We start from the raw sequence: 57,671 nt of genomic DNA on the forward strand, positions 1-57,671 counted from the left end.
GCTCCTCGTCATCAACCATATCGCACTTGTTCAGGAATACGATGATGTAAGGTACGCCTACCTGTCTGGACAGAAGAATGTGCTCTCTTGTCTGAGGCATCGGACCATCAGTTGCAGCTACTACCAGAATAGCACCATCCATCTGAGCAGCTCCGGTGATCATGTTCTTTACGTAGTCGGCGTGTCCCGGGCAGTCTACGTGTGCGTAGTGTCTGTTCGGAGTTTCGTACTCTACGTGTGCGGAAGAAATCGTGATTCCTCTTGCCTTTTCTTCCGGTGCCTTGTCGATTTCATCAAATGCTACGTCTGCACCCAGACCGTATCTTGCATGCAGTGTCTTTGTGATTGCTGCAGTCAGAGTAGTCTTACCGTGGTCAACGTGACCAATTGTACCGATATTAATATGCGGTTTGGTTCTTTCGTACTTCTGTTTAGCCATTATCTCCCTCCTAGATTGTTTTTTATTTTTGTTTTAAAAAAATTGGAGCTGTTGAGCAGACTCGAACTGCCGAACCTCTTCCTTACCAAGGAAGTGCTCTACCAACTGAGCTACAACAGCACATCAACAATTAGAATTGTATAATAAAAAGTGTTCGCTGTCAAGCACAATCCCTTATTTTTTTCTAATCGTTTTTATTATTTTGATGTCCCCGTCTGTTCCTTCGTAATCAAGGGTTCGGGACCGAATTTATCATTCGGTCCCGCGTTTCCCGCTTCATTTTGGAATTATTTTTCCGGCACGGTGTATGGCTCTACACCTTCACAGATACGGATTCTGTCTACTGCAGATGCTTTGATTTCAGCGAAGTCCTGCAGCTCTTCCTCGCCACGGAGTACTCTCAGCGCACCACCGGCAAGAGCTTCCATCTCATATTCGCCCGGCATCATTTCAACCGGTGCAATCCAGTCTACCTTCTCTGCAATCTGAGAAGTGAGGTACTTGGAGTATGCGATACCGCCGGTAAGGATGATGCGGTCAACCTTTCCTGCAACCGGTACGGACAGGGTGCCGATGTCTTTTGCCACTCTGTATGCCATTGCATCATATACAACCTTTGCATACTTGTCGCCGGCTTCGATTCTCTTCTCTACCTCGATGGCGTCGGTCGTGCCCAGATGTGCCTTCAGACCGCCGTTTCCGTGGATCTTCTTCATTACGGTCTTCTCGCCGGCACCTTCGCTGAACTCCTTGAAGCACAGCTTTACCAGCTCCTTACCGCTGCAGCCGCCGCCTCTCTCCGGAGAGAAGTTTCCTTCGTCATCATTCACACAGTCGATGTTTACGCCCTTGTGATACAGACGGATGGAGCTTCCGCCACCCAGATGAGCCACGATGAAGGTGCACTCATTAAACGGCTTCTTCAGTACTTCTTCTGCACACTTAATGGCCATTGCACGAGTGTTCAGTGTATGTCCAACGGTGAACCGTGGGATTTCCGGAAGTCCGGTAACTCTTGCGATTGGCTGCATTTCATCGGTTCCGATGGCATCGTAGATGCATGCCGGAATACCGAATTCCTTGTGCAAGTCAAATGCAATCATGCTTCCCAACAGGGATGCGTGCTTTGCGGTGTCTTCCGGTCTGGTCAGATAATCGATCATCTCCTGATCGATACCGATGGCACCGTGCGGGCATGCGATGATATTTCCGCCTCTGGAGCATACTGCAGTCAGTGTGTTCACGCCGATGCCGTTGCTCTCCAGCGCATTTCTTACTTTTTCGTTACGGAAGGAGAACTGGTCCAGAATATCGCTGAACTGTGCCATCTCTTCCTGTGTGTGACGAATGGTTTCCTTGAATACTTCTTCGGTATCATCATACACAGCGATTTTGCTGGATGTGGAACCGAGGTTCAGAACAAGAATACGTTCTTTTTTTGCTTCGTTAGCCATTGGTGTTAATCTCCTTTTCTCTTTTCCCCGGGATTTCAGACATTATCTCTGCCCGGATTTTGTAAAAATTTATTTCTTGAAGTACTCGACTGCGGATTCGAACAGCTTCAAATCAAACTCACCCGGTACGTTGCGGTACAGGCCTTTTCCGATTCTTTCCGAGTGTCCCATCTTACCCAAAATTCTGCCGTCCGGAGACAGGAGTCCTTCAATTGCCATAACGGATCCGTTTGGATTGTACTGAATATCCATACTTGGATTACCGTCAAGGTCCACATACTGGGTGAGGATTTGACCATTGCTGATGAGCACATCCAGGTCATCCTCATTTGCCACGAACTTACCTTCGCCGTGAGAAATCGGAACGGTCACGATGTCGCCTACCGCTGCCTTTCTCATCCACGGAGATTTCGTGGAGCATACTTTGGTGCGCACCAGCTTGGACTGGTGACGACCGATATCGTTAAATGTCAGGGTCGGGCTGTCCGATGTCTGCATGGAAATTTGTCCGTACGGCAGCAATCCCAGCTTAATCAGGGCCTGGAAGCCGTTGCAGATTCCGATCATCAGACCGTCTCTGTCATTCAGCATCTTCATCACTTCTTCCTTCACGCCTTCATTTCGGAAGAAGGAGGTGATGAACTTTCCGGAACCATCCGGTTCATCGGCGCCGGAGAAACCACCCGGGATGAAAATCGCCTGGGATCTTCCGATTGCCGTCCGGAAATCCTCCACGGACTTCTTCAATGTATCTGCGGTCAGGTTGTTGATTACGAAAATTTCCGCTTCACCGCCGGCATTTTCAACTGCCTTCGCCGAATCGTATTCACAGTTCGTGCCTGGGAATACCGGAATCAGGAAATGTGGTTTTGCAACGGCCACTCTCGGCTCGCTGTTGTCTCTGGAGCGGTAGGATACCTCTGCCGGGATGTCCTTCTCGTTGTCGCTGTGGAAGGTATAGATGGATTCCAGCTTCGACTCGTATTCCCGATTCATCTCCACCAGACGAATGTGGCCTTCGCCGCAAACGATGGATTCTCTATTCAAGGTCTTACCCAGAACCTCCATATCATCGGTCACGTCCACACCGCTGTTCAGTTCAACCACAAATGCACCGTACTTGTATCCGAAAATATCTCTCATTCCATACTTCCGGTCGAATTCGAAACCGATTTCGTTTCCGATGCACATCTTGTACACGGCCTCTGCCAGGCCGCCGTATCCCGGCGTGTAGCATGCCGCAACCGCACCCTGCTCTACCAGCCGGTTCAGCTCTTCGAAGTTCTCCAGGATGGATTCTGCGGTTGGCAGACCGTCCGGTCCGATTTCCGGCTCCAGTAAAATAACATTGTGTCCTCTGCCCTTGAATTCCGGGGATACCACGCGATCCAATTTCTCGGTGGTTACCGCGAAAGAAATCAAGGTTGGCGGTACGTGAATATCTTCAAAAGTTCCGCTCATGGAGTCCTTACCGCCAATAGCGCCGACGCCCAGTTCCATCTGAGCGCGGAATGCACCCAGTACAGCCGAAAGGGCGGTTCCCCAAGCCACATCGTTGCTGCCCAGCTTCTCGAAGTATTCCTGAAGGCTAAGGTACACGTGTTCGAACTTGGCACCGGTTGCAATCAGCTTGCAGATACTCTCTACAATGGAGAGGTATGCGCCGTGGTACGGGCTCTTCTCAGAAATGTACGGATTGAATCCGTATGCCATCATGGAGACCGTCTTCACATCCTGATCTCTGTGGATGACCGGGATCTTGTGAACCATTGCCTGAATCGGGGTCTTCTGGTAGCGTCCGCCGTAAGGCATCAGCACCGAACCTCTGCCGATGGTGGAGTCAAAACGCTCCGCCAAACCTCTCTTGGAGCATACGTTCAGGTCGGCCGCCAGTTCCTTCATGCCTTCGTAGAATTTTGCCGGAATCTTCTTCTCAAACTTCTGCGCGTGTTCGATGACCGCATCGGCCTTCTTTTCCGCACCGTTGGTATCCAGGAATGCTCTGGAGATGTTTACGATTTCCTGTCCCTTGAAGTTCATCACCAGGGAAGGCTCTTCCGTTACTTCTGCCACAACGGTCGCTTCCAGGTTCTCGGAGATTGCCAGTTCCTTGAATGTTTCCACATCCTCGGCCGCAACAACAACCGCCATTCTCTCCTGAGATTCGCTGATAGCCAGCTCGGTTCCGTCCAGACCGTCGTACTTCTTCGGTACGTTGTCCAGCGTCACGCGAAGTCCGTCTGCCAGCTCTCCGATGGCAACGGATACACCGCCGGCACCGAAGTCGTTGCAGCGCTTAATCAGCGTGGTTGCTGCCGGGTTGCGGAACAGTCTCTGAATCTTCCGCTCTTCCGGTGCGTTACCCTTCTGAACCTCTGCACCGCAGCTTTCCAGGGATTCTTCGCTGTGAGATTTGGAAGATCCGGTGGCTCCGCCGATTCCGTCTCTTCCGGTCCGTCCGCCCAGCAGAATAATCCGATCTCCCGCGGCCGGACGCTCTCTCCGAATATTCTCTGCCGGTGCCGCACCAACGACTGCGCCGACTTCCATTCTCTTTGCCACATAACCCGGATGATAGATTTCATCCACCAGTCCGGTGGTCAGGCCGATCTGGTTGCCGTAGGAACTGTATCCGTTGGCAGCGGTGGTCACGATTTTACGCTGCGGCAGCTTGCCCTTTACGGTTTCTGACGCCGGTGTCAGCGGATCCCCCGCACCGGTCACACGCATTGCCGCATATACATAGCTTCGACCGGACAGCGGGTCACGAATGGCACCGCCGATGCAAGTCGCTGCACCGCCGAAAGGCTCGATTTCCGTTGGGTGGTTATGGGTCTCGTTCTTAAAGAGCAGTACCCAATCCTGTTCCTCTCCGTCGATTTCCGCTTTGAAATCCACGGTGCAGGCATTGATTTCTTCCGACTCTACCACGTTGGTCAGCCGACCGTCCTTCTTCAGGGCTTTCACGGCGATGGTCGCCACGTTCATCAGAGTTACCGGCTTCGTGACATTCAGATTCTTCCGTGTGTTCATGTATTCCTCGAAGGTCTCGCTCACCGTCGGGTCCTTGAACTGCACATTGTGAAGGGTGGTATTGAATGTGGTATGTCTGCAGTGATCCGACCAATAGGTATCGATAACGCGGATCTCCGCTACGGTTGGATTTCTGTCCTCGCCCTTGAAGTAATCCCGTACCATTTTCAGATCTTCCAGATCCATGGCCAAGCCATAGGACTTCAGGAAGTCTTCCAGTTCACTGTCGTTCTTCTCGATGAAACCGTCCAGCGTTGCGACCGGCTGCGGTTCCGGATATACGGCCTTCAGCGTTTCCGGAATTTCCAGTGCCGCTTCTCTGGATTCTACCGGGTTAATCAGGAAGTCCTTAATCTTCGTCAGATCCTCGCCGGTCAGGTCACCCTCCAGAATGTACAGCACTGCGGAGCGAACCGTCGGAGCCTCATCGTGAGCGATGAAGCGCAGGCACTCTTCCGCCGAGTTGGCTCTCTGATCGAACTGTCCCGGCAGGTATTCCACAGCGATGACCAGCTTGCCGTCCAAATCCATTTCCTCGTATACGTCATCCGTCGGCGGTTCCGAGAAAATGCATTCCTTTGCGGTTACAAAAGCATCATCGGACAGGTCCTCTACCAGATACCGGTTGATTACCCGCACGCTTTCCACATTTGGAATCATCAGCACATCTCTGAATTCGTGAAGAAGTTCTCTTCCCTTTCCGGCAAAAGCTTCCCGTTTCTCAACATATAAAACCTTAACCATTATTCCTCCTATTTCACATCCAATGCTTTCGCACCAATATCTTTTCTGTAGTACATATTATCAAAATGAACGGTCTTCATTGTGGCATATGCCTTGTCCACTGCCTCCTGCAGAGTATCCGCCACTTCGGTCACTCCCAGCACTCGGCCGCCGCTGGTGCGCTGCACACCATCCTCCAGACGGCTTCCGGCAATGAAAATACGATCGTGTTTTTCCGGCAAGGTAATCTCAAACCCCTTCTCGTAGGACACCGGATATCCTTCCGATGCCGCAACCAGGCAGCATGCGCACTTATCCGCAAAGGAGAAGTCCACCCGATCCAGCGTCCCATCTGTGGTAGCCTGCATGATTTCAAACAGGTCTCCCTCCAGCAGCGGAAGCACCACCTGTGTCTCCGGATCGCCGAACCGCGAATTGTATTCAATGACTTTCGGACCGTCCTTGGTAATCATCAGCCCGAAGTAGAGACAGCCCTTGAATGTCCGTCCTTCTTTTTCCATGGCGCGAATGGTCGGCAGGAAAATCTTCTCCATGCATTCCGCCGCCACGTCGTCGGTGTAGTACGGGTTCGGTGCAATGGTTCCCATTCCGCCGGTGTTCAGCCCCTTATCGCCGTCCAGCGCTCTCTTGTGATCCATGGAGGATACCATCGGCCGTACCGTCTTTCCATCGGTAAAAGAAAGTACGCTCACTTCCGGTCCTTCCAAAAATTCTTCGATGACCACCGTATCTCCGCTGGCACCGAATTTCCGCTCTTCCATAATCGTATGGATTCCTTCCACGGCATCCTCACGGGTTTCCGCAATGATAACGCCCTTGCCAAGCGCCAGGCCATCCGCCTTGATTACCACCGGAATCCGGCAATTCTGAACGTATTCCAGCGCCTTATCCATATCGTCGAACGTCTCGTATTCCGCCGTCGGAATTCCGTATTTTTTCATCAGGTCCTTGGAGAACGCCTTACTGCCCTCGATAATTGCCGCTGCCTTCGTCGGTCCGAAGCAAGGAATGCCCTTCTCATTCAGCATGTCCACTAATCCCAAAACCAGCGGATCGTCCGGTGCCACCACCACATAATCCATGTGTTCCTTCACGCACCACTCCGTAATCTTGTCCAGGTCCTTGGCACCGATTGCAACGCATTCCGCATCCTCCGCAATTCCGCCGTTTCCCGGCAGTGCATAGATTTCCGAAACCTTCGGGCTCTTCTTTAATGATTTGATGATGGCATGCTCTCTTCCGCCACCACCGATAACCGCAACTCTCATCCTATTCTCCTTCTGATTCATGTTCCACTATTTCCCGGGCCACGGTTTCCACGGCTTCCGGTAAAAGAATCCATTCGGCTTGCTCCATAATCCGGCGCTGCAGCGTCTCCGGCGTGTCATCCGGTTTCACCTCCACCGCTTTCTGCGCAATAATCCGACCACCGTCGGTCACCTCGTTGACGAAGTGAACCGTTGCACCGGAAACCTTGACTCCGTATTCCAGTGCCGCTTCATGCACCTTCAGACCGTAGAAGCCATCTCCGCAAAAGGATGGAATCAGGGACGGATGCACGTTGAGAATCCGGTCCGGATATCTCCGCACGAAATCCCGGCTGAGGATTTTCAGGAAGCCGGCCAGCACGATAATGTCAATTTCCTCTTCTTCCAGCAACTGAATCAAGCGGGCTTCGAAGTCTTCCTTTGGCAGGAACACGTTTCGAATTCCGGCCTTCTCCGCCCGCTGCAGTCCACCGGCTTTGCTGCGGTTAGATACCACCAGGGCCAAATCCCCGTGGGGGAGATCGCCTGCCTGCCACCGATTGATGATGGCCTGCAGGTTGGTTCCCCCGCCGGAAACCAGTACAGCAATTCTTGCCTTCTGCTTATTCAATGATAACTCCTTCGCTGCTCTTTACAATCTCACCGATAACCTTTGCATGCTCTCCGGCCGCTTCGATGATTTCCACCGCACGCGCCGCATCTTCCTTCGGAACTACAACAGTCATACCGGTACCCATGTTGTAGGTGTTGAACATATCTCTTTCCGGAATATTTCCTTTCTTCATCAGCAGCTTGAAGATTCCCGGAATTTCCAGCTCATCTTTGTAAATCTTTGCGGACATTCCTTCCGGCAGTGCTCTCGGAATGTTCTCATAGAATCCGCCGCCGGTGATGTGCATTACCGCATGCGGTGTCATTTCCTTGAACAGTGCCAGCATCGGCTTCACGTAAATCTTGGTCGGTGTGAGCAGCACCTCTCCCAGCGTCTTTCCGTCCAACTCCTCATAGGTCTTGTTCAGGTCGGTGTTCTCCACGTCGAATACCTTCCGAACCAGGGAGTATCCGTTGGAGTGGATTCCGGAGGATGCGATTCCGATGATGACATCACCTTCGCTCACCTTCTCGATATCGATAACCTTCTTCTTATCCACGATACCAACGGCAAATCCGGCCAAATCGTATTCGTCTTCCGGATAGAATCCCGGCATCTCCGCAGTTTCACCGCCAATCAGGCAGCATTCCGACTGAATGCAGCCTTCAGCCACGCCCTTCACGATGGATGCCACCTTCTCCGGAACGTTTTTGCCTACTGCAATGTAGTCCAGGAAAAACAGCGGCTTCGCGCCAACGCAGATGATGTCGTTCACGCACATTGCCACGCAGTCCAGACCAACCGTATCGTGCTTGTCCTGGAGGAACGCCAGTTTCAGCTTGGTTCCCACGCCGTCTGTTCCACTTACGAGAATCGGCTCCTCCATTCCGGTCAAATCCGGCTGAAGCAAGCCTCCGAATCCTCCTACCGGGGATGTATTTCCGAATACCATGGTCTTCGACACATGTTCCTTCATCAGCTCTACCGCTCTGTATCCGCTGGTAATATCCACACCTGCTTCTTTATAGCTTTCGCTCTGGCTTTTCATTTGTCCTCCTAAAAATAAAAATTTCGATACCTTACCTTTATATTGACTTCTTATAACATGAATCAGTTAAACTGTGCACTGATTTTTGCATCTTTCTCCACCACTGCATCGTGGGCTTTCTTCCGCTCATCCCAGAGCTTTCGGTTCAAATCCGGATCTCCGATAGCCAGCATCTCTACAGCCAGAATTGCCGCATTCTTCGCACCGTCAATGGCAACGGACGCAACCGGAATCCCCGGCGGCATCTGTACGGTAGACAGCAGTGCGTCCACACCTTCCAAAGCGGACGCCTTAATCGGAATTCCGATTACCGGAAGAACCGTATTGGCCGCAATCACACCGCCCAGGTGCGCTGCTTTTCCCGCTGCGGAAATCAGCACGCCGAATCCGTTCTTCTCCGCATTCTGTGCAAATTCAATGGCTTCCACCGGAGTCCGATGTGCGGAATACACATGCACTTCCGTCGGAATCTCATACTTCTTCAGCTCATTAATACATTTCTCTACTACTGGCAGGTCGCTGTCGCTCCCCATAATAACCCCAACTTTTTTCACGTTTTGCCTCCTGTAAGAAATAATCATCTAATATAATATTTTACCGTATCCGTTTTCAATGTCAACTGCTAAACCCCTCTGAAAACCACTTCCTACGGCATTTCTTTTATTTCTTTTCCGATTCCGGGGTCGGAATTCCCAGATAGTCCCGCAATTCCCGAATGTACAGCTGCGCGGTCTTGCTCAGAATGCTGTTTTTCTTCTGAATGTAGCCGATTTTCATCGCCTTGTCCCCGCCGATGACCGGATCGTTGAAAGGAACCGCCACGTAGTCTCCGCCGTTAAAGTCCTCACAGATGATACCGGAGCAGAGGGTGTATCCGTGCACCCCTTTCATCAGGTTCAGCATGGTGGCCCGATCGTTCACCCGGATGCACCGGGAATAGTTATTCTCCGAGAAAATCTCCTCCGCATAATACAATGTAGAATCATCTCCCTGCTCAAATGTCAGATTCGGATAATCCGACAGATCCTGAAAATTCACGCTGTCCCGATCCGCCAGCGGATGGCCGCTCCACAGATACACGAAGGCGTCGCAGTCCACCAGTTCATGAAACTGCAGGCTGTTCTGCCGCAGGATCTTGGTGATGGCGTTTCGATTGAAATCGCTCTGGTAGATGATGCCGATTTCACTTTTCAGGGAAGCCACATCGCTGATGACCTCTTTCGTCTTCGTCTCCCGAATGGCGAAATCGTACTCCGCCAGGTCGTACTTGTTCACCAGATTCACAAATGCTTTTACCGCGAAGGAATAGTGCTGCATGGAAATCCCGAATTTCTGCTTCAGCCCCTCGTCATCGCTGTACTTCTGCATCACCGCCTCGTACTGGCTGTAGATCTCCCGAGCGTACAAAAGGAACTCCGCCCCGTCGTTGGTCAGCGTCACGCCCCGGCCGTTCCGGTGGAAGACGGTAATTCCCAGTTCCCGCTCCAGCTCCTTGATGGCACTGGTGAGAGACGGCTGGGTGATGTATAGGCGTTCCGCCGCCCGATTCATGGAACCGGCCTCCGCCACCGTAATGATGTAATGCAATTGATTCAGCGTCATGAAATTCCCCTTTCACCGTAAAAGAATATGTATTTATTATATAGGATTTTCGGGTATTTGAAAATAAAAAAACTGATACCCGCAAAGGGCATCAGTTTCCGGTGAAGCTTTATTTGTAGTCTTCGTTTACGCTCTTCTTGCTGGCGCCGTTGAGCAATACCCACAGTACCAGGGAAATCAGGGTGAATGCGATGATTGCGATAAAGCATGTGTCGTATTTTCCGCCTGCCGCTTCCAGGAGTTTTGCGGAGATCATCGGTCCCACAATCGCTGCCGGGAGCAGGGAGAAGTTGGCAATACTGAAGTTTGCCGTGAAGTTCTTCGGTCCGAAGGACAGGTTGGTGTATGCGGAAGTGATGGTCGGTGTACCGCCGTACGCCATTCCAACGAATACCAGACCCACGGTGATCAGCAGCAAGGAATTGGTCTTTCCGGCCAGCACCAGAAGGATTCCCGCAATCATCATGAAGGACACATTAATCAGTGTGGACTTCTTTCTGCCGAAACGGTCGAAGTTGTTTCCGGCAATGATTCGGCCCGCACCGTTGAACAGGGATACTACCATGCCCAGAATTGCGGAACCGCCAAATGCCAGGGAAATATTTGCGGCACTGTTGATTACCATCAGACCGGCCGAGTTGAGGGCAATCGCCCACAGGAAGAAGATCCAGAATCTGGAAGTCTTCAGCATCTCGCCGGCGCTGAAGCTGACTGCGGTGGACTTCTCTTCCTTCTCCTCTGCCTTTGCTTCTGCCGGAGCCGCCGGTGCTTCCGGTGCCTTAATGATGATGGCGCCGACTACCATTACCACGGTGATGGCAATTGCCAGAATCTTAAAGGTTGGGAACAGACCCTGTGCCGCAACCATGCCGGTTACAACGGAACCCAGCAGCAAGCTGCCCAGACCGAAGCCCATGAGCATGATGCCGGATGCCAGACCCACCTTATCCGGGAACCATTTCGTAATGGTGGAAATAACTGCATTATACCCGATTCCTACGCCGCCACCGCCGAATACACCGTAGAAGATGTACAGCTTCGTCAAACTGCCGGCGGAATCTGCCGGATTCAGCATGGATACACCGAAGAATCCGATGAAAAGGCATACTGCGGTGATGAGGAATCGAACCTTCACACCCAGCTTCTTGCTGAGCTGTCCGCCGACGAATCCGCCCAGGCAGAAGCAACTGATGGAAATCGTGAAGGTCATGGATAACTGTGCAACTGTCCAGTCCGTGTAAATTTCACTAAACGGTGTTCTGAACAGCGACCATGCGTAGATCAAGCCCTGGAACAGCAGGATTACTGTTGCCACAGCCAGATACAACCATCTCTTGTTGTTGTTCATTTCTTTCTCCTTTAACGTTTTAAAATAGTGTTTAATAAAAATAGATAGAATCTATAAACATGAAAACGGCTCGCCTTTTGACCAGCCGTTTTCACGCACATGACGATGTATTATATCACAATTCTGTCTCAAATTCCATGTTTTCTTTATCAATCATCCCGATTTTTACCGTGCCGCCCAGGTATTTTTCCGCCAGCTCTGCCAGCTCTTCCCGCGCGGCCAGAACCTCCTCCAGATTGCACTCGAAACCGTCGATGATGTACAGCATATGGGATGTGTTCTCGGTAATCATACCCTCATCTCCCTGTCTCCAGGTCCAGCGCCGAGTTCGCACGTGACTGCCGGTGGCGTAGACCACCTCTCCGGCTTCCACCGGCTCCCGCTCTTCCGCACCGAATGGCAAGAAGGTATCCCCTTCTTCCGATACCCGAACGCCGAAAGCACCGTCAATCATGGTATCCAGGTCATGGGCGCCGATGGGCAGGTGATGCTTCAGGGAAACTCCGTTCCCCAGATCCACAATAGTGTTGATGGCCGGCATTCCCTGTCCCTTGGCAATCCGGGTCATCAGCGCCTCGATGGCACACATGTATCGGTTGGGATTGATTCCCATATTCCGGAAGGCCTCCCGGTAGGGCTGCAGCTCCGGCTCATTCTTCACTTTCTTTCCGGTGTAGAATTCGGTGCACTTCTCCACGTTTTCCTGAAGAAACGCCCGGATTTCCGGATTGTTTCCCGTGTTGTCCGCACCGGTTACGCTCACCAGCCCGAATTTTCCATCGGGAATTTTCTCAAAAACATCTTTGGTTACATAGAACTTCATCTCTCTCTCCCTTCTTGTAAACCTCTTTAACGTACCCTTTTCTATTCCTTCACGATTTCGGAAATCCGGCGGAAGGCCGTATGTCTTGACGACCGCATCATCTGGTATACCAGCGTTTCATATGTGGTAATGCGGCAACCTGCCTTCTCCAATTCCCGAATGGCCGTGTCGAAATCCCCTTTCTTTCGCGCACCGCAGCAATCCTTCAGGATGGTCACCCGGAATCCCCTTTCCAGAAAATCCATTGCCGTCTGGAGGACGCAGATGTGCGCCTCGATGCCGGCAATAATCACGTGTTTTGCCGTCATGCTTTCCATCTCTTCCTCAAAACCCGGTGCTTCGAAGCAGCTGAAACTCAGTTTCTCCAGCTTGCTGTATTCGTGCAGTGCCTCCCGAAGCTCCGGAACCGTCGCCCCCAGCCCCCGGGTGTATTGCTGCGACAGCAGCACCGGAAGTCTCAAGGCCTCGGCGCACCTCGCCCATTTTGTGACATTTTTCATCAGGTCTTTGGGTTTTCGCATAGCCGGAACCAGCCGCTCCTGGAAATCGATAAACAAACACAGGGCGTTGTCGTTGGTCATCCGCTGCATCGTTCGAAGGGCCGCACCGTCGGTGTAATCCATCCTAAGCGGCGTAATGGTAGCGTAGCCGTCGGCACAAGCGGCCACATCTTCATCCTCCGGTTCCTCTTCCGGCAGCTCGTAATGACCTCCGGCGTAACGGTACAGCGACTCCTCTTCCTCCACCGGAATCAGAGAATCCTTGAACCGCTTCGGGCCGCACTTCACGATTTTCGTCCCTTTGATCTTCCATGCCGGAAGGTCCGGCGCATTTACGTTCAATACCACAGAGGAATCCAGTTCCCCGGACATCTGCAAAAGTTCCGGAATCATTCCGCAGATGTACTCATAGTAATCCGGCTGATAGTGCTCCACCGACAGGGCGATGCCCCGAACGCCGGAAATCGCCCCTTCCATCGCGGCGCCCACGGTGCCGGAATAATGGATATCCGCACCCAGGTTCAGTCCCATATTGATTCCGCTGATTACATAATCGATGGACACGCCTTTTTCCGCCATCGTCTGCAATCCGAACTTCACGCAGTCCACCGGCGTTCCGCCCACCGCGTACGCCTCTTCGGCCCCTCGAATCGAGCGAGATTCCACGCTCAGCTGTCCCTGAGCGGACATGGCCTGGCTCTTCGCACTCTGCTGCTCCTTCGGCGCAAAGACGTACACCTGCGTCGTCAGGGACAGGGTGAAAACCAGCTGCCGAATTCCCGCTGCATCAATTCCGTCATCATTTGTCACCAGTACGTTATACATACTTTTCCTCCATCTATACATCTACTATTCTAGCACGGAGTTCTCTCCGATACCACGCTATAAAAAATCTGCAATTCGCAATTTCATTCCGCCGTTTGCCATGCCCCCCGCCGGTGGGTATAATAAGAACACATCAAGGAGGAGTCAACCATGAATTCGTCAATTTCAACCCGTAAAAAAATTCTCGCATATCTCGCAGACGCCCGGACCCAGGGGGTACCGGTTTCCGGTGCCGCATTGGCTTCCGCTCTCGGAATTTCTCGAAATGCCGTATGGAAGGCCATCCACACCCTTCAGGAGGAAGGATACGATATTCAGAGCATTCAGAGCAAGGGATATATCCTGTCCTCATCCACCGATATTCTTTCCGAAGAACTCATTCAGGGAGACCTTTCCGCATCCGGAATTCCGGAGAACCAACTGCTCTTGCAGGTGCTGGACTCCGTGGATTCCACCAACAATTACTGCCGCACCCTGGATTACGGAGACCCCGCCACCGCCATTCTGGCGGACCGGCAGACCGGCGGCCGAGGGCGCTACGGCCGGACTTTTGAATCCCCGAAGGGTACCGGCATCTACCTCACCTATTCCTTCCGGCCTTATTTCCCTCTTTCCCAGGTCACCCATGTCACCTCCATCGCGGCGGTGCTCACCCACCGGGTGCTGGAAAAAATCAGCGGGGAAAAGCTGGGCATCAAATGGGTTAACGATATCTATAAAGGAAATCTGAAAATCTGCGGCATCCTGACAGAGGGACTGGGCAGCTTGGAAAGCGGCAACTTCGAACGGGTCATCGTGGGCATCGGCATCAACTGCCTGAAGGACAGTTTCCCACCGGAACTGGCGGGGAAAGCCGGATCCCTTACGGAATCTGAACATCCTTCTTTTACCCGGAACCAAATCGCCGCCGTGTTGATTGCCGAACTCCACCGGGCGCTGAACGAACAATCCCATCTGGATACTTCTCGGTATCTGGAGGAGTATCGGAAGAATTGTTTTATCATCGGACGAAATGTTACGGTTTCCGAAACCGGAAAGGAACCGTACACCGCCTATGTGGAAGGGGTGGATTCAGTGTTTCGTCTGCAGGTGAAGACCCCGGAGGAGCACCGCCTCCTTTCCGGCGGGGAAGTTTCCCTGAAATTATAGGGACTGCAATTTCCGGCGTTCGTATACCGCCAGGACTTTGCTCATATTATTTACGAACATTTTGATCAGAAGACGGAGCAGAGCGTCGGATACGCGGTAGAAGTAGAAGACCACCACCTGCTCTTTTTCTGTGCACAGATCCTGAACCGGCCGCATGGTGAGACCCAGCTTGTGGGCCGTCTGGCACACTTCTTCCACCGGGATGTCCGCGTGAATCCGAAGCATGATGGCCAGGCCGGATTTGGAATCGATGGGCTCGATGAAATCCGCCTTGGCCTGGGCGAACATCTTCATGGTGGTTTCCAACTTGCCCGCGTTCATGCGGCGGCACCGTTTGATGTTCCGGGAGTAATATCCCTCCTCCATGTAGATGGCCAGGCACAGCTGTTCCGCTTTGGAGCAGGTCTGGCTGTACCGATCTTTAATCTTTTCGAAAATCTTCGCCAGCTCTTTCGGCAGCACCATGTAGCTGATTTTAATCGCCGCAAAAAGTGTGGATGAGAAGGAGCCCAGATAGATGACCCTTCCGCTCTGGTCCAAGCCCTTCAGGGCCGGAACCGGCTTTCCGAAATAGCGAAGCTCGCTGTCGTAGTCGTCCTCCAGAATGTAGCTGTCGTTGTCCACCGCCCACTTAATCAGTTCGTAGCGGCGGGCAACCGGCATTACCACGCCCGTCGGGAACTGGTTGGACGGATTCACGTATACCAAGCTCTTCATATTGGTCGGCAGCTTCTCCACCATGATTCCTTCTTCATCGATTGGAATCCGGGAAATGTTCAGTCCCTCATCTCGGAAAATTTCCCGAACGGGACCGTATCCCGGCATCTCCGTTGCAGCGTGGGCCACGTTTAATTCCCGCAGAATCCGGATCAACTGAACCGCCAGCTGCTGAGAGCCGGCGCCGATGACAATCTGATTGGAACTGCATTTCACGCCCCGGCGCGCGTACAGGTATTTGGCGATTTCGTACCGAAGAGCCTGTTCTCCCTGCACGTCGCCCTGGGTCTGCAGCATGTTGGAATGCTCGTTGAACACCTTGTTCATGCACTTCTTCCATTTGGAGAATTCGAAGCTCTCTTCGTCGTAAATCAGGGATTTGTCCCGCACGTTCTTGGAATCGTCCATGGGAAGGATGCTTTCCAAGGACTCCTCTTTGAACTCCGTTTTCAGATCGCTCACCACCTCGGCGATATGGTCGCTCACGTAATAGCCGGATTTCGGACGGCTCTCGATGTAGCCTTCCACCAGAAGCTGGTTGTATGCGGTCTCCACCGTAGTCACGCTGATGGCATTATCCTTTGCAAAACGACGCAGCGACGGAATCTTGGTGCCCGGTGAAATCTCGCCGGAAAGAATCCGTTCTTTAAACTGATTATAAATCTGTACGTATAGATTGATCTCCAAACTGTCATCTAAGTTCAGTACAATATCCTTCATTTCCCCTCTTATCTCCTATCTGTTCATATTAAAAAATGCTAAATTGCATATTTTTCAAATTACACAACAATGTTATTATATATCTATTGTTTTAGTAAATCAATAAAATATCACAAGGGGGATTACTTATGAATACAAACGAACGAATGAATTCCACATCCTTGCTGGTGCTGACGGCACTGATTACCGCCATGGGCACCATCGCCACCATGTTCTTCAAAGTTCCGGTGGGCACCGGTTACATCCATCTGGGTGACACCATGGTCTTGCTGGCTGCCATGCTTCTGCCGAGAAAACATGCCATCTTCGCCGGTTCGGTGGGCCTCTGCCTGGCGGATATCCTCAGCGGATATGCGGTATGGGCACCGTGGTCGTTCTTTATCAAGCTGGTGATGGTGGTAATCATGCAGAAGGCGCTGGCCACCGCTATGGAAAAAAGCGATAACAACCGCCACATCCTGGGTGTTCCGGTTCCGGAAATGATTGGATTTGTTGTTGCCGCCGTGTGGACCGTTACCGGATACTACATCGCCGAAGGCATCATCTACGGAAACTGGACCGCTCCGATGCTGGGCGTTCCGTTCAACGCGCTTCAGGTTGCAGTGGGTGCCGTTCTGGCCGTTCTGATTTCTCAGATGCTGGGCCGTACCGGATTCGCCGCATCCTTCAGCTATCACAGAAAATAGTTGATTCTTCACGAACATTTACGGGATAGTTATTAAGCTATCCCGTTTTTGTTGGGTTTCCGCCGGCAGGACGTGGTGCTTCACTCCCCGCTAACCCTTATTCCTTCGTCGCCGGGCACCACGGCTTCCGGACTCGACGGAGTTTCAACAATGAAAGAAACAGGCAAACAATAACTGAATGATAAATTCGGTTATTACCTGCCTGTTTCTTTTGTGTTTGGAGCTGTCTTATTTGTTGTTAATGCGACAGTCCCCTTATTGTTGTATCAAAATCTCCAAGAAAAAGTAGAAAGTCCCTTTGGAGTGGGCTATTCTGCCTCGAAATCCATTCCCTCAGTGGTGGATGTTTTGTTATCTTTTCCGTAGAATGCGGCTTCGATGCCCTTCTGGCTGTCGATGAATTTCTTGGCTGCTTTGGTACCTTTCATGAGGCAAATGGTGCTCATGGCGTCGGTGTCCATGGAGGAATTCTTCACGGTAACCAGACTTACCGCCTCCAGATCCGTATCCACCGGATATCCGGTCTTCGGGCTGAGGATGTGGTGATAGCGCTTTCCCTTGTATTCGAACTGGCGCTCGTAGATGCCGGAGGTAACCACCGTTCCCTCACCGATGTGGGTGCGGCCGATGATTTCCTGACGATCGGAGAACGGCTTCTCAATGCCGATGGTGTACTTCGAGCCGTCCGGTTTCGTGCCGACGGTAACAATATTGCCTCCCAGGTTGATGACCGCGGAGGTCACGCCTTCTTTCTTCAGCACCTTGCGCATCTCATCTCCCACGTATCCCTTAGCGATGCCGCCCAGATCGATTTTTGCTTCCGGGTCCAGCAGGCGGATTCGATTTCCGTCCACCTCCACGTTTCGATAGTTCACGTGCCGGAGCGCCTCCTGCAGCTTGGCTTCATCCGGCAGCTTCGGCTTGTCCGCATGGAAATCCCAGAGGTCCGTCACCCTTCCGATAGTGATGTCGAAAGCACCGCCGGACAGCTTGCCGTAACGGAGACCTTCTTTTATGACGGTTGCCGCATCCTTTCCCACCATCACCCAGGCACCGCCGGAACGGTTCACCTTGGTCACATCGCTGGAGTCGGTCTTGTTGCTCAGCAGCTTGTCCAGCTCGCGGCAGCGGTCGTAGGCTTTCGTGATGGCCGCATTGGCCTTGTCTTCGTCCAGGCCGCCGTCGATCTGATAGACCGAAACGCTGCAGGTGGTATCCAGAAAATAATTATCCCGGGTGACCGGTTCAATATCCGAGTTACTATTGCATCCGGTCTGTGTTATAATAATTAGGAGTGTGGCCAGAAGCGCCACGCCTTTCATTTTTTTTACGATATAATGGGTCACGGGTTATCCTTTCTGTTGCCTTTATATAAATAATAATTACGAAGGAGTTCTATGTTCAAAGGAATCATACGCAAAGCGGATATCCTTCTGGCCGGAGTGCTCATCCTGACGGGGGTGGCGGCATCTCTATGGATTTCGCAATTCGATACGTCCGGAAGCCGGGTCATCATAAAAACAGACGGCAAGGTATACGGCAGTTATTCCATTTCCGAGGACCGCACCGTTACGGTGAAGCAGGGGAAGAAAACCAACACGGTTCGAATTCACAACGGGGAGGTTTCCGTTACCCACGCAAGCTGTCACAACCAGGTATGCGTCAAGCATAAGGCCATTCATACCACCGGGGAGAGCATCATCTGCCTGCCGAACAAAATGGTGGTTCAGATTCAGGGAAAAGGAGGCGATGAATACGATGCCATTTCCAGCTAAATCAAAAGGAACAACGTCTCGCCGCACCGCCGATTCCCGAACCGGCAACGTAGCCACCATCGCTCTGCTGGCCGCACTGGCGCTGATATTTTCCTACGTGGAAGCTATTATACCATATAATCCGGGTGTCCCGGGCATTAAACTTGGAATTGCCAACATCGTCGCACTGGTAGCGCTGTATCAACTTTCCGCGAAACATGCCGCAGCGGTAAACGTCATTCGAATTCTCATCGCCGGTCTTCTTTTCAACGGTGTCTTCGGCGCCCTCTATTCTCTGGGCGGTGCGGCCATTAGCCTTCTTGGAATGGTTGCCCTGAAGAAGACCGACCAATTCAGCATCGCCGGAATCAGCATGGCCGGAGGCGTGCTGCACAACATGGGGCAGCTTCTGGTGGCCGCCCTTCTGCTTCAGGACAGTCAAATTTTCCTGTATTTTCCGGTGCTTCTATTCTCCGGAATGATTGCGGGCATCGTCATCGGCCTGGGTGCGGCAGTAATCTGCCGCCGACTGGAACACCTTTAGATAAGTGGGTTTACACAGTTTATGCTCGCCCGTATTATATTTTTTAGTTGTTAAACACAATTATTTAAAATTTATAATGGGTATATTTAGGATTTTTGTTGACTTATCCAATGGAATGTTTCATAATACTAATTGTAATTCACCAATTACTCGTGCTTTTCGATTGAGACAGGTCTTTTTTTCTTCTCCTTTACCTTACCTGTTTCCTGTTTCGATCTTAGATAAAAGTAACAGCACATGACATTACAGAAAGAGCCTGCAGCAACGGGATATGCTGCAGGCTCTTTTATTTTTTTATTCCGTTCACATCGGTCCCTTGCGAAATCCTCGATATGAAAGGACGACAGTCGGAACCAGCAAAAAATCTGAATTCAGCCGGCAATCGATAAATTGATTTTTGTCTATTTCACGGTCATTTTTTCCACCAACGCAAAGTTCTGAAACAGATACGCGATTTTATATCTTCGCAATCTCTCGCTTTTCCCGTAAATGCAAATAAAGTCCCCCGGACAGATTTCCATATTGATTCCGTCCAGAATTTTTCTGCTGCCATAAGCTTTCTCGATGTCCTTTAATATGATTTGCGCTGAATTTTCATGCATTTAGCAGCCCTCCTTCAGTCTCTCCCCGATATTATTCTTGCTGCGTCCCAGCTTTATGATTTCACCGATAAACATCCCGAAACCAATCCCGTATGTAATCCCGCTTTTGAGAAGTCTTTTTCCGTGAACGTTCATGAACCCGTATCCCAGCAGATACGACACATCCAGCCTTCTTCCGTGGTGGTATAAATACGACTCCACATCAATTTTTACGACGAATGCGATAATCAACATCAACAGCATAAAAGCAATCGCGTTTACGGCCGCCTCTGTCCGTATTTCTTCAATCTGAAACATCACATCGTCGTACACGCTGCTGATCCATAAAACATATGGATCGGCCTGCGTTTGAGCAATTATGCGTTTCAGCTCGCCGTACGCATTGGCGGAATTCTTTACATGGGGACGGAAGTATCCTTTTACCAGGGACGGCAGCTTTATGCTTCCGGTCGGTTTCAGTCTGCCTCCGTCCACCAGGATGAGCGTGTAATCTTGAAGCCGTGCCTCTTCCAAACGCATGGAAGAATCACAGGTCATAAAACTCTGGTCATCTTTTATTGGCACGAGTTTTACGGCTGAGGCTTTTTTCTTGTTCGATTCATCTCGCTGTGTTTCTTTCATCTTTTCGATATCGTCTTCTGTCGGTTTGCTTTTCTCCGGGTACAGAATCAGCCATTCATCGTCGCGAAGGGTTGGAATGTTTAGTTTCTTATCATCCGGTGCCGCCCCGACCGCCAGGTATACGCTCTTCGTCGCCGAAAGGAAGCCGCGGACCGTTTGCAGCTGCATGACATACATCAGCGCTCCGCTGATGATCGGAACCGCAATCAGCAGCGGTGGAATCACCAATCTTGCGGCTTTGGTTGCTGCGAAATGGGTGATCTTCCAGCCGATCAGCCCGGCAACGGCGAGCTCTTTCGTCAGCTGCCCATTGTATATCCGCATAGCAGAAGAGAATTGCAGCGACCATAATTGCCGGAATGGTTAGATATAAAAACAGTTGGTTTTCAGTTGTATCGCTAGCTACAGTTTCCGAAGAATCTACGGTTGCCTGCACTCCCATGTTCTCGTCACCGGTCAGTTCTTTCAGAAACGCTTCCGTATCTTCTTTCGTCCCGCGAAAATAGTAATCGCCGTTAAAGTTATTGCTGTTGATTTTCGAAAACGGCAATAGGCTTACTTCCTTCGAAGTGAGGAATGTCGCCCCCTTCGCATTCTTGAATTCGTTCGTCCCGTGAATATTTCTTTGAAAAGAAATATTCGGAAATGCCTTTTCAAACCATGCCGCTTCGTTTAAATAGACAAATCTCGAAATCTGCTGCCTCTCATTCCGCTGATTCCGTGGAATACGCCGAACCTTAATAAAATTCATGTTATGCTTTTAAGCCAGTTCCTGCCGCTTTGTCCTATTGTTTTGCGTCGGTGCCGGTGATGAAATAATGTTGATTGTGGTATCAAACTCATTCGTAAAGGTCTTCAGAAACATATCATCTTGGTTGCATGAAACCCCAAAGGCGACGGTTACGATGAGAATCACCAGCATTGTCTGTATTATCTTTTTCATGTGTCGCTACCATTTAACTTAGGGCTCCGCAAAAAAATACCGAGCCCCAGATCCTTTATTGTTCAACGGATTGTTACTTCACATCTGCCCATGCTTTGTTTCCGGTTTTCGCTTTCTCCCAAGATGCAGCTGCCTGCTTTCCTTTTCCGACCCATCCGGAGTAGGAATACTTACCACCCGCTCCTTTTACGGTCGTTTTATGTGTCTTCTTAGAGTGGTTGTATTTGGACCACACGTGTTTCGAGTTCACACCGTGCCTCCACTTTCCGCCATAAAAATCCTTCCATCCGCTGTCATAGGATCCCTCTCTTGCAAGATTCTCACTGTCAATGGTCACTTTGTAACCGAGTCCTTCTACATATGTGCACCCCAACGTGTCGCTTGCCGGGTTATCCAAATCCACTTCATATCCGAGTTCCGGATCGTACAGCATATCCTGTGGCGGTACATCCGACGATGACACATCCTGCGGCGCATCCGCAAATACCCCCACCGAGGCCATCAGCATTAACACACTTACCATCGTTACCGTAATAATTTTCTTAAACATATCTTCCCCCTTGTTTTCACATTGATTACGAACCGGTTCTATAAGGTTTAACGAGTGGGATACAAAAAGGATAGTCTAAAAATAAAAGAATGTAGATTTTTTCTCTGCCGCCGGCAGAGGACGCCCGGCGCCCGATGCGAACTTGGTGCATGAAAAGTCGCTACCCCTTGTTCTTTCGTTTCCTTTGCACCAAGTTCTCGTAAGGATTCCGCCGGCGCCCGGCGCGGACTTGGTGCACGAAAAACCGCTAGCCCTTGTGCTTCCGTTTCCTTTGCACCAAGTTCCCGTGAGGATTTCGCCGGCGCCCGGCGCGAACTTGGTGCACGAAAAACCGCTAGCCCTTGTTCTTCCGTTTCCTTTGCACCAAGTTCCCGAGGGGATTCCGCCGGCGCCCGATGCGGACTTGGTGCACGAAATGCTGCTAGCCCTTGTTCTTCCGTTTCCTTTGCACCAAGTTTCCGAGTGGATTTCGCCGGCGCCCGATGCGAACTTGGTGCATGAAAAGTCGCTACCCCTTGTTCTTTCGTTTCCTTTGCACCAAGTTCTCGAGGAAATTCCGCCGGCGCCCGATGCGGACTTGGTGCACGAAATGCTGCTAGCCCTTGTTCTTCCGTTTCCTTTGCACCAAGTTCTCGTGAAGATTTCGCAGGCGCCCGGCGCGAACTTGGTGCTCAATTTGTAAAAGCCTCCACTACTATGGATACATTATAAAAGCAGTCTCTAATTCGGGCTGCTTTCAAGAAATCGGTAGAAATTGACGACGAACCCCTCCTCCCCGCGCTTTCGTCGTCAATTCCCCCGCGTCCGCTTGGTAGATTAGAGTTAAATGCCCAAAGGAGGGGGTAGGATAAAGTCTTGGAATCAGAAAATCTGGGTTGTAAGAAGTGATTTCAGGCCTGGGTTCGACTTTCATTAGTGCTCCATACGTGAAGAAATTATTAGATTGACGACAGTTTGTCCGAAACAAAGGGACTGTCGTCAATTTCCGGGGATGCAGAATGCAGATTAGAGCAGGAGGCATGAGGAGCAGATTAGAATTGACGACGAACGGCGGAAATGTGTGAGTTCGTCGTCAATTCTTTTCCATTTGAAATAATAATGATGGGGACTGCTGCACGAAGGGCGGGGGAACCTTTCGTGCAGCAGTTTTTAGACAAGCACAGCCGGGCCGTGTTGGCGTTCCCTTCCCCGTTGCGCCTTATTTCTTCGTCGGGTCACGCCAACGCGGTCCCACTTTTCCCGGGCGGACGCCGCCTTTGTTTGCGCCGCCCTCCCCGCTACGCCTTATTCCTCCGTCAGGCCACGCCAACACGACCGGAAATTTCCCGGGCGGACGTCGCCTTTGTTGGCGTCTCCCTCCCCGCTACGCCTTATCCCTTCGCCTCGCGACGCCAACACCATCCGGATTTTCCCGGGCGGACGTCGCCTTTGTTGGCGTCTCCCTCCCCGCTACGCCTTATTCCTCCGTCGGGCCACGCCAACGCGGTCCCACTTTTCCCGGGCGGACGCCGCCTTTGTTTGCGCCGCCCTCCCCGCTGCGCCTTATTTCTTCGCCTCGCCACGCCAACACGACCGGAAATTTCCCGGGCGGACTCCGCCTTTGTTGGCGCCCCCCTACCCGCTGCGCCTTGTTTCTTCGCCTCGCCACGCCAACACGACCGGAAATATCCTGACATGTTGGCGTATTTGGGTGCTCGAAAATAAAAAAGCGGGATAGTCTCCAATAACTATCCCGCAAGTATTCGCAAAGTGCTCCTTGTCCCTCAAGTATTCGCGAAGCGCTTCTTATTCCCAATTCCACTGCGCCAGTACCTCGGGAAGTTCCCGGATATCCGAAAGCAGGGCGTCCGCGCCCTCCAGCTCTTCTCGGGTTCCGAATCCGTATTCGCATCCCACAAATGGGATGTGGTGAACCACCGATACCTGTCGATCCGAGGCACGGTCTCCCACCATGCAGAAGCCTCCCGGGAATTTCTTGCGAATCTCCGGGAAGATTTCCTCTTTGGGGCAGAAGCCGTAGGCACCGCTGCAGTAAAAGCCTTCCATCCGGCGGTCCAGCCGGAAATGCTCTCGCTGGGCTTCCATGTAGGGAACCTTGCAGTTGGACAGAATCACCGAATGGTATCCGGACTCCGCCAGTTGCCGCAGAACCTCCGGCACGCCGGGGTACAGTCTGGCTCGGCCCGCCCGGATTTTCCGAATCATCTGTTCGCCGGTTTGCCGAGAACATTCTTCCTTAATTTCCGCCGGAAGCGACGGCATGAAATCGTTCCACATATCCCGGGCATTCACCCCCAGATATCTCGCCAGCCGGTCGTCCGATTGATCTGCCGGCACGGAATACCCCTGTTCCTCTAACCACGAAAGGGTTTGGCGAAGGGCGGCACCGTACAGCGCTTTCGTATCGTGCAGGGTGCCGTCCCAATCGAAAATAACCGTTTGGATTTTCATGGCTTTCAAATTAACCCCGGATCACTTTTTCCAGGTTCACCATCTCGATTGCGGAAAGCGCGCAGTCATAGCCCTTGTTTCCGGCCTTGGATCCGGCTCTTTCGATGGCCTGCTCGATGTTCTCGGTGGTGATGATGCCAAAGAGTACCGGAACACCGGACTTCAGGCTCACCTGTGCAATGCCCTTCGCGGACTCGTTGGTAACCAGCTCATAGTGAGAAGTGGCACCGCGGATAACCGCACCGACACAGATTACCGCATCGTATTTACCGGATTCCGCCATCTTCTGTGCCATCAGCGGAACTTCGAATGCGCCCGGTACCCAAGCCGCATCGATATTGCTCTCCTCCACGCCGTGACGAACCAGGCCGTCCACCGCACCGTCCAACAGCTTCTGTACGATAAAGCTGTTGAAACGGGAAGCGATAATGCCTACCTTCATTCCTTCCGGTGCAACGACTTTTCCTTCTAACAGATTAATTGCCATTTCTTTTTCCTCCTACTTTTATCCGTGCCGTCTTCGACACCCTTTGCAATTTGTTTTTGTATTTTCCCCGGACGCGTCGGGGCGCCCGAATTTGTTTTTACCGAAAATTACTTATCGAACTTGATCTGCTCGAACACGTGGCCCATTTTGTCCTTCTTGGTGCGGAGATAGAACTCGTCGTATTTTCCCGGCTGAATCTCGATCGGCACCCGCTGGGTAATCTTGAAGTCGAAACCTTCCAGACCGTAGATTTTGCTCGGGTTGTTGGTCATGAGGCGGATGGATTTCACGCCCAGGTCCTGCAGCATCTGCGCACCGGACCAGTACTCCCGCAGATCCGGCTCAAAACCCAGTTCCACGTTGGCTTCCACCGTGTCTCGACCGTGTTCCTGCAGCTCGTACGCCTTCAGCTTGTTGATCAGGCCAATGCCCCGGCCTTCCTGGCGCATGTACAGAATCACGCCTCGGCCCTCTTCCTGAACCATTTTCATCGCGGTGTGCAGCTGATCGCCGCAATCGCAGCGGGCGGACCCGAACACATCGCCGGTAAGGCATTCCGAGTGCACCCGGCACAGCACGTCCTCGCCGTCCCGGATGTCGCCGCACACCAGCGCCACATGGTGTTCGCCGGTGATGTCGTTCACATATCCCTTAATCCGGAATTCGCCGTACACGGTTGGCAGCTTGGCGTTTGCCACGCAGTTCATGTGCTTCTCGTAACGGCGGATGTAGTCCTGCAGGTCTTTGATGGTGATAAAACAAATATCATATTCTTCCGACATCTTCTGGAGTTCCGGCGCCCGCATCATGGTGCCGTCTTCTCTCATCACCTCGCAGCAAAGGCCCACTTCTTTCAGTCCGGCCAGTCTCATCAGGTCCACCGTCGCTTCGGTATGTCCGTTCCGAACCAGCACACCGCCGTGACGTGCCACCAGCGGGAACACGTGTCCCGGTCTTCTCAAATCGTTCGGCTGAGTCTCCGGATCCGTCAGCATCCGGCAGGTATACCCTCTCTCCTCCGCGGAGATTCCGGTGGTGGTATTTACGTGGTCGACGGATACGGTAAAAGCAGTGCAATGGTTGTCGGTATTTTCCGATACCATCTGCGGCAGGTTCAGTCGGTGGGCGAAATCCACCGACATCGGCGTGCAAATCAGGCCTTTGGCATGGGTCGCCATGAAGTTCACGTTCTCCGTGGTAGCGTGCTCCGCCGCACAGATCAGATCTCCTTCATTCTCCCGATCCGGATCGTCGGTGCAGAGAATCAGTTTTCCGGCTCTCAGCGCCTCCAGCGCTTCTTCCACTGTGTTGTATTTAAAACTCATTGCAATAGTCCTCCCTTGCTTTTTTGTTTGCTTTATTTCACGGGCGAATCGCCCGCCTTTTCCTATTCTAAAATCCGTTTTCCGCCAGGAATTCCCAGGTCACTTTGCTTTCCGGGGCTTCTTCCGGTGCCGGATTCGTCAGCAACCGCTGTACGTATTTTCCGATAATATCGTTTTCCAGATTCACCACATCTCCGGCCTTCTTTCCCAGAAGGATGGTTTCGCTCCCGGTATGGGGAATGATGGATACTTGGAAGCTGTCCGAGTCCAGGGCGGCCACCGTCAGGCTGATGCCGTCGATGGTGATGGATCCCTTCTCCACAATCAGGCGCAGGATTTCCGGCGTGGTTCCGATTCGAACCCAGACCGCATTTCCTTCCTTGCGCTGTTCCACAATCCGACCGGTTCCGTCGATATGCCCGGATACCAGGTGACCGCCGAACCGTCCGTCCGCCGCCATGGCTCTCTCCAGGTCCACGGGATCCCCCGGTTTCAGCTGACCCAGATTGGTGCGCCGCAGGGTTTCCGGCATCACATCCGCAGTAAAACCATCTCCCGTCATTCGGGTGACGGTCAGACACACCCCGTTTACCGCAATGCTGTCTCCCAGCTGCGTGCCTTCCAGTACCTTGGATGCCTGCAGGTGAATCTCTCCGGATTGGCTTCCCATGCGAACGCCCTGCATGGTTCCCACTTCTTCTACTATTCCGGTGAACATTCCGTCTCTCCTTCCACATCGTATTCCAGCAGCATGTCGTTCAGCAGCACGGTAATCTTAGCCAGCCGCAGCTTTGCGCATTCCTGCGGAAGGCGGATGCCCGACCCTTCCACCGGTGTCTTGGCATCCTCGCCGCCAAAGATTTTCGGTGCGATGTACGCGTATACGTGATGAACGATATGTGCTTTTAGGACGGCTTCATTGACCGTGCCTCCCCCTTCTATCAGGACGGAGTCGATCTTCTCTTCTCCCAGCCGCTGCATGAGCACGTTCAAATCCGGATGGCCGTTCTTCTCCGGAAGGGTCCAGACCTTGGCCCCGGCTTCTTCCAGCTTCTGAATTCGGTTTGTCCCTTCTTCCCGGTCCCGGGTGCTCTCATTGCACACGATCAGCAGCGGATACTCCTTCGCACTGCGAACCAGCCGGCTGCCCATTGGAATCCGCAGGTGGCTGTCCAGAATAATCCGCAGCGGCTGATGGGCTCCGTCGATTCGGCAGTTCAGCATCGGGTCGTCCGCCAGCACCGTGCCGATGCCCGCCAGGATTCCCGCATATCGGCCGCGTAGCTGATGCACGTGATTCCGGGCCGCTTCCCCCGTAATCCATTTGGAGGCGCCGGTTCGAGTCGCGATTTTTCCATCCAGCGTCATGGCAAATTTCAGAACGACGTACGGCGTCTTGGTGGTGATGTAGTGGAAAAACACCGGATTCAAGGCATCGCAGGCCTCTCGCATGTAGTCCTCCACCACGTTGATTCCGTGCTCCCGAAGAATCCGAGCCCCTTTGCCCGCCACCTTCGGATTCGGATCTCGAGATCCGATAACCACCTTGGCGATTTTCTTTTCGATGATAATCTCCGTGCAAGGCGGCGTCTTTCCGTAATGGCAGCAAGGCTCCAGCGTCACGTACAGAGTTGCGCCCGCCGGATCTTCAGTGCAGGCCGCCAGCGCATTTCGCTCCGCGTGAAGTTCGCCGTATTTCCGATGATATCCCTCACCAATCACTCGACCGTTCTTCACCACCACTGCGCCTACCAACGGGTTGGGAGCCGTCCAGCCCACCCCTTGCTTCGCCAGTTCAATGGCTCGTTTCATGAATTGTTCTTCTGCCATAGCCGTCCCTCTTTTCTCAAAAACCATATAAAGCCCCGCATCCCTATCGACACGAGGCTTTCTTCTCCCAATCAGTCAAATATATAAACCCCGGAACCATCGTCCCGGGGTCGCATGCTCTGACCATCTTCTTTCATCCAGACTATACTGTCGGCTTCGGAATCTCACCGAATCATGCGGTTTTCCGGAACTCCGTCCCTCGGAAAACGCTCGCGGGCTGTACCGCCGGTGGGGAATTGCGCCCCGCCCCGAAGATTTTAAATTGCCATTGTTATTATACTACATCCCGGCCAAAAGTAAAGATTGTATTTTCCTTACGGATGACAATTTCCGCAGGGGCTGTACCCCTCTGCAATCAGCTGTTTCCGGGACTCCTTGGTGGTCACGGTATTCCGCTCGCTCATCTGCTTCACGGAATAGCAGGATGGGTAGTGGAATTTTCCCGTGTTGGTGTTCACGATGTATTTGGTGCCCTGCCCCTTCTTCACCGTATGCTTCTGCAGCTTCTTGGAGGAATACGTCGTGCCGTTCTTCCGGGTGCGGTATCCGCTCTTATCTCCGGAGATGGTGGATTTGCTCTCCCCGGTGGCATAGTCGATCTTAATCTTCGGCTGCACGTTGTAGCAGTAGACGTTAAAAGAAATTCCGCGCCCGCCGTCTTCCACCGACAAAGCTTCCATGTGGACGCCTCGGGCGACGGCTTCATCTCCCTTAAAAACAGGTGTCACGCGGTACATCACATGGTTTCCGGTGGACCGAAGGTATTCGGCCACTTTCGATTCGAAAGGCTCCATCCCTTCCACATTCATGTACCGAGTGCCGGTAATCAGATTGCGGGCCACCGCATCGTTTCCCGTCAGCTGCCAGCCGATTAGGTGGCAGCGGTTGTACAGGCTTCCGCCGGAGACGCTTCGGTACTGTACACTGTGCCATCCCGTGGGATGGATCTCGCTGATGGATCCTCGCTGCTGACCGTCTTTCGGCATGATCTCCCGCCCCAGGCAGGCCAGAGTGCCGGTGCACCGTCCCAGACGGTCCAAATCTCCCAGTCGCTCGTAGGCCTTCTTCGAGATTTCCGATTTGCGAAATTCCGGCTTCCCCCCGTTCAGCTCCCGGTAGGGCTGTCCGGAATAATTCGGTACAGTTTTCCGGATGCTCTTGTCCGACAGGTTCTTGGGAGACAGGCCGCCGGATTTGTATCCGGCCTTGGCCACGCCGGCCTCCGCGTGAATGCCCTTGGATTGAATGAGGTTCTGAATTTCATCTCCCTTATGGGCGAAGAGGATGCCGGCGGCGGCAATTAAAATCACCGCCAGGGTGAGAATCCGCTTCCGGTTGGCACACCGTCCGTCTTCGCCGGGGCCGGGTGTTTTTTTATTCGGTTTTTTTGTGGTATGGTTTGCACTCATGTTCACAGTGTCCTTTTTTATTGTATTTTAAGTTTATTATACCATACGCTCAAAACAAAAATCCCGGTCATCGGGCCGGGATTTTTGCTTATTCACCATTTAATCTTCCATCAGCTTGCCTGTCGGGCTCATGCTGGAAGGGGTATACTTGCCGTTCTCATCCGCCTTGAACAACACGTGCAGGCGAGAATTCTCATCCGGGCCCGGGAAGTCCACCACCAGGTAACCTTCTCCCCAGCTTTCAGTGGAGTCCTCGTCCTCCACATACTTCACGCCCAGAAACTGTTCCATTTCTTCCGGCGTCAGTTCATACCACTTGGTTTCCCGCAGCTTGTCGTACTGCTCCTTGGTCACGGTTGCGTTTGGATCGATGCCGTCGTCTTTTTTCTTATCTTCTCCACCCCCGCAGGCGGCCACTGAGAAGCACATCATCAAAGACATCACCACCGTCATTATTTTCTTTTTCATATCTCTCACCATCTCTCGAAATGATCCTTTCGAATCTCGGGTGCGATAACGGTTTTGTGTAAAACATACGAAGTACTTCTTGCTTGTGAGAGTATTTTACCAAGTTCACGCCGGCGGAACATCACCCGAAAGGGTATTTTTCGGGGTCTTCCCTTTTTCGCGCCCAAGGGTTCCGTATAAAAAAACGAGCCTCCGGAAGGAAGCTCGTTCATGATATTACCTCGTCATTTCCTCAATTTTCGCCGGATAAACGGCAATGGATTCCTTGGACTTCGGCATCCTCCGAACCATCCTGCGAGACAGTGTGCAGCTGTTATGATAGTAAGGATAGTATTTCAGGTATATTCGAGGAATCCGAAAGAATCCTTCCGGTCGCTGATTGGATACGCCAATTGCATCCCCCAGCCATTCTCCCGGTTTGGCCTTTTCCCCATATCCCAAAAGAAGCGACAGCGGATCTTCCTCCACTTCATAGTAATATCTTTCCGTCGAAAAATCTGCATTATAAACACGTGCCACAACCGCAGTCTCTCCCAGTTCATAGTAGATTCCCTTGGTATAGTTTATCGTGTAGCGGTATTCTTCGGTTTCCCTTTGGAACTGTCCGCGGAACGGATGATTGATGTCAATTCCGAATTCGTTGGGAACATCTATACCTGCTCTAACGTCTGCAATATAAGCTCCGATATATTCCCGCACACATTCTTCCGCTTCTTTGAACAAACCGGATACATCCTGATATGTCTCGCAAATTAAATCAAACACATCTTCGGGATGACCGAATTCCACCGTTTGCTCGTATAGAACCCGAATCAAATCGTTGGGATAAGATTCTTCCACACTGCAGGAATCTCCAATCCAAAGAATACGATTCCCTTTCCACTCATCGCTCAACAAGCTGTGCAGCGCATTTCGCACCTCGTTCTCTCTGGACATACACTGATGGAATCTAGCGCCGTAATTAAATGCAAAAGGCTCAATATATTCTCGTTTGTCCACATTGACCCATTTAAAATCCTCCCCCATTGCACACTACCGCAACGGAATTCGTACAAACTTAAAGGATTCCGTCGCGACTCCTTTCTTGTGGTTACACCATACCTTGAATGCATCGGGTTGTCAAGGCTCTAGACGGTCGGCGAAAGCCTTGATTTGCGACCGGCAAAGGAAGTGGCACTGATTCGCCCGGGACGTGGTGCCTCACCGCTCGCAAACCCTTTGTTCTTCGTCGCCAAGCACCACGTCTCCCGAGCCAAAGGAGTCTTCAGCGCCCCGGGCGTGGTGCCTCACTCCCCGCTAGCCCTTGTTCCTTCGTCGACAGGCACCACGCCGACAAGGCCAATGGGTCTTCCGCCGCACTGGGCGTGGTGCCTCACCGCCCGCTAGCCCTTATTCCTTCGTCGACAGGCACCACGCCGACAAGCACACCCGCCCTGCCACAAAAAAACCTCCGACGCCGCCTCATCCGCGGCCGTCGAAGATTTCCTCTCATTCTATTTTTTCTACATCTACTTGCTTTTCTTCCACACAATGGAATTGCCCGCATTCGCATCCACAATTCGATTTACATCGCTGAACCACATATACGTCAAAATGGCGCTTCCGCCCTTCTTCCCGAAAACCCGGTCTAAATTGCTCATCTTCAGGATCAGCTCCACGGTATCCGCCCCCTCTTTGGAGGATCCCACCGAAACAACCGTCCGATCCGGCACCTCCAGCGTTATGCAGGTGGCCGCTTTGCTGTTCATCAATTGATTGTACTCTTCCCCCTCGAACACGTAAATTCCCTTGCTCGGGGCTTTGGTCCCGTTCACCCCGTAGTAGATTCCCGTATTGTCGTTTGGAAATTTATAAAAAGCCATCTTCCGACCCCGATCGATTTTCACATCGTCGAGATGAATTGATTTCACCTCCACCACCTCCGCACCGCAGTCTTCGGCGCTCAGCCGAACGTAGGTATGGTTCAGAGCGAACAACCCCAGTCCCACCAACAGAAGCAGCCCCACCGTGAGCGCCGCCATCTTATAGTTCTGGAAACGCCCCTTGCGCTGTTCCTTCGTAATCTCCTGCACCATCTTGCCATCTCCTTTCACCAGAGCGTCCAAGGAAATATCAAAAGAATCGCTGATAAAAACCAGCATCTCCAGGTCCGGATAGCTTTTCCCGTTCTCCCAATTGGAAATGGTCTGCCGTGTGACACTGCACCGCTCCGCCAGCCCTTCCTGGGTCAGGTTATTTGCTTTTCTCAGCTCCGTAATTCTTCTTCCAAGTTCCATATTCGACACCCTCTCCCGAAAAATATTTGCAAGATGATTCTGCCTTTATTATAGCCGAAAGTCTATCCAATTACATTTGCATCGCCCATGAAAACAGCGCAAAGAATCTTTGCGCTGCGTTAAAGTCATAGGTTTCCGTCTTTCTTTTATGCATCCACGTACACGGTAAGTGCGACAATTGCGATTGTAATCTCGGTTTTCGGTTTTCCATTCAAGGCAATCCCCTCCGGGTTTGCACCGCCGTGATGCACCTCTGTTTCCACATTCCACCAGTGCAGATAATCCGTTACGATTTTCGGATCCACTTCCTCCGGATGCGGAGCATAGATGTCCGCCTTGATAAATGCCTGCTTCTTTCGGTCGGTAATCTCAAAAATCTCTGAGATTCCTGCCATGCAGCAGTGATGGATGGCATCTTCCGTAGCCTTCCGCACCGCATTGTTCTGGTCGCCGCCGTGCATATCCACACCCTGCCCAAATTCAATTAAAAGTCTCTTCATTGCCATGCTGTACCTGCCACTCAAAATATGATTAAATATGCTCACATCGAGATAATGTAAGATGTTTGGTTTTCACCATCTCTGCAATTGTTTTATTGCTGTAATCAGTACGAATATTATTAATCTTATGATGAAGTTTTTGTACCTTAAGCCTTTGTTTTTGTATATTTACTCTTTGAGTGGCTCCTCCTTTCTTTAAGTTTTCATACTTTCGAGAAAGACTCCTCTGTTCTCGAATGATTTGTTTTTTATACTTACGAAGCCCATCCAGCCTACAAATCATAAGTGTAATAACGCCTATTAGTTGGAGTTCGGTTTGCCTCCTTTGCAGCTCGCATCTGTTATGTTCAATAACCCGAAACTTTAAATATGCTTTATAAGTTTCTTCCAATATTTTCAAGTTCTTTTATAGAATCCTTGTTTTTTGCAAGTTCATCACTGGCTGTTGCACAATATGATTTTTGAAAAATTACATCCCATGAAAGATATTTCGCCATGCAGCCGAACTGTTTGTCAATTAACTCATACTGGATGCTGTCCACCGGGGCTCCTCCCACAACGATTGTTCCAATTTTTTTATTTTTCAGCTTCAAACCGCGGCAGTAACATTTATCGATGATAAGTTTCAACTGTGCAGACATTCCCCACCAATATACCGGAGTAGCAAAAAGAATCACATCTGCAGCGGCAATTTTATCAATTGTTGGATTTGTATCATCCTGGTCAACCTCCAACTCCTTATTTCATGAAATATTATACCTTTTTTCGATTATCCCGGCAATAGCCCTAAAACCCCGTAACCACGGGCTTTCCCCGTAATTTCGAGACATAAAAAAACTCGAAGCAAATGCTTCGAGATTAGTTTCAAGTGGTTGCGGGGACAGGACTTGAACCTGCGACCTCCGGGTTATGAGCCCGACGAGCTACCAACTGCTCTACCCCGCGATATTAAGAATTGGTGCCGGAAACCGGGGTCGAACCGGTACGAGAATCACTTCTCACGGGATTTTAAGTCCCGGGCGTCTGCCAATTCCGCCATTCCGGCGTAAAAAATAAATGGCTCCGAGGGTGGGGCTCGAACCCACAACCTACCGGTTAACAGCCGGTTGCTCTGCCATTGAGCTACCTCGGATTAATTCACCCCTTATTTGCGACTCCTATAGTATACGTCATTTCGAGCTTCATGTCAACACTTTTTTAAAATTCTTTTCAAAAGTGTTTTTCGTGTTCTCAAATCAAACGTATTACTAATATATTATACACATTCGCTATGCTAATTGCAAGTCTTTATTTATTATCCCCAGGATAGAAGAGCTGCCGCATCCCTGCGACAGCTCTTCCGGCAATTATAAAACCCACTAAAGAAGTAGTGTCTTATTTTGCGCTCTGCATAGCGATGGACTTCTCGGTCGCTGCAGTTACCCCTTCGATAACGGTAGTTCTCAGACCACCCAGCTCCAGCTCTCTAACACCGGCAATTGTGGTACCGGCCGGGGAAGAAACCATGTCCTTCAGCTCGCCCGGGTGCTTTCCGGTCTCCAAAACCATCTTTGCTGCGCCCAGTACGGTCTGTGCAGCGAATGTGTACGCCTGCTTTCTCTGCATTCCACCGTTAACGGCAGCATCTGCCATTGCTTCGATGAACATGAATACATAAGCCGGGCCGCTTCCGCTCACACCGGTAACGATGTCGAACAGGTTCTCCGGCATGATTTCAGCCTTACCAAATGCGTTCAGAATGTTCAGTGCGCGCTGAGTTTCTTCCTCAGTTACATATTCGTTCGGGCAAGCAGCGGACATACCCTCTCCAACCTGAGCCGGAGTATTCGGCATAACACGAACTGTTTTTACCGGCTTGCCGAACTGCTCTGCCAAGTATGCCAGAGTTCTGCCGGCACCGATGCTGATGAACAGGTGCTTATCTGTTACGTGATCCTTAATTCCCTCGATTACGCCGGCATAGTACTGCGGCTTGATGGTCAGGAAAACAGTATCGCAGTTCTCCAGAACTTCGACGTTGCTATCGGTTACATTGATGCCGTTTACTTCCTTTGTCTTCTGTCTGCTTCCTTCGAAAGGATCTGCACCCCAGATATCCTCCGGCTTGTACAGGCCGGCCTTGATAATGCCGCCCATCATTGCATTGGCCATTACTCCGCATCCGATAAATCCAAGTTTCATTTCATTCTCCTTTTCTTCACACTTGAGATAGTTAATTGGTTAACACCTTTTATTTATGCCACAGGCGCTCCCGCTAGAGGAACGCCTATGGTAAAAGCAATTATATTATTCGAAAGACTGTTCCGTACGTTCGATGATTTCGTCCTGCAGCGGCTTGTCCAGGTTACGGAAGAAGTCACTGTATCCGGCAACGCGGACAATCAGATCCTTGTGATCTTCCGGATGTTTCTGAGCCTCAATCAGAGTCTGACGATCTACTACGTTAAACTGAATGTGGTGTCCATCCATTGCAAAGTAGGAACGAACCAGGCTGGCCATGTTGTTCAGACCTGCTTCACCGGCAACTACGTTCGGTGTGAACTTCTGGTTCAGCAAGGTACCTGCGGTTGCCAGGTGATCCATCTTTGCACAAGACTTGATTACAGCGGTCGGACCGTTGGTATCTGCGGATTTCTCCGGAGAAATACCCTCGGATACCGGCTTGTGAGCCTTTCTGCCGTTCGGGGTAGCCAGGATAACGTCACCGAAGTATACGTGGCAGGTGGTCGGCAGCATGTCGATGCCGTACTTTCCGCCTTTCATGTTCGGACGGCCAACGATGGTGTCGTGATACAGATCGAAGATTTCTCTCATCAGATCATCGGCGTAATCGTCATCGTTTCCGTACTTCGGAGTCTTATCGTGAACCAGGCTGTAGATGTAATCATAGCCTTCGAAGTCATGTTCCATTGCATCGATCAGTTCTTCCATGGTGAAGTTCTTCTCGTCGTATACGTTGTACTTAACAGATGCTACACAGTCGGTAACGGTTCCGATTCCAACACCCTGGATGTAGTTGGTGTTGTATCTTGCACCACCGGCATTGTAGTCCTTTGCGTTGGAGATGCAGTCGTTGGTTACAACGGACAGGCACGGTGCCGGCATTTCCTCTGCGTACAGTCTCTCAATTACGTTGTTTCCGCGAATCTTGATGTCAACAAAGTGCTTCAGCTGCTTCTTGAATGCAGCCCACAGCTCGTCAAAGGTCTTGAAGTCCTTCGCATATCCCAGCTGCAGACCCAGCTGCTTGCCGGAATACTCATCAAATCCGTTGAACAGAGTCAACTGGAAAATCTTCGGAATGTTCATGTATCCGGTCAGGATATATGCTTCGCTTCCCCATGCACCGGTCTCTACGCAGCCGGAGGATCCGCCTCTTCTTGCATCTTCCAGAGATTTTCCGGCATTAATCAGCTCGGTAATCTGTGCTTCGGTGTTGTAAAATGCAGGCTGTCCCCATCCCTTTCTGGAAATTTCACAAGCTCTCTTCAGGAACTTCTGCGGAGACTTCTTGCTGATGGTCACGTTGGAGTTCGGCTGAACCAGCTTCATCTCGTCCATGCAGTCCAGAATCAGGTAGCTGACATTGTTAACTCCGTTCTTTCCTTCCGGAGTTACACCACCGGTGTTGATGTTGGCAAAGTCGGTATATGTTGCACTCTCTTTCAGGGTGATACCTACTTTTACCGGAGCCGGCTGGTTGTAGAACTTCACCCACAGGCACTCCAGGAGCTCCAATGCGTGCTCGTCGTCCAGGATTCCTGCTTCTACGTCTGCTTCGTAGTATGGGTTCAGGTGCTGGTCCAGTCTGCCCGGGCTGAATGCGTCCCAAGGATTCAGCTCAGTGGTTACTGCCAGGTGAGTGAACCAGTACAGCTGAATTGCCTGCCAGAAAGTCTGTGGCTTGTGAGCCGGTACAACTTCCAGGTTCTTTGCAATCTGCTCCAGCTCTGCCTTTCTCTTTGGATCGGTCTCCGCTGCAGCCTTCTCAACAGCCATCTCGTGGTATCTTTCACCCAAAATGATAACCGCGTCACAGCAGATATCCATGGCCTTCAGTTCTTCCATCTTATCGGAAGCTTCCGGATCGTTCATCCAATCCAGCGCGTCCATGGTCTTCTTAATCTTTTCCTTGTAATCCAAGTAGCCGGTAGTGAATACCTGCTCTCCGCCGCATGTATGTCCCGGGCCGCGCTGTTCCATGAACTCGGTGAAGATGCCGGCTTCGTAGCAATCATGCCATTCCGGTGTCATTCTGGACAGCAGCTTCTCACGAATGGTTCTGCCCTTCCAGAACGGGATGATTTCTGCAGCCTGCAGCTTGCGATCTTCTTCTGTAGTATGGAAGGAAACCAGCTTTCTTTCACTCATAACCTTCATATCCTCTTCGCTGTGGCAGCACAGCTCCGGGAATGTTGGGGAAGCCTGTGGGTTCTTACCTTTCTCACCCAGAATCAGCTCATCATCGCCGAAGTACAGGGTCTTCTTGGAAAAGTATTCCTTCAGAGTCATCGCTCTCATTACCGGAACAGAATACTTTCCGTCGTTTTCCTTGTAAAAATCTGTTTCGATTTTTGCTCTCTCCAGGTCGATGTGAACCGGCGTGGTTACACTCTGTTCTCTCAGGCGCTGGATTCTTTCGTTCATACCGCGTTTTGCCATTTTTTAACCTCCGATCTTGGTATTCGCATATCCTGCTTCTTTGAACATCTCCGCAAATTCCTGCATTTCTTCTTTTGTAGGTGCCTGCAGGTCCGCACCTTCATATGTCATTCCGATTCTCGGGTACTTACTGCATCCGGTGTTATGGTACGGAAGCAAGTTGACCTGAGCGACATGAATGTTGTTTTTATGAAGGAAATCGATGGTTGCCCGAATGTTCTTTTCCGTGGCGTTGACTTCCTTAATCATCGGAATTCGGATGTAGATTCGAGCTCCGTCTGCGCTCAGCCGGCACAGGTTGTCCAAAATTCGGGCATTGTCTGCCCCCATGTATTTCTTGTGAATCTCCGGATCCATCGACTTTACATCGTACAGGAAGGTGCTTACGTACGGCAGCATTGCCTTAAACCGTTCGTATGGCGCCTCACCGCAAGTGTCCACCGTGATGTCGATGCCCTGACGATGCAATTCTTTTGCCAGCGCCAGAACGTATTCCGGATCGACACTCATAACCTCTCCGCCGGAAAGGGTCACTCCGCCGCCGGACTCTTCATAGAACATCTGATCTTTCAGAAGTTCTTTCACCAAAGGACGAATCTCGTGTTCATGTCCCAGGATATCCCGGATGCTGCTCGGACAAGCCTTTACGCACTTACCGCAAAGCATGCACTTCAGCGGGTTGGTAACCGCCTTGCCATTCTCAATCTTGATGGCATCGTTTGGACAGGCTTTCATACAGAATCCGCATCCAACGCATTTTGCCTCATCAAACTGCATCTGTGGATTATACTTCTGGGTCTCCGGGTTATGGCACCAAACGCAGTGCAAAGGACATCCTTTAAAGAACACCGTCGTCCGAATTCCATCACCGTCATGCACCGAGAATTTCTGAATATTCGTAATCGCGTGCATCTCTTTATCTCTCTTTCTGACTAAGTTATAGACCGCAGTCTATTCTTATCTTGATTATACCCTCTGACAGATAATTGTCAAGAAAAAAACTATAGTTATTCATTATTTTTATAAAGGTATTTCTTGGATTCTTTTGAACGATAGCAGACGCATAAAAAAAAGGATGTCTCGCTGAAAAATTCAGTGAGACATCCAAATACTCAAGTCTAACGGTGCCGGTTCTAGCCGAAGTATCTCTCCAGCAGACCCTTGAATGCTTTGCCGTGACGAGCTTCGTCGCGAGCCATTTCATGAACGGTATCATGGATTGCATCCAGATTTGCAGCCTTTGCTCTCTTTGCCAAGTCGGTCTTGCCGGCAGTTGCGCCGTTCTCTGCAGCAACTCTCAGCTCCAGGTTCTTCTTGGTGCTGTCGGTAACAACGTCGCCCAGCAGTTCTGCAAACTTTGCAGCGTGCTCTGCTTCTTCGTAAGCAGCCTTCTCATAGTACATGCCAACTTCCGGATAGCCTTCTCTGTGAGCCACTCTTGCCATTGCCAGATACATACCAACCTCAGAACATTCACCTTCGAAGTTCGCTTTCAAATCTGCCAGGATATCTTCGCTCACGCCCTGTGCAACGCCAACTACGTGCTCAGCTGCCCAGCTCATTTCGTCATCCTGTTTTGTAAACTTATCGCTGCCAACGTGGCATACCGGACATTCTTCCGGCGGCTGATCTCCCTCGTGAACGTATCCGCATACCTGACATACCCATTTACTCATAATTCTTACCTCTCTTTCATGAACCTTTTTCAAACTATACTGTATTCGAAAGGTTTACTTTACTTATCTCGTATAGTTAGTATAATCGTTTCCGCTTTGGAAGTCAACCCCTCTTTTAAATACTTCACGGAATACTCATATTGGATGGCGAAAGTGTTTTTATGAGGGGATATCCGGAGGTTAGACGGATTGAACAAAAACGCGTCACACCTTGTTTTATACTTCTAACTGTGGTATTCTATGTAGAGATTATACAGGCAAAACGGGAGGATTCACCACCATGGAAATACGGAAATCATCCGAAGATTATCTGGAAACGATGCTGATGCTCAAGGAACAGAACGGATATGTTCGCTCCATTGACATTGCAAAACATCTGAATGTGACAAAGCCGAGCGTTTCCTACGCTACCAAACGGCTTCGGGAGAACGGCTATATTGAAATGAACAACGATGGGCTGATTACGCTGACCGATTCCGGGATGGCCATCGCTCATAAGATCCTGGACCGCCACAAGATGCTTTCCCAGTTTCTGATTATGCTGGGCGTGGACAAGGATGTTGCCGACGAGGATGCTTGCAACATCGAGCACGATATCAGCAACGAGTCCTTCGAAGCGATTTGCAATCACGTGAATAATTTCATGTCCGAATGCCCGAGAATCAATTCCTTCGCACCGGATTGCGAAGGCCGGACACGGGAATAGCACAACGGTACTTCAAGCCTTTGCGGGATTTCTTGCACCAAGTCCCGGGCCCGCCGCCAAGCGAAAACATGAAAGACCTGTATCGTCTGGCTTTAGCTGACGATACAGGTCTTTTCTTATGCTTATTGTCAGAGCAGCCAAGGCTGACCCTACTTTGTCTATTAAGACAATCCGATGATGGTGCCGTCGGACAGGATATCCATTCCGTTGGCTGCCGGAACCTTCGGCAGACCCGGCATGGTCATGATGGATCCGGTGAGCGCCACGATGAATCCGGCGCCGGCAGATACTTTTACCTCCCGAACGGTGATTCGGAAGTTCTTCGGTGCACCCAGCTTCTTCGGGTCATCGGTGAAAGAATACTGTGTCTTTGCCACGCAGATCGGCAGGCGGTCCAGGCCAAGCTTCTCCAGCTCCCGAACCTGCTTCAGAGCATCTGCGGTGAAGTCCACGCCATCCGCGCCGTAGATTTCAGTCGCGATGGTGTTCATTTTATCTTCGATGGAATCGTTCACATCATACAGCGTGTGGAAATCGGATTTCTGATTCTCGCAGATGTTGATGACTTCCTTTGCCAGCTCCATTCCGCCTTCGCTGCCCTTTGCAAATACTTCGGACAGAACCACGTCGATACCCTTCTCCTTGCACAGGTCTCTCAGCAGTTCCAGCTCGGCTTCCGTATCGGTTGGGAAACGGTTGATGGCAACCACTGCCGGAACACCGTATTTTGCCACGTTGTCCAGGTGGCGAAGCAGGTTCGCCGATCCGGCTTTCAGTGCATCCAGGTTTTCCTCTGCCAGATTGTCTTTTGCCACGCCGCCGTTCATCTTCAGCGCACGAACCGTTGCCACGATTACCGCAACATCCGGCTTCAGTCCGGCATACCGGCACTTGATATCGAAGAATTTCTCCGCACCCAGGTCCGCACCGAATCCGGCCTCGGTGACCACGTAATCGCCCAGCTTCAGTGCTGTCTGCGTTGCCATAACGGAGTTGCAGCCGTGAGCGATATTGGCAAAAGGTCCGCCGTGAATAATAGCCGGTGTGTTTTCCAGTGTCTGTACCAGGTTCGGCTTAATGGCATCCTTCAGAAGCAGTGCCATCGCACCGGTCGCCTGCAGGTCGCCGGCGGTTACCGCTTCACCCTTGCTGTTGTATGCAACCACCATTCTGGACAGGCGCGCCTTCAAATCCTCGATGTCCGTTGCCAGGCACAGAATTGCCATGATTTCGGAAGCCACGGTAATATCGAATCCGCTCTCCCGCATCACGCCGTCGCCCTTCTTGCCCAGGCCAACGATGATGTGGCGCAGGGAACGGTCGTTCATATCCATTACTCGCTTCCACACGATTTTCTTCGTTACGATATCCAGCGCATTTCCCTGGTGGATGTGGTTATCCAGCATTGCCGCCAACAGGTTGTGTGCCGAAGTGATGGCATGGAAATCCCCGGTAAAATGCAGGTTGATATCATCCATCGGTACCACCTGGGAATATCCGCCGCCGGCAGCGCCGCCCTTAATGCCGAAGCACGGTCCCAGAGACGGCTCTCTCAGCGTGGTAATGGTCTTCTTTCCCAGCTTGTTCAGCGCCATAGACAGTCCCACGTTCGTGGTGGTCTTTCCTTCTCCGGCCGGAGTCGGGTTGATGGCGGTTACCAGCACCAGTTTTCCGTTGGGACGGTCCTTCAGCCGCTCCAACACATCCGGGCTGATTTTCGCCTTATATTTTCCATACAGCTCCAATTCATCATCCGAAATATCCAACTGGGATGCGACCTCCACAATTGGTTTCATCTGCGCTTCCTGTGCAATCTGTACGTCTGTCTTCATTTAAAACCTCCTAGATTCAATCATATAAGTCCTACGCTTATTGTAGCAAAACATGTTATATCATTCAATATAGCCGTCAATTGTTACTATACTAAACAAATTTATAACGTTATTCTAAAAGAAAAAGTTCTTCATTTTTTCTCGGAGATTGCCTTTTCGTATGCGAGTCCATTCAGTGTTCGCTTATATAGTAGCCTGGGTCAAAAAGTGTGATTCTAACTGCATTAGTTAAAATTTACGTGTGCAATCTTATATGTCTAGAAATTTGAAGGCACTTCACGCTTTTTGACAGAAAACGCGGATTCAGCGTGAACGTAATTCGCGGCTTTTGTAAGATTCTAATTTTGGAACGACAGATTTCCACTGGCGATTCACGCAAAAATAAGGATTCCCTCCCCAAAAGCGTGAACTTTTTTTAAAGGATGATTTGAACGGAGAAAATTACACGACAAAATCGTGTATAACAAAAAAATATGTTCACGCTGATTTGCAAAAATTATAAAAACAGCGTGAAGTCGCCCTGAAAATCTAGGCATATTTTATTATATCAGATTGATAAATTCTAATTATCGATTGATGAGATTTTTACTGTTTTCCTCTATTCTCTACATCTTCATTTAATACATTTTCTGCGAATTTGACAGACTCTAAGATGTTGCTTTCCCTGCATTTTTCAGGGAACTTATCAGCAAGATTCTTATATGCTTGCAAAAGTTCTCGACTTCGGGTTCGCTCTGCCAGATTATCAATTATTTCACTAATCCAACTAAGTTCTTCCGCAGTACATTCATTCTGAAGGAACGAGATTGTCGCATCAACATCTTCACTTAGCATCTCTATTTCTTCGTTCCAGCATTTTTCGATTCCAAATAACCATTCATCACAACATTCTGCTGCAATTCTGCTTCTCTCTCGAATAATTTCTTTGAATTTTCCTATCTTCATTTTCCTTCTCCACCTTTCTTGTGTTTCTCCCGCCAACATAGTCCGGACTTTCCCTGACTGTCGTCTTATTTGCTTACGCCTAGGAACAAAAAACCTGCATCCGGAAAGCAATCTCAGCTAAACGGTGCAGGTTTGTTGGTTGTGAACCCTCTAGTAAAAGTGAAAAATCTTTTTATTCACTGTCATTATTGCTGATAATCCGATTCAGCACGTCCTTCGCCACCGGTCCCGCCGATGCGTACCCGGTGCCGCCGTTTTTGATCCATACCACGAAGGCCAACGGATAATCCTCATTATCGATGAATCCCACGAACCAGCCGTCTTCGCCGCTGCCGGTTTCCGCGGTACCGGACTTGGCATAGAGATCCAACCCGTAGAAATTGGACTCCCCGTAGGTTACTTTTACGTTGTTCTTCATCATGGAGCGCAGCTCATCGGCGGTTTCGGAACTGATGTATTCTCCCAGGGATTTGCCGGATTTGCCGGCGGACAGGAAGCTGGAGGATTTCATCAGCTTCGGCTGGACCGGCTCGCCGCCGTTGGCGATGGCGCCCATGTACACCATCATGGCGCACGGGTTCACCTGGTCATCGTACTGTCCGATGCCTGCCCAGCTCAAGTTCACCTCGTTGTCCTCCGGAAAAGTGAAGGAACCCGCTTGAGTCTTGATTCCGTCCACATCCACGGATTTGGTCAGTCCCACTTTCTGAGTGGTGGTGGAAAGGTTTGCGGCACCCACCTCCCGGGCTAGTTTTCCGAAGGCGCCGTTGCAGGATACCGCAAGGGCCTGGCGGAAGTTCACCGTACCGTGAGCCGAGGTGCAGGTGATATCATCTTTATTGTATCGATTCTTTCCGTCGCAGGTGAATCGGAAGGAATCCACGTCCACGCCGGACTCTAAGGCGGACGCCGCCGTCACCAACTTGAAGGTGGATCCCGGTGTCATGGCCCCCTGCAGGAAATTGTTGAAATAGATGGAGTCTCCGCTGTCATTTCCGCTTTGATCCAGCTCCGGATCGAAGGCCGGCGTACTCACCATGCACAGAATCTCTCCGGTCTTGTAGTTATAGACACCCACCGTACCGGTCTTGCCGGAAAGCCGTTCATAGGCCGTCCGGTTGGCTTCCGCATCGATGGTCAGCGTGATTTCCTTACCCTCTGCCGAGGTGTCGTAGGTTCCGTTCAGCAAATCGTATCCGATTAGGTCCCCGCTCCACATGTTGATGGCACCGGTGGCCACATTTCCGGCCGGATCGCCCACCGTATGCACGGTAGCTTTCCGAAGCTCCGAGTCGTCGGAATAGTGTGTACCGTCCTTATCGCACTTCAGAAGCTGCGTCCCGTGGCGGTCATAGATGGTTCCTCGGTTCAGGTTTCCATCCACGTAGATCTGCAGATTTCCGGAGAAGCTGGCCCAGGTCTTTCCCTGAGTCACAAAACGCCACACGAACACCCCGGTCCCCAGGAACAGGACCGCTGCCAGAAGCAGACATATTGTTGCACGTCTTTCTACTTTACGCATGGATAGCTCCTCTTCTTTCTATCGGTCCTCCGGCCGTCTCACATCTCTTCTGCGTCCTCATCGGTCTCCTCCGCGTAATCCTGCAGAGATACTTTTACCTTAGAACGTTTTATGGCGATGCTGGCATCCTTCCGCATATCCGCCGCTTTAAAGAATGCCAATATGGCCCATGAGGCCATCATACTGGTACCTCCTGCCGACACGAACGGGAAGGTGACACCGGTAAGCGGAAACAAATCCACCGCACCGAACACGTTCAGCATGGTCTGGAACAGGAAGAACGTGGACGCGCCGCAGGCCCCGATGGTGTAGAAGGTGGACCGTCCGGCCACGATGGAATTCACCGCAAAGAGGCACAGGGTGATGATGCACACGATCAGCAGCAGGGCGATGATCAATCCCCACTCTTCCGTCACCATTCCGAATACCAGGTCCGTATTGGAGGCGCCCACTGTTTTCAGATATCCGTTTCCGGCGCCCTGTCCCAGAAGTCCGCCTCCGGCACTGTAGCACATGGTTCGAACCTGCTGGTATCCTTTGTCCGCCGGATCGTCCCACACATGTCCCCAGATGGAAAACCGGTTGGCGATATACGGCATAAAACGAAGAATCATCAATCCCATGATTCCGGCACCGACTCCGGTGAGAATCAGCCGGGACAGATCGCCGCTTCGCAGGAAGGATACCACCAGAAATGTGACGAAGAAAATCAGTGCTGTACCAAAGTCTCCCATCACCGCCAGGCATCCCAGGCAGTAGAAGGAAAACAGCACGTACTGCATCAGGTTCTTCTTCTGGAACAGCTCTTCCAGAGTGGCGGCTCCCACCAGAACGAAGACGATTTTCACCAGCTCTGACGGCTGAAAACCGAAGTTCCCGATATACACCCAGTTGGCGGCACCGTACTTAATCTGGCCGCACACCAGGTTGAAGGCCAGCAGAAGCACCGATGCCACTGCCATGATGGGACGAATCCGCTCCGTCCGATCCAAATCCCGAAGGAAGAGGCAGATGACGAAGAACATCAGCAGGCCGATGACAACGGATACGAACTGCGTGAACGTTCGCTCCGGCTCCGAGGATGCGGTAATCGCCAGGCTGATGGTGGACATAAAAAAAGCGATCAGCTCAATCTCAAAACCCTTTCGCCCCATCGCCTTTCCGGTGAGGATATACACCCACATCACCACACCCAGCAGCAAAATGGAAAGAAGGGCGGTCACCGTCACTTTCGTCCCCATTCCCAGAATCAGCTGCACCACAGCGAGAATCTGAAATGCCGTAATTCCCAGCATCGCCGACCACGGTGACAGCGGTTCTTTATCCATCAGCCGAAGTTCTTCGTTGTTGCGAGTTTCCTCCAAGCTGATCGAGGCCAAGGTCGTACGCACCCCGCCCAGGGTGATTTTGTCCCCCGGCTCAATCATGTACCGCCTTCCGGGCACCAGCTTCCAATCGTTCACCACCGTTCCGTTGGTAGACCCCAGGTCCTTGATCATCCACTTCTCGTCCGATTGTCGGATCAGCAAAGCCTGGCTCTTGGAGACGGTTTTGTCCTTAATTCGAAGATCCACGGAGGAGGATCGGCCGATGATGTTTTCCCAATGGGTGATGGGAATGCCTTCTCCCCCTTCCACGTGGAGATACCCCCATACCTCCGGCGTGGCTCTGGTAGACAGCAATGAAATGATGCACATCAACAGAATCCACACCGCCAGCAGTACGAACACCCACCGGAGTCCGGTGGTGATGTACTTCGCCGTTTCGGGATGGGAATTCGCCAGAGATAATATTGAATTCACAATGCCATTGATGGTATCCAATGTTTTCTCCCTCTGTCTGTACTACTTCTTCCAGGAGCTCTTCAGACCTACGATGCTGTTAAATACCTTCTCATCCTCGGTAGTCAGCTTCCTGTCTGCAATATAATATCCCTTCCGGAAGAACTGGAATCGGTCTTCCGGCTTTGCCTCCTTGATGGACGGCTCTGCATAACCCCAAGTGTCGCGGAGGGAATCCTCGTTGAATACGGAATTTCCTTCCTCGTCCTCAATCATCATGTAATCGTACTCCCGAATTCGGATCCGAACCGCGGTACTGGCCTCCACAAAGTGGATGGTACCCTTCACCTTCCGGCCGTCCGGTGCGTCTCCGCCGCGGGTTTCCGGATCGTAGGTGCAATGCAGCTCCCGAATGGATCCATCTTCGTTCTTAATCACTTCATTGCAGGTAATGTAGTATGCACCCTTGAAGCGAACTTCATTTCCCGGGAAGAGACGGAAATACTTCTTTACCGGTACTTCCATAAAATCATCTCCGTCAATCCACAGTTCCCGGCCGAACGGAACCTCTCGCTCACCCAGCTCCGGAACCTTCCGGTTATTTTCTACGGTGCACATTTCAATCTGACCCTCCGGATAGTTGGTGATTACCACCTTAATCGGGTTGGTCACTACGTGCACGGCCGGCACTTTATCCTGCAGATCGTCCCGGACTGCGGCTTCCAGCTGCGCAATATCCACGGTGGAGTTGGCTTTCGCCACACCGATTTCGTCGCAGAACGCCCGAACCGCTTCCGGCGTATATCCTCTCCGGCGGATGCCGGCGATGGTTGGCATCCGAGGATCGTCCCAACCGTCTACATGACCTTCGTCCACCATTCTCTTGAGATACCGCTTGCTCATCAGGGTGTGGGTGATGTTCAGACGAGCGAACTCAATCTGACGCGGCGGATTCGGCCACAGACCCACTTCCTGCAGCACCCAGTCGTACAGCGGACGGTGATCCTCAAACTCCAAAGTACAGATGGAATGGGTAATGCCCTCAATGGCATCTTCAATCGGATGAGCAAAATCGTACATCGGATAGATGCACCACTTGTCCCCCGTATTGTGGTGGGTCACGTGAGCTACCCGGTAGATAATCGGATCTCTCATGTTGATGTTCGGGGATGCCATATCAATCTTGGCACGGAGAACCGCTTCTCCGTCACCGAACTCTCCGTCCTTCATGCGCCGGAACAGCTCCATGTTCTCTTCCACGCTTCTGTTCCGATATGGGCTCTCTTTTCCCGGCTCCGTTAGGGTTCCACGGTATTCCTTCATCTGCTCTGCCGTCAGGTGGCACACATAGGCCTTTCCTTTCTGAATCAAAGACACTGCGGCTTCATACATCTGATCGAAATAATCCGATGCCCACAGTCTCTTGTTCCACTGGAATCCCAACCAGTGTACATCCTCCTCGATGGCGTCCACGTATTCCGTATCTTCCTTGACCGGGTTGGTGTCGTCATAACGAAGGTTGCAGGTTCCGCCGTACTTCAGTGCGGTTCCGAAGTTCAAGCACAGGGATTTGGCATGTCCGATGTGGAGATAGCCGTTTGGTTCCGGTGGAAAACGAGTGGCGATATGATCCCACTTTCCGGTTTCCAGGTCGTTATCGATGATGTCGTGGATAAAATTCCCTCTCATCTCTTTGTATTCGTTCGTTTTTTCGTTACTCATTCCAGCCTCCAAATAATTAATACACTTATTTGTGATTATAGCACAATGGGAAATTTTCTACAATCAGCGTAATGCAATTCCGGGCTCGACAAACCGCCGAACCCGGATATGAAAATGCCCCTATATATCCGTCCTTGACAGAATTTCCGCCGGCGTTTTCCGAAGGGTTCGGAATACCGGAAGGAGCCCTGCCAGCAGGTTGAACAGCACCAGCACGCCGAAGGACAGGAGCGCAATGCCCGGGTTCACCACATACTGGTTGGCAATGTAATCGATTCCCTGCATCAAATTGTACAGAAGGTAATACGCCGCCCCGATGCCCGGCACCGCTGTCAGCACGGTGATTACCAGAATTTCTCCGGTGAACATGCGGTAAATATCCCGCTTCTTCAGCCCGATGGCCCGCAAAGTGCCCACTTCCTTGATTCGGGACAAGAAGGAGGATCGAAGCATCAGGAAGATTTCAATGAGAGAAATCAGCAAAATGATTCCCGCCACTACCAGCGCGGAGCGCAGGTTGTCCCGGTGCTTTCGCATGTAATCGGTGCGGTCCCGCTCGTAATTTATTTTTGCGGAATAGCCCTCTTCCTGCAGCGTGGTCAGCGTCCCATAGGTGTCGGTGGTGTATACCGAACAAACCTTTTGTTTTGCAATGTAATTCTGCCGAACCGTATCCTTGCTCACGTAGACGATATCGTTCTGGTAATCGCTGGTGTAGAATCCCACCAATTTCAGCTTGTGCCCGTTCACCTTTCGGTTGAGGGTCTTGCCGATGGTATACCCGTCCTCGCCGTTGTGGGAATTGTTCACCACCGCCTCATAGGTATTCTTCGGTGCGGACCCCTTCTTAATCCGAAGAGCCGAAGAACGCAGGTCGTAATTCACGATGGCATTATCCTCTTCGCCGGAAGCCTCTGCGTCCATCTCGTCATCCTCGCCGTAATCCGAAAAATCACTCGCCGTATCATCCGTTCCCTTCTTCGCATTGGACAGCACGTCGATGGTTTGACTTGCCGGAATGAAAATGGACGGGGATTTGGTGTCGGAAACGCCCACGATTTCGTAATCCTTCAGGTGCGGAATCTTAATCCGCCGTCCTATGAATTGTTTTACGGAAGTCAGCCCCACCATGTTGCCCGCTTTGGCTTTGATGAATTTATCCAGAATCATCCGGTCGATGACGATTTCATGTCCCTTCTCCGGAAGGCGTCCTTCAATTACATCTTTGGTCTCCAGCTCTTCCGAATGGCTCAGGGAGCCGGTGAGGCCGGCAGATGCCTGGGCGGTCTGATAGTAATCGTCCATCGGCAGGGTCACGCAAATTCGGGTATCTCCCGGTGTCACATAGCTTACCCCGTTCATCTTCCGGATTTTCTTCAGCATCGACTCATCGTGCTTCGGGTTGGCCACGGTGATGTAATGACTGTTGGTGGTGAGGAAGTCCTTCTCCTGCACGTTGAAAATACCGAAGATGTTGCTCACCGCGGTAAAAGTAAACGCCGCCGCGCACACGAATCCGATGAGCAGGAGTTTTTTCAGCAGGCTGAATTTCCGCACATTGCGGAAGCCGCTGGCCAGCATGTTCCAGACGTTGTATACGGAGGTGTATTTCGCCTTAAAATTCTCCGGCATGTGCTCGTCGTACCGGAAGTGCACGTCCTCGTAGATGGTGGAATCCATGGCGCTGTAGTGCGCGTCAATCATCTCGATGTTGGCGGTTTCATCCACCACGTGGAACGCCCCGCCGGTATTGATGTACAGGTTGCCGCCACGAATGACGATTTTGATATCCGTCTCCCGAATCTCATCCTGATACACGTCCACCGTCAGTCCATCGTGCCGGAATCGCACTCCGTGTTCCATATCTTTCAGATAAATCTTGTTTTCCAACTGATAATCCAGCTTCTGGGAAGGATCGTTCTCCCGGTCCGATACCACCCGGCCGTCCTTGATTCGAACCACCCGATCCGCGTAGAATTCCGCGATATCCGTCTCGTGAGTCACCAGAATCACCAGCCGGTCTTTGGAAATCGACTTGATGATGTTCATAATTTCGATGGTGTTCCGGCTGTCCAGGTTTCCCGTCGGCTCATCGGCGATGATGATCTTCGGGTTCTTGGCAATGGCCCGGGCGATGGCCACCCGCTGCCGCTGTCCGCCGGACAGGGCATCCGCCATCTTGTTCCGATACGGATAGATGCCCACCGCCTCCAGGCAGTAGTTCACCCGTTCCTTCACCTGTTCCCGATCCTTCATGCCCACCATTCGCAGGGCGATGGCCACGTTTTCAAAGACGGTGCGGTTATCCAGCAGGTTGTAGTTCTGGAAAATATATCCAATTTTCGCATTCCGAATGACGTCCACCTTGTTGGAACTCTTCCGGGTGATGCATTCCCCGACCACGTAGATCTTTCCCGAGTTGATTCGGTCCAGCCCGCCGATGGCATTCAGCAGCGTGGTTTTGCCGCAGCCGGAAGGGCCCAGCAGCGCCACGATGCCGCTTTCCGGCAGATTCAGGGAGGTGTCGTTGATGACATGAATTTCGTTGTTTTTCTTTCGGTTGAAATACTTATTTACATTCTGAAGTTCAATCATATCTACGCCTCCTCTCTGTAAACTTTCATAGCGCTCTTGCTGAAGATTTTATGGGAATATCTCTTCGCAATCAGGAGGGACATCACCAGAAGTCCGACGAACAGGATGAAATAATCCGTCGCAGACAGGAACGCCAGTCGCTCATTCACCGCCGGCACCGCGACGATTCCCCGCCGTACCAGGTTGCTTCCCACCAAAACGCCGCCATAGGAAATCGCCATCATGAGCAGCAGCTCGATGCGCAGGATGTTATCCGTATTCTTCCGGCTGGCGCCCAAAATTCGCAATGTAGAGTAATAGGAATTTCGGGACCGCATGATCAGCCGGATTACCGCATAGGAGATGAAGAACAGCACGATGAATTCCAGTGCCAGGCGAACCATGCTGAACATCCGCAGGATAAACGCATACCCGCCGGTGGCATCCGTAAAGGTATCCTTAATAACCAGCACCTTGTATCCGGCGCTTTCCAGGGCCTTCACCGTGGAATCGGACAGCTTCTCGTCCTTCATGAAAAAGCTGCTCTGGAAATTTCCCTGATTGAAAATCTTGTTGTAATCCGACGGATTGATGTACACGTTGGACGTGTATTCGTCGTAATTGTTTTTGGAAAGACCCAGCAGGCTCCGGATATTATCGGCTTTGAACACCTGACCGATTCGGAAATCCCGAGACTCCTCAAAATAATGGTTTTTCACGTGAAGACCCATGGTCTTTCCCCGCGCCGCACCTTCTTCGTAGAACTGGTATGCCTGGTCTTCGGAAATGTATACCTCGCCCTTCGTCACCTTCTTGGATGGATACACCACCTGCATGCCGCTGTAATCGCTCTTCGTACCGCTAAAGTCCAACGTTACGGTGGAGGAGGCCGCTGCGGTCTTTACCAGCACCCGAGCCGCCACGTTATCCGTTACGTAAATCATGACGTTTCCGTTGCTGGACCGGCCGGCATCTTCGCTCAGCAAAACCACGCCGACCACGGTCACCTTGTCCTTAATCAGCCGGTCGCCGCCCTGTATCGCCATGGAATTCAGGGCATCGATGTAGTATTTTTTCCCCAGAATCTTCTTGTCCATCTCCTTGATGGCATCGTAGGAATAGCATTCCGGATCCGCCACCAGCACCACCTCCGTATCCTTCTTCGGAAGGCGGCCGATGGTCGGCTTTTCCTTCAGGCAGCTCACCGGATACATCGGTCCGCTGATATCGATATCGTCGGACTCAAACATGATTCCGGTATCGATGCCCGCATCGCCCTTGATGATGTAATCCGCATTGTCCATCTTCTGAAGGCTCTCGTAATCCGAAGTGGTGAAAGCACTCCCATCCTTCTTGGTGAGAATCAGCCGCTCCGGGGAGGTATCCGTGAAGTAATTGTTGTACCCCATCAAATCGTTGGAATGGAGGGCCTGCTTCGTGGACGCGTACTGACTCAGCACCGCCGCCGTGACAAACAGGTACACCAATAAAAGCAAAATGAATTTCGCCGGAAGGTTGAAGGTGTTCCGAACCCCCAGCCGAAGCTGCGACCCGGCCGACATCTTCCGGTATACCGGTGCTTCCGCAAAAGGATTCCTCCGCCCCCGGCCCTTTCTTCTTCCTTTTCCTCCGGTTTCCGCCTCTTCATTTCTCATGGCTCTTCCGCCGCTGCGAGGCTTCGCCGCTTCTTTTTCCTTTCGTTCTTCCTCCGGATGAAGATAGGATTCCATCTCATCATCGGAAAGGTCCCCTGCCGCGGGCTGAATTTTTTTATCCTCGATAATTCGGCCGTCATGCATGGTGATTTTTCGGGTAACGTACGGCGCCGCCTGTTCGTAGTTGTGGGTTACGATAACCACCAGGCGATCTTTGGAAATCCGATGCAAGGTTTCCATCACCTTCTCTGCGGAGGCACTGTCCAGATTTCCCGTCGGTTCGTCCGCCACGATAACCGGGGCGTTCTTTGCCAGCGCCCGGGCGATGGCCACCCGCTGCTTCTGTCCGCCGGAAAGCTTGGATGCCTTGGTCTTGGTATAGGCCGTCATATCCACCATCTCGATGTATTCCGGGATGTTCTGCTTCTGCTCCGACCGAGGCATGCCGGACAGCATCATGCTCAGCTCAACGTTCTGGTATACGGTATAACTGTTCACCAGGTTGAAGTCCTGGAAAATATTTCCGATGTATTTCTTCCGGTACCGTTCGTAATCTTCCGTTCGGTAGCCGCTGGTATCCTCTCCCGCGATGAAAAGTTCCCCCTCTTCATAGCTGTCCAGTCCGGAAATGACGTTCAGCAACGTGGACTTGCCGCTGCCGCTCTCGCCGGTAATCACCACGAATTCCCCCATATCCAGGTTGAGATCCACCTTGGAAAATCCGGTACTCACGGTATCCTTATTGCTGTAGAACTTCGATACGTTATGAAGTTCAATCATATGCGACATAATTCTATCCTTTCTTTCCCCATGCTGTTACAGTATCGGTCGAAATTAATGATATTAATTATACTGAATTGGGCTCCGGTGTACAACATCCGGAGCCCAATCTTAACAATTCTTAAGAAATCTTAACACTTATTGCGGAAAATCAATCGCTGAGATCCGCATCCATCCGAATTCGAAGCTTCAGGTCCGGCATCCATTGAAGGACTTTTCGGCGAACCTGTTTCATCGTCTCCATCCGGTCCGGGGAATCGAAGCTGACCACCACGTCGAAGCTCATGCGCCGGCTCTCGGGATCAAAGAAGAAACCGTGGAGCTGCATCACGTGTTCCACGCTCATGGTCAGGTTCGTTACCTGCTTTTGAACCATCGCCAAATTCACATCGGTGGTGTTGATGGCGTAGATTCCGATTCCCATCAGGATGACTCCGGTCTTCTCGTACACATCATCGGCAATATCCCGCTGAAGCCGGTCGATTTCCACGGCGGTCATGGTATCCGGAATGGGACATCATCCCCACAAAAGCCTTAAAGCCCGCCAGCAAAAGGTTGGTGACGATGCCCACCACGCTGGCCCGCACGATGACCTGATTTCGATTTTTCCCCATTCCAATTCATCTCCTTCCACAACTATCGGATGACGGTGTGGTTCTCCCAATCCCATTCGCCGGGAAGGGTCAATTTCTCGTAGCTTGGAATCAGGAAGGACAGCACGGTGAAAAGTCCCAGCAGGAACAGGTACCACAGCAGCGGTATGATGTCCAGCGGGCTCACTCGTCCCTTGGTCAGGGATGCCACCAGCAGGAACTGGGCACCGTACGGAATCATGCCCTGGAAGATGCAGGTGAACGCATCCAGGATGGACGCGGTTTTTCTCGGATCGATCTTGTACTTCTCGCTGATGGATCTGGCCATATTTCCGTCCACGATGATGGCCACGGTGTTGTTGGCCGTCGCCATATCCGTCACTCCCGCCAGCACGCACAGCGCCGCCTGGGCGGATTTCTTTCCCTTGCAAATTCCGCTGAGCTTCTCGATCATCCACTGAAGCCCGCCGTATTTCGCCGTAAGCTCCGCCACGCCGCCGCCGAACATGGACAGCAGGAACACTTCAATCATGCTTTTGTAACCTTCCCACACATTGGTGGCAAAAGTAATCACGGTCAGGTCGCCGCAGGCAATTCCGATAATGCCGGCGGACACGATGCCAAAGAGCAGCACCAGGAATACGTTGATTCCCAGCAGCGCCAGCACCAGTACCAGCATGTACGGAACCACTTTGATCAGCTCATAGTTTCCGGCAGGAATTGCCACCGCATGTTCCGGACGGCCGAATGCCACTAACAGCGCCAGTGCGATGATGGCCGCCGGAAGGGCGCACCAGAAGTTGGTGCGGAACTTATCCTTCAGCTCTACGCCCTGAGTCCGGGTCGCGGCGATGGTGGTATCCGAAATCATGGACAGGTTGTCGCCGAACATCGCGCCGGACATGCAGGCCGCCATCACCAAAGGCATGCTCAAGCCCGCTTTATCCACAACGCCCACGGCAATCGGCACAATCGCGCCCACGGTTCCCATGGAGGTTCCCGTCGCCGTCGCCATAAAAGCAGAGATCACGAAGATGCCTGCAGTGAGCAGGTGTGCCGGAATAATCGACACGCCCAGGTTTACCGTGGATTCGATTCCGCCCATCGCACCGGCCACTGCGGAGAATCCGCCGGCCAGCAGGTAGATCATCAGCATGGTCACCACGTCTTCACTGGCAGCGCCTTTGGCGAAGGTCGCAAAATTCTCGTTAATGCCCGCCTTGTGGAACATGACAAATGCGACAATTACCGCAATGGACATGGCCACCACCGACGGGAACTGATAGAACGCCATCTCCACCCCCCGCATCTGCAGGATGATTCCGGCGCCCATATAGATTACAATGAACAACAGGAACGGTATCAGTGCCAATCCGTTGCTTTTCGTCTCTTCTAACTGTTTCATCTTTCTCTGTCCTTTCCAACTAACCAAAACGGTATTGATTCATAATCTTTTTCATTATATCTTTTTACGGATTATACTGCAATTCATACACGGATTTTTTTGTAAAAAAAGTGCCGGAAGTCTTTCGCTTCCGACACAAAGTTCTTAGTATCTGCCCAACGTGTCCACAAAGTGAATCTTCTTGCGGAAACATTCCTCGGCTTTCTTTTTCATTTTGCCCGGCTTATCCTCCTCTGCATCCTGCTCCGGATAGCCCAGAGTCAGAATGCCCATCGGCATGAATTCCGAAGAAATGTGCATGGCTTCCGCCACCTTCTTCTGCTGCGCTTCGTCACACATCACGCTCACCCAGGTGCCGGCCAGACCGATTTCTTCCATGAGTACCAGCATGTTTCCGATGGCGCGGCTTCTCTCCACATCCTCTGCGGTCGGCGCTTCCTTTGCCGGTGCGTATACCGGAACGATAACGGCCGGTGCATCCTTCACTTCGGCGGCATTCTCACCGGATTCCGCCAGCTCGGCAATCGCCTCCTTGGACTTGGAAACGTAGTAGTTCCACCCCTTCTCGTCCTCCAGATGGGAAGCCATCGCCGCCTTGATGACCTTTACCAGGGTGCCGTTGGCAACCGGTGTCTGCTTGTATGTGATTCCTGCATTTTTTGCGATTTCCATTTGCAATACTCCTCCTGCAAAATAACCATTGGTTTTTTCTATAAATACTCCGTTGGTTATTATACACCGCTGAAACCCTTTAATAAAGGGCTTTTCAGGCTTTTTGCCGTTTATTTTTTAACTATTTGGAGGTGCCCGGTTCTTTGATTGCGTCGAAATACAGATTCAGATACATCTTATACGCGATGGCGGAGGCGGTGTAATCCACCACATTCCGCGCTTCCTCGCTGACGTCCTGCGGAATTTCTTCCGGATTCCTCGGTAGCGGGTCTTTCCCGAAAGAGGTGAGGGCATGCTCCAGGCTTCTTCGGAAATATTCGTATCCCGTTTCCACGTCGCTGTTCTGGCGGCGGATTTCAAAGGCCTTTCGGATGTTGTCCATGGACAGTACGGTCTTTGCCACGGCCACGAACAGCAGGGCCACGATCTGATCCCGGGAGTAGGCTTTCTTCTCTGGACGGGTCACCACCTTCAGCTTCACGTAATTGCTAATCATGGATGGGGTGACGCTCATATCCGGAAAGGATTCCAGTGCGGTATTGATAAAACGGGTCACCTGCTCCAGATACAGCCCCACGTCCGGAATCTCCTTGTATTCCGGCAAATGCAGGGAATCCAGAGTGCGCTGGATGTCCGCTTGAATGCTTTTGTTCTTTTCGTTTTCTTTCTGTGTCATCGTTTTCTCCTGTTTCGAATACCTGGTATTCATTGTATAGCAAATATCAATAACCGTCAATAATATTTGCGGTAACTCTTGACAAGTTATTGAATAACCGCTAATATATGGTAATCGGATATTCAATAACCGATGACGAGGAGTTGATTACAGCGTTCGCAAATTTGATCTCACGCTCGAATCCGAACCGAACGTTTTTTACAGGAGGTATCCCAATGCAGAAATTATCTTATTCCACCAATTCCGTTCCCGGCGGTACCGAGGCATCGAAGGATTGCCCGGTATTCCGCGCCAAAGATCCCATCAGTTCGCTGACTCATTTTATCGGATTCCTGATGGCCATCGTCGCGACCCCGCTCCTTCTGATTCACGGGGCCTTCGGCGGTGCACCGCTTCGGGCGCTAATTTCCATGGGGGTTTTCATGCTGAGCATGGTTCTGCTGTACGGTGCCAGCGCATCCTATCACGCATTTAATCTGGATGAAGTTCGGAACCATCGCCTGAAATGCCTGGACCACATGAGCATCTTCGTACTGATTGCCGGCTCCTATACCCCGGTATGCCTGATTGCCATTCCGGGAAAGGCCGGAACCCGGCTCCTCATCGCGGTTTGGATTGTGGCCGCACTGGGAATGCTGTTCAAATTCTTCTGGGTGACCTGTCCGAAATGGGTCTCTTCCGTGATGTACATCGGAATGGGCTGGCTCTGCATTTCCGTCCTGCCCACGATTTATGCCAACCTTTCTTCCGCCGGATTCCTCTGGCTTCTGGCCGGAGGATTGTTTTACACCGTCGGCGGAGTGATCTACGCCCTCAAGCTGAAAATCATTCCGGCCAACAATATCGGCTTCGGCAACCATGAGTTGTTTCACCTCTTCGTCATGGCGGGAAGCTTTTGCCATTACATGCTGGCGTACCTGGTGCTCTGCCCGATGGCGGTGTAATTAGAAAAATAGCGAATACAAAAAGACTTGGTGCAAGAAACCGTTCCGGCCATTTGCCTTCCGTTTCTTTACACCAAGTCTTTTATTCGTGCCCATTAAAATCGTGCTATTCTAACAGCTCTTTCTCAATTCTTCAGGGATTACCTCTATTCGTGAATTATTTTCTGATTACATTGAATGCGTTGAAGCCTGCATAGGATGCGGCGTCACCCAGCTGTTCCTCGATTCTGAGAAGCTGGTTGTACTTTGCCACACGCTCGGATCTTCCCGGCGCACCGGTCTTAATCTGTCCGGTGTTCAGTGCCACTGCCAGGTCTGCGATGGTGGTATCCTCGGTCTCGCCGGATCTGTGGGAAACCACAGCGGTCATTCCTGCCTTCTTTGCCATGCGGATGCAGTCGATGGTCTCGGACAGGGAACCAATCTGATTCAGCTTAATCAGGATGGAGTTCGCGCTGCCCAGCTCGATGCCCTTGGACAGTCTCTTTGTGTTGGTAACGAACAGGTCATCACCGACCAGCTGAACCCGGTCGCCCAGAGTTTCTGTCAGCAGCTTCCAGCCTTCCCAATCCTCTTCGTCCAGACCGTCTTCCAGGGAAATGATCGGATACTTGTCTGCCAGGGACTTCCAGTGCTCTACCAACTCAGCGGAAGTGAACTTCTTACCGCTCTTCGGCTGTACGTATTCACCGGCCTTGGAACCCTTCCATTCGCTGGCTGCCGCATCGATTGCCAGAACGAAGTCCGCACCCGGCACGTAACCGCATTCCTTAATCGCCTTCAGGATGTAATCCAAAGTCTCCTCGTCGCTGGACAGG

At 51.5% G+C, this 57,671-nt stretch carries 53 protein-coding genes, 4 tRNA genes and 1 riboswitch (1 of these 58 running past the window's edge); of the genes, 7 read left to right on the plus strand and 50 right to left on the minus strand.

Annotation, left to right across the window (positions count from 1 at the left end; all coding sequences use genetic code 11):
* From FYJ65_RS06930 to surE, 12 genes are all read right to left on the minus strand, one after another.
* On the minus strand, nucleotides 1-439 hold a 439-nt coding region (locus FYJ65_RS06930; protein WP_154553942.1), incomplete at its 3' end, for a GTP-binding protein.
* Nucleotides 440-482: 43 nt separating this feature from the next.
* Nucleotides 483-559: transfer RNA gene (locus FYJ65_RS06935), tRNA-Thr, on the minus strand.
* A 167-nt stretch (nucleotides 560-726) separates the two neighbouring features.
* Complete coding sequence (gene buk, locus FYJ65_RS06940; RefSeq protein ID WP_154554620.1) at nucleotides 727-1,893, minus strand: butyrate kinase; 1,167 nt, start codon at nucleotides 1,891-1,893, stop codon at nucleotides 727-729.
* Between the two features lie 69 nt (nucleotides 1,894-1,962).
* Nucleotides 1,963-5,670, minus strand: a complete 3,708-nt coding sequence (locus tag FYJ65_RS06945) for a phosphoribosylformylglycinamidine synthase (protein ID WP_154554621.1) — start codon at nucleotides 5,668-5,670, stop codon at nucleotides 1,963-1,965.
* A gap of 8 nt (nucleotides 5,671-5,678) precedes the next feature.
* The gene (gene purD, locus FYJ65_RS06950; RefSeq protein ID WP_154554622.1) at nucleotides 5,679-6,938 is read right to left on the minus strand and encodes a phosphoribosylamine--glycine ligase; all 1,260 of its coding nucleotides are present in this window, start codon (nucleotides 6,936-6,938) and stop codon (nucleotides 5,679-5,681) included.
* A gap of 1 nt (nucleotide 6,939) precedes the next feature.
* A complete protein-coding gene (purN, locus tag FYJ65_RS06955) occupies nucleotides 6,940-7,548 on the minus strand; it encodes a phosphoribosylglycinamide formyltransferase (protein WP_154554623.1) in 609 nt (202 codons plus the stop codon).
* A complete protein-coding gene (gene purM / locus FYJ65_RS06960; RefSeq protein ID WP_154554624.1) occupies nucleotides 7,541-8,578 on the minus strand; it encodes a phosphoribosylformylglycinamidine cyclo-ligase in 1,038 nt (345 codons plus the stop codon). Before purM ends, purN begins: the two co-directional genes overlap by 8 nt.
* A 62-nt stretch (nucleotides 8,579-8,640) precedes the next feature.
* A complete protein-coding gene (gene purE / locus FYJ65_RS06965) occupies nucleotides 8,641-9,132 on the minus strand; it encodes a 5-(carboxyamino)imidazole ribonucleotide mutase (RefSeq protein WP_277672331.1) in 492 nt (163 codons plus the stop codon).
* A 106-nt stretch (nucleotides 9,133-9,238) separates the two neighbouring features.
* Nucleotides 9,239-10,180, minus strand: a complete 942-nt coding sequence (locus tag FYJ65_RS06970) for a LysR family transcriptional regulator (protein WP_154554626.1) — start codon at nucleotides 10,178-10,180, stop codon at nucleotides 9,239-9,241.
* Between the two features lie 109 nt (nucleotides 10,181-10,289).
* The gene (locus tag FYJ65_RS06975; RefSeq protein ID WP_154554627.1) at nucleotides 10,290-11,528 is read right to left on the minus strand and encodes an MFS transporter; all 1,239 of its coding nucleotides are present in this window, start codon (nucleotides 11,526-11,528) and stop codon (nucleotides 10,290-10,292) included.
* Nucleotides 11,529-11,643: 115 nt separating this feature from the next.
* Nucleotides 11,644-12,351, minus strand: coding sequence for a B3/B4 domain-containing protein (locus FYJ65_RS06980; RefSeq protein WP_154554628.1), 708 nt, complete (start codon nucleotides 12,349-12,351; stop codon nucleotides 11,644-11,646).
* A gap of 41 nt (nucleotides 12,352-12,392) precedes the next feature.
* Nucleotides 12,393-13,676, minus strand: coding sequence for a 5'/3'-nucleotidase SurE (surE, locus tag FYJ65_RS06985; protein ID WP_206157348.1), 1,284 nt, complete (start codon nucleotides 13,674-13,676; stop codon nucleotides 12,393-12,395).
* Nucleotides 13,677-13,826: 150 nt separating this feature from the next.
* On the opposite strand from surE, the gene FYJ65_RS06990 reads away from it, so the two are divergent.
* Entirely contained in the window at nucleotides 13,827-14,825 is a 999-nt protein-coding gene (locus tag FYJ65_RS06990) for a biotin--[acetyl-CoA-carboxylase] ligase (RefSeq protein WP_154554630.1), read from the plus strand.
* On the opposite strand, the gene pdxR is transcribed toward FYJ65_RS06990, so the two are convergent.
* Nucleotides 14,820-16,262, minus strand: coding sequence for a MocR-like pyridoxine biosynthesis transcription factor PdxR (pdxR, locus tag FYJ65_RS06995; protein ID WP_154554631.1), 1,443 nt, complete (start codon nucleotides 16,260-16,262; stop codon nucleotides 14,820-14,822). The genes FYJ65_RS06990 and pdxR overlap by 6 nt on opposite strands.
* A gap of 128 nt (nucleotides 16,263-16,390) precedes the next feature.
* Here pdxR and FYJ65_RS07000 point away from each other — a divergent pair, with 128 nt between their 5' ends.
* The gene (locus FYJ65_RS07000) at nucleotides 16,391-16,948 is read left to right on the plus strand and encodes an ECF transporter S component (RefSeq protein WP_154554632.1); all 558 of its coding nucleotides are present in this window, start codon (nucleotides 16,391-16,393) and stop codon (nucleotides 16,946-16,948) included.
* A gap of 308 nt (nucleotides 16,949-17,256) precedes the next feature.
* On the opposite strand, the gene FYJ65_RS07005 is transcribed toward FYJ65_RS07000, so the two are convergent.
* Nucleotides 17,257-18,294 carry an FAD:protein FMN transferase gene (locus tag FYJ65_RS07005; RefSeq protein WP_206157349.1) on the minus strand — a complete coding sequence of 346 codons (1,038 nt, stop codon included), beginning with the start codon at nucleotides 18,292-18,294 and terminating at the stop codon, nucleotides 17,257-17,259.
* 51 nt (nucleotides 18,295-18,345) lie between these two features.
* Between FYJ65_RS07005 and FYJ65_RS07010 the strand changes: the two genes are divergently transcribed.
* Nucleotides 18,346-18,723, plus strand: coding sequence for a NusG domain II-containing protein (locus tag FYJ65_RS07010; protein WP_154554634.1), 378 nt, complete (start codon nucleotides 18,346-18,348; stop codon nucleotides 18,721-18,723).
* The gene (locus FYJ65_RS07015) at nucleotides 18,707-19,246 is read left to right on the plus strand and encodes a Gx transporter family protein (protein WP_154554635.1); all 540 of its coding nucleotides are present in this window, start codon (nucleotides 18,707-18,709) and stop codon (nucleotides 19,244-19,246) included. Before FYJ65_RS07010 ends, FYJ65_RS07015 begins: the two co-directional genes overlap by 17 nt.
* 401 nt (nucleotides 19,247-19,647) lie before the next feature.
* On the opposite strand, the gene FYJ65_RS07020 is transcribed toward FYJ65_RS07015, so the two are convergent.
* The 4 genes from FYJ65_RS07020 to FYJ65_RS07035 all read right to left on the minus strand — a co-directional run bounded on the left by FYJ65_RS07020 (nucleotide 19,648) and on the right by FYJ65_RS07035 (nucleotide 21,962).
* Complete coding sequence (locus tag FYJ65_RS07020; RefSeq protein WP_154554636.1) at nucleotides 19,648-19,848, minus strand: ABC transporter ATP-binding protein; 201 nt, start codon at nucleotides 19,846-19,848, stop codon at nucleotides 19,648-19,650.
* Nucleotides 19,849-20,793 carry a hypothetical protein gene (locus tag FYJ65_RS07025; protein ID WP_154554637.1) on the minus strand — a complete coding sequence of 315 codons (945 nt, stop codon included), beginning with the start codon at nucleotides 20,791-20,793 and terminating at the stop codon, nucleotides 19,849-19,851. It lies immediately after the preceding gene.
* Between the two features lie 436 nt (nucleotides 20,794-21,229).
* The gene (locus tag FYJ65_RS07030) at nucleotides 21,230-21,412 is read right to left on the minus strand and encodes a hypothetical protein (RefSeq protein WP_154554638.1); all 183 of its coding nucleotides are present in this window, start codon (nucleotides 21,410-21,412) and stop codon (nucleotides 21,230-21,232) included.
* A gap of 73 nt (nucleotides 21,413-21,485) precedes the next feature.
* On the minus strand, nucleotides 21,486-21,962 hold the full coding sequence (locus FYJ65_RS07035; RefSeq protein WP_235898230.1) for a lactococcin 972 family bacteriocin: 477 nt from the start codon (nucleotides 21,960-21,962) through the stop codon (nucleotides 21,486-21,488).
* A 319-nt stretch (nucleotides 21,963-22,281) separates the two neighbouring features.
* On the opposite strand from FYJ65_RS07035, the gene FYJ65_RS09515 reads away from it, so the two are divergent.
* Complete coding sequence (locus FYJ65_RS09515) at nucleotides 22,282-22,644, plus strand: hypothetical protein (RefSeq protein WP_206157350.1); 363 nt, start codon at nucleotides 22,282-22,284, stop codon at nucleotides 22,642-22,644.
* Between the two features lie 1,103 nt (nucleotides 22,645-23,747).
* On the opposite strand, the gene FYJ65_RS07040 is transcribed toward FYJ65_RS09515, so the two are convergent.
* The 19 genes from FYJ65_RS07040 to FYJ65_RS07130 form a co-directional block, all read right to left on the minus strand.
* Complete coding sequence (locus FYJ65_RS07040) at nucleotides 23,748-24,413, minus strand: HAD family hydrolase (protein ID WP_154554639.1); 666 nt, start codon at nucleotides 24,411-24,413, stop codon at nucleotides 23,748-23,750.
* Nucleotides 24,414-24,423: 10 nt separating this feature from the next.
* Nucleotides 24,424-24,900 (minus strand): 6,7-dimethyl-8-ribityllumazine synthase, encoded by a 477-nt coding sequence (gene ribH, locus FYJ65_RS07045; protein ID WP_154554640.1) that lies wholly within the window; start codon nucleotides 24,898-24,900, stop codon nucleotides 24,424-24,426.
* A gap of 107 nt (nucleotides 24,901-25,007) precedes the next feature.
* On the minus strand, nucleotides 25,008-26,225 hold the full coding sequence (locus tag FYJ65_RS07050) for a bifunctional 3,4-dihydroxy-2-butanone-4-phosphate synthase/GTP cyclohydrolase II (RefSeq protein ID WP_154554641.1): 1,218 nt from the start codon (nucleotides 26,223-26,225) through the stop codon (nucleotides 25,008-25,010).
* Nucleotides 26,226-26,292: 67 nt separating this feature from the next.
* Nucleotides 26,293-26,943: a riboflavin synthase gene (ribE, locus tag FYJ65_RS07055; RefSeq protein WP_154554642.1), complete on the minus strand. Its 651-nt coding sequence runs from the start codon at nucleotides 26,941-26,943 to the stop codon at nucleotides 26,293-26,295.
* On the minus strand, nucleotides 26,928-28,055 hold the full coding sequence (gene ribD, locus FYJ65_RS07060; protein WP_154554643.1) for a bifunctional diaminohydroxyphosphoribosylaminopyrimidine deaminase/5-amino-6-(5-phosphoribosylamino)uracil reductase RibD: 1,128 nt from the start codon (nucleotides 28,053-28,055) through the stop codon (nucleotides 26,928-26,930). Before ribD ends, ribE begins: the two co-directional genes overlap by 16 nt.
* A gap of 121 nt (nucleotides 28,056-28,176) precedes the next feature.
* Nucleotides 28,177-28,315: riboswitch (FMN riboswitch) on the minus strand.
* A 54-nt stretch (nucleotides 28,316-28,369) separates the two neighbouring features.
* Entirely contained in the window at nucleotides 28,370-29,464 is a 1,095-nt protein-coding gene (locus FYJ65_RS07065; protein WP_154554644.1) for a DNA/RNA non-specific endonuclease, read from the minus strand.
* Between the two features lie 99 nt (nucleotides 29,465-29,563).
* Nucleotides 29,564-29,932: a hypothetical protein gene (locus tag FYJ65_RS07070; RefSeq protein ID WP_154554645.1), complete on the minus strand. Its 369-nt coding sequence runs from the start codon at nucleotides 29,930-29,932 to the stop codon at nucleotides 29,564-29,566.
* Nucleotides 29,933-30,148: 216 nt separating this feature from the next.
* Entirely contained in the window at nucleotides 30,149-30,958 is an 810-nt protein-coding gene (locus tag FYJ65_RS07075; RefSeq protein WP_206157351.1) for a hypothetical protein, read from the minus strand.
* Between the two features lie 482 nt (nucleotides 30,959-31,440).
* A complete protein-coding gene (locus tag FYJ65_RS07080) occupies nucleotides 31,441-32,208 on the minus strand; it encodes a helix-turn-helix domain-containing protein (RefSeq protein ID WP_154554647.1) in 768 nt (255 codons plus the stop codon).
* A gap of 146 nt (nucleotides 32,209-32,354) precedes the next feature.
* Complete coding sequence (locus tag FYJ65_RS07085; protein WP_206157352.1) at nucleotides 32,355-32,708, minus strand: Lin0512 family protein; 354 nt, start codon at nucleotides 32,706-32,708, stop codon at nucleotides 32,355-32,357.
* A gap of 31 nt (nucleotides 32,709-32,739) precedes the next feature.
* A complete protein-coding gene (locus FYJ65_RS09870; protein ID WP_331469448.1) occupies nucleotides 32,740-33,108 on the minus strand; it encodes a hypothetical protein in 369 nt (122 codons plus the stop codon).
* Nucleotides 33,083-33,442 (minus strand): flavodoxin family protein, encoded by a 360-nt coding sequence (locus FYJ65_RS07095; protein ID WP_154554649.1) that lies wholly within the window; start codon nucleotides 33,440-33,442, stop codon nucleotides 33,083-33,085. The genes FYJ65_RS09870 and FYJ65_RS07095 overlap by 26 nt, the downstream gene beginning before the upstream one ends.
* Before the next feature lie 135 nt (nucleotides 33,443-33,577).
* Nucleotides 33,578-33,653: transfer RNA gene (locus FYJ65_RS07100), tRNA-Met, on the minus strand.
* An 11-nt stretch (nucleotides 33,654-33,664) separates the two neighbouring features.
* Nucleotides 33,665-33,753, minus strand: a tRNA-Leu gene (locus FYJ65_RS07105).
* Nucleotides 33,754-33,765: 12 nt separating this feature from the next.
* A tRNA-Asn gene (locus FYJ65_RS07110) sits at nucleotides 33,766-33,840 on the minus strand.
* A gap of 242 nt (nucleotides 33,841-34,082) precedes the next feature.
* On the minus strand, nucleotides 34,083-34,889 hold the full coding sequence (proC, locus tag FYJ65_RS07115; RefSeq protein ID WP_154554650.1) for a pyrroline-5-carboxylate reductase: 807 nt from the start codon (nucleotides 34,887-34,889) through the stop codon (nucleotides 34,083-34,085).
* Between the two features lie 105 nt (nucleotides 34,890-34,994).
* Nucleotides 34,995-37,370, minus strand: a complete 2,376-nt coding sequence (gene hypD / locus FYJ65_RS07120) for a trans-4-hydroxy-L-proline dehydratase (protein WP_154554651.1) — start codon at nucleotides 37,368-37,370, stop codon at nucleotides 34,995-34,997.
* A 3-nt stretch (nucleotides 37,371-37,373) separates the two neighbouring features.
* Nucleotides 37,374-38,282 carry a trans-4-hydroxy-L-proline dehydratase activase gene (locus tag FYJ65_RS07125; RefSeq protein WP_154554652.1) on the minus strand — a complete coding sequence of 303 codons (909 nt, stop codon included), beginning with the start codon at nucleotides 38,280-38,282 and terminating at the stop codon, nucleotides 37,374-37,376.
* Nucleotides 38,283-38,503: 221 nt separating this feature from the next.
* A complete protein-coding gene (locus FYJ65_RS07130; RefSeq protein ID WP_154554653.1) occupies nucleotides 38,504-39,046 on the minus strand; it encodes an NADH peroxidase in 543 nt (180 codons plus the stop codon).
* 280 nt (nucleotides 39,047-39,326) lie between these two features.
* Here FYJ65_RS07130 and FYJ65_RS07135 point away from each other — a divergent pair, with 280 nt between their 5' ends.
* Nucleotides 39,327-39,752, plus strand: a complete 426-nt coding sequence (locus tag FYJ65_RS07135) for a metal-dependent transcriptional regulator (RefSeq protein ID WP_154554654.1) — start codon at nucleotides 39,327-39,329, stop codon at nucleotides 39,750-39,752.
* 161 nt (nucleotides 39,753-39,913) lie between these two features.
* On the opposite strand, the gene FYJ65_RS07140 is transcribed toward FYJ65_RS07135, so the two are convergent.
* The 12 genes from FYJ65_RS07140 to FYJ65_RS07195 form a co-directional block, all read right to left on the minus strand.
* On the minus strand, nucleotides 39,914-41,584 hold the full coding sequence (locus FYJ65_RS07140) for a formate--tetrahydrofolate ligase (RefSeq protein ID WP_154554655.1): 1,671 nt from the start codon (nucleotides 41,582-41,584) through the stop codon (nucleotides 39,914-39,916).
* A 585-nt stretch (nucleotides 41,585-42,169) separates the two neighbouring features.
* The gene (locus FYJ65_RS07145; RefSeq protein WP_154554656.1) at nucleotides 42,170-42,529 is read right to left on the minus strand and encodes a hypothetical protein; all 360 of its coding nucleotides are present in this window, start codon (nucleotides 42,527-42,529) and stop codon (nucleotides 42,170-42,172) included.
* Nucleotides 42,530-42,701: 172 nt separating this feature from the next.
* Complete coding sequence (locus tag FYJ65_RS07150) at nucleotides 42,702-44,051, minus strand: penicillin-binding transpeptidase domain-containing protein (protein WP_154554657.1); 1,350 nt, start codon at nucleotides 44,049-44,051, stop codon at nucleotides 42,702-42,704.
* A 38-nt stretch (nucleotides 44,052-44,089) separates the two neighbouring features.
* Nucleotides 44,090-45,853 carry an FtsW/RodA/SpoVE family cell cycle protein gene (locus FYJ65_RS07155; protein WP_287795958.1) on the minus strand — a complete coding sequence of 588 codons (1,764 nt, stop codon included), beginning with the start codon at nucleotides 45,851-45,853 and terminating at the stop codon, nucleotides 44,090-44,092.
* Nucleotides 45,854-45,895: 42 nt separating this feature from the next.
* A complete protein-coding gene (locus FYJ65_RS07160) occupies nucleotides 45,896-47,554 on the minus strand; it encodes a glutamine--tRNA ligase/YqeY domain fusion protein (protein WP_154554659.1) in 1,659 nt (552 codons plus the stop codon).
* Nucleotides 47,555-47,674: 120 nt separating this feature from the next.
* Entirely contained in the window at nucleotides 47,675-50,149 is a 2,475-nt protein-coding gene (locus FYJ65_RS07165; protein ID WP_154554660.1) for an ABC transporter ATP-binding protein/permease, read from the minus strand.
* Between the two features lie 2 nt (nucleotides 50,150-50,151).
* Entirely contained in the window at nucleotides 50,152-52,563 is a 2,412-nt protein-coding gene (locus tag FYJ65_RS07170; protein ID WP_206157353.1) for an ABC transporter ATP-binding protein/permease, read from the minus strand.
* Nucleotides 52,564-52,714: 151 nt separating this feature from the next.
* On the minus strand, nucleotides 52,715-53,062 hold the full coding sequence (locus tag FYJ65_RS07175) for a hypothetical protein (protein ID WP_206157354.1): 348 nt from the start codon (nucleotides 53,060-53,062) through the stop codon (nucleotides 52,715-52,717).
* Nucleotides 53,016-53,177, minus strand: coding sequence for a hypothetical protein (locus FYJ65_RS07180; protein ID WP_154554663.1), 162 nt, complete (start codon nucleotides 53,175-53,177; stop codon nucleotides 53,016-53,018). The genes FYJ65_RS07175 and FYJ65_RS07180 overlap by 47 nt, the downstream gene beginning before the upstream one ends.
* A gap of 22 nt (nucleotides 53,178-53,199) precedes the next feature.
* Nucleotides 53,200-54,561, minus strand: coding sequence for a Na+/H+ antiporter NhaC family protein (locus tag FYJ65_RS07185; protein WP_154554664.1), 1,362 nt, complete (start codon nucleotides 54,559-54,561; stop codon nucleotides 53,200-53,202).
* 144 nt (nucleotides 54,562-54,705) lie between these two features.
* Entirely contained in the window at nucleotides 54,706-55,233 is a 528-nt protein-coding gene (locus FYJ65_RS07190) for a nitroreductase family protein (RefSeq protein WP_154554665.1), read from the minus strand.
* A 121-nt stretch (nucleotides 55,234-55,354) separates the two neighbouring features.
* Complete coding sequence (locus tag FYJ65_RS07195; protein ID WP_206157355.1) at nucleotides 55,355-55,909, minus strand: DUF1836 domain-containing protein; 555 nt, start codon at nucleotides 55,907-55,909, stop codon at nucleotides 55,355-55,357.
* A 215-nt stretch (nucleotides 55,910-56,124) separates the two neighbouring features.
* On the opposite strand from FYJ65_RS07195, the gene trhA reads away from it, so the two are divergent.
* Nucleotides 56,125-56,853, plus strand: coding sequence for a PAQR family membrane homeostasis protein TrhA (gene trhA, locus FYJ65_RS07200; protein ID WP_154554667.1), 729 nt, complete (start codon nucleotides 56,125-56,127; stop codon nucleotides 56,851-56,853).
* A 157-nt stretch (nucleotides 56,854-57,010) separates the two neighbouring features.
* On the opposite strand, the gene eno is transcribed toward trhA, so the two are convergent.
* Nucleotides 57,011-57,671, minus strand: the 3' portion of a protein-coding gene (gene eno / locus FYJ65_RS07205; protein ID WP_154554668.1) for a phosphopyruvate hydratase. It continues 638 nt past the right edge of the window; only the last 661 of its 1,299 coding nucleotides appear in the window; its start codon lies off the right edge, out of view; it ends in the stop codon at nucleotides 57,011-57,013.

It is taken from the genome of Mogibacterium kristiansenii (genome assembly GCF_009695905.1).
GTDB lineage: Bacteria > Bacillota > Clostridia > Peptostreptococcales > Anaerovoracaceae > Mogibacterium_A > Mogibacterium_A kristiansenii.

Coding starts and splice junctions, on each gene's coding strand:
- FYJ65_RS07075 (WP_206157351.1), bottom strand. CDS start 30,958: ATGGGGGAGGATTTTAAATGGGTCAATGTGGACAAACGAGAATATATT.
- FYJ65_RS07025 (WP_154554637.1), bottom strand. CDS start 20,793: ATGCGGATATACAATGGGCAGCTGACGAAAGAGCTCGCCGTTGCCGGG.
- FYJ65_RS07175 (WP_206157354.1), bottom strand. CDS start 53,062: ATGACCGCCGTGGAAATCGACCGGCTTCAGCGGGATATTGCCGATGAT.
- hypD (WP_154554651.1), bottom strand. CDS start 37,370: ATGGCAAAACGCGGTATGAACGAAAGAATCCAGCGCCTGAGAGAACAG.
- pdxR (WP_154554631.1), bottom strand. CDS start 16,262: ATGAAGGATATTGTACTGAACTTAGATGACAGTTTGGAGATCAATCTA.
- FYJ65_RS07050 (WP_154554641.1), bottom strand. CDS start 26,225: ATGAGTTTTAAATACAACACAGTGGAAGAAGCGCTGGAGGCGCTGAGA.
- FYJ65_RS07085 (WP_206157352.1), bottom strand. CDS start 32,708: ATGAAGAGACTTTTAATTGAATTTGGGCAGGGTGTGGATATGCACGGC.
- FYJ65_RS06990 (WP_154554630.1), top strand. CDS start 13,827: ATGAATTCGTCAATTTCAACCCGTAAAAAAATTCTCGCATATCTCGCA.
- FYJ65_RS07140 (WP_154554655.1), bottom strand. CDS start 41,584: ATGAAGACAGACGTACAGATTGCACAGGAAGCGCAGATGAAACCAATT.
- trhA (WP_154554667.1), top strand. CDS start 56,125: ATGCAGAAATTATCTTATTCCACCAATTCCGTTCCCGGCGGTACCGAG.
- surE (WP_206157348.1), bottom strand. CDS start 13,676: ATGTATAACGTACTGGTGACAAATGATGACGGAATTGATGCAGCGGGA.
- FYJ65_RS07165 (WP_154554660.1), bottom strand. CDS start 50,149: ATGATTGAACTTCAGAATGTAAATAAGTATTTCAACCGAAAGAAAAAC.
- FYJ65_RS07000 (WP_154554632.1), top strand. CDS start 16,391: ATGAATACAAACGAACGAATGAATTCCACATCCTTGCTGGTGCTGACG.
- FYJ65_RS07130 (WP_154554653.1), bottom strand. CDS start 39,046: ATGAGTAAATGGGTATGTCAGGTATGCGGATACGTTCACGAGGGAGAT.
- purD (WP_154554622.1), bottom strand. CDS start 6,938: ATGAGAGTTGCGGTTATCGGTGGTGGCGGAAGAGAGCATGCCATCATC.
- FYJ65_RS06975 (WP_154554627.1), bottom strand. CDS start 11,528: ATGAACAACAACAAGAGATGGTTGTATCTGGCTGTGGCAACAGTAATC.
- FYJ65_RS07030 (WP_154554638.1), bottom strand. CDS start 21,412: ATGAAAAAGATAATACAGACAATGCTGGTGATTCTCATCGTAACCGTC.
- FYJ65_RS07180 (WP_154554663.1), bottom strand. CDS start 53,177: ATGGGGAAAAATCGAAATCAGGTCATCGTGCGGGCCAGCGTGGTGGGC.
- FYJ65_RS07035 (WP_235898230.1), bottom strand. CDS start 21,962: ATGTTTAAGAAAATTATTACGGTAACGATGGTAAGTGTGTTAATGCTG.
- FYJ65_RS07135 (WP_154554654.1), top strand. CDS start 39,327: ATGGAAATACGGAAATCATCCGAAGATTATCTGGAAACGATGCTGATG.
- proC (WP_154554650.1), bottom strand. CDS start 34,889: ATGAAACTTGGATTTATCGGATGCGGAGTAATGGCCAATGCAATGATG.
- FYJ65_RS07125 (WP_154554652.1), bottom strand. CDS start 38,282: ATGCACGCGATTACGAATATTCAGAAATTCTCGGTGCATGACGGTGAT.
- FYJ65_RS07010 (WP_154554634.1), top strand. CDS start 18,346: ATGTTCAAAGGAATCATACGCAAAGCGGATATCCTTCTGGCCGGAGTG.
- ribH (WP_154554640.1), bottom strand. CDS start 24,900: ATGGCAATTAATCTGTTAGAAGGAAAAGTCGTTGCACCGGAAGGAATG.
- FYJ65_RS07080 (WP_154554647.1), bottom strand. CDS start 32,208: ATGGAACTTGGAAGAAGAATTACGGAGCTGAGAAAAGCAAATAACCTG.
- FYJ65_RS07020 (WP_154554636.1), bottom strand. CDS start 19,848: ATGCATGAAAATTCAGCGCAAATCATATTAAAGGACATCGAGAAAGCT.
- FYJ65_RS07065 (WP_154554644.1), bottom strand. CDS start 29,464: ATGAGTGCAAACCATACCACAAAAAAACCGAATAAAAAAACACCCGGC.
- FYJ65_RS06945 (WP_154554621.1), bottom strand. CDS start 5,670: ATGGTTAAGGTTTTATATGTTGAGAAACGGGAAGCTTTTGCCGGAAAG.
- ribE (WP_154554642.1), bottom strand. CDS start 26,943: ATGTTCACCGGAATAGTAGAAGAAGTGGGAACCATGCAGGGCGTTCGC.
- ribD (WP_154554643.1), bottom strand. CDS start 28,055: ATGGCAGAAGAACAATTCATGAAACGAGCCATTGAACTGGCGAAGCAA.
- FYJ65_RS07195 (WP_206157355.1), bottom strand. CDS start 55,909: ATGACACAGAAAGAAAACGAAAAGAACAAAAGCATTCAAGCGGACATC.
- FYJ65_RS06980 (WP_154554628.1), bottom strand. CDS start 12,351: ATGAAGTTCTATGTAACCAAAGATGTTTTTGAGAAAATTCCCGATGGA.
- FYJ65_RS06970 (WP_154554626.1), bottom strand. CDS start 10,180: ATGACGCTGAATCAATTGCATTACATCATTACGGTGGCGGAGGCCGGT.
- FYJ65_RS07040 (WP_154554639.1), bottom strand. CDS start 24,413: ATGAAAATCCAAACGGTTATTTTCGATTGGGACGGCACCCTGCACGAT.
- purM (WP_154554624.1), bottom strand. CDS start 8,578: ATGAAAAGCCAGAGCGAAAGCTATAAAGAAGCAGGTGTGGATATTACC.
- FYJ65_RS07070 (WP_154554645.1), bottom strand. CDS start 29,932: ATGAAAAAGAAAATAATGACGGTGGTGATGTCTTTGATGATGTGCTTC.
- FYJ65_RS07145 (WP_154554656.1), bottom strand. CDS start 42,529: ATGAAGATAGGAAAATTCAAAGAAATTATTCGAGAGAGAAGCAGAATT.
- FYJ65_RS07185 (WP_154554664.1), bottom strand. CDS start 54,561: ATGAAACAGTTAGAAGAGACGAAAAGCAACGGATTGGCACTGATACCG.
- FYJ65_RS07015 (WP_154554635.1), top strand. CDS start 18,707: ATGCCATTTCCAGCTAAATCAAAAGGAACAACGTCTCGCCGCACCGCC.
- FYJ65_RS07190 (WP_154554665.1), bottom strand. CDS start 55,233: ATGGAAATCGCAAAAAATGCAGGAATCACATACAAGCAGACACCGGTT.
- FYJ65_RS07150 (WP_154554657.1), bottom strand. CDS start 44,051: ATGCGTAAAGTAGAAAGACGTGCAACAATATGTCTGCTTCTGGCAGCG.
- FYJ65_RS07170 (WP_206157353.1), bottom strand. CDS start 52,563: ATGATTGAACTTCATAACGTATCGAAGTTCTACAGCAATAAGGATACC.
- buk (WP_154554620.1), bottom strand. CDS start 1,893: ATGGCTAACGAAGCAAAAAAAGAACGTATTCTTGTTCTGAACCTCGGT.
- FYJ65_RS07160 (WP_154554659.1), bottom strand. CDS start 47,554: ATGAGTAACGAAAAAACGAACGAATACAAAGAGATGAGAGGGAATTTT.